Here is a 48,920-nt window from a genome sequence, read left to right as displayed (position 1 = left end):
AAAAAAAAAAAAAAAATGTGAACCTCTGTTGCTGGTTCACATTTTTTGTCGTTGACTGTAAAAATCTAGTCTACCCATATGCAGTTGCTTATTTTTGACCCTCTCTGAAAATCTGTAACTAGGTTAGAAATTATCCAATTGATTGACGAGTAACCACCAAGCTATTCCAAAGCCTCACCTATAATCTCCTGACCCGCTCTACCATTGTTGCTACTAATGGAACTTCCGTTTTTTTAAGTTACTGTAATTTTTTTAGAGAATCTAACAATTATTACAATAGGAATTTTACAAAAATCACCCAACGATGAGTTCACAAATTACCATAAAATACCCTTATAAGAGAAAATCAAAGCTAAAATCAATAAAACATAGAAGGCGATAAAAAGCCATTTCATCTTCACACATAGAGCAATATACTCTCTGATAAAGGCCGATGGAATATAGTAGGCCGCCGTTCGACAGCCTAAGCCATCTCCTTTCATACGGAGTTGTCTAGCATAGGTACTGGTTCGAAAAACATGGTAGTCATTGGTCACAAAGAGAAAACGTGGACCTGCCACCAGTTTCTCTCCCATTTCTTTTGAGAAGAGAAGATTCTCATAAGTCGTCGTTGAGTCTTCCTCTAGGAGAATCGCTTCTCTCGGAACATCCGTCTCTTCCAGCAAATAATTACAAATGGCCTGAGCTTCGGAAATCTTCTCATCCCCACCTTGGCCCCCACTAGCGATCAATTTGACATCTGGATTGTTCGACTTGTAGTAAGCCTCGACCGCCTTGTCAATCCTACGCTTGAGCAAAGGAGTCACCCTTTCTCCATCCAACAAACCAGCCCCGTGAATGATAATAAAATCATAGTGTTTTTTCTTAGGAATAAAAAGATACAGAATAGAATAAAGCAGAAATCCTGCAAAGGCAAAACCAAAAATCAAATACGAATAAATCAAAAAGAAAAAGATAATATTCACTAGATGGTTGGTGTAGAACAAGCCCTTGGTATCGCTCACTCGAATCGCCATGATCACAAAAAAGAATAGAATCACGCACCCTAGTCCCAGAGACAAATAATTTGCCTTGGATCTTCCTTCTTTCTTCAACAACACAAATCCGTTATAAATAAGGAAAAAGCCACTTAGAAAAACTAAAAATGGAAGCAAGAGAAAAATCACTGCAAAGAAAATCATGTGCAATTCTTCTTGCCCAGCCTCGTAAAAAAAATTGGCAATAGACAGGTAAGAAAAAAGCAGAGACAAAAGCAAAAGAGCCGGATTCCAGAGACTGCGATTGTCTCTAAAAAACGAAACTAAAAAAAGTAGGACAAAAAATCCTGTAATAAAGTACATAGTCTTCTCCTTTGATGACTACATTGTACCATAATTATGGCAATAGAAAAAGAGGACTCTAGCCCTCTTACTTGATCATTTTATCCTGAGTATCAGCCACAACCTGAGCCAGACTCGTCTGACGAAGCTGGTTTTCCATCGCTAGTTGGATATCCAGCAATTTTTGATCCAAGACTTCATGGATATTGGCCCCCACTGGACAGTTGGGGTTGGGATTGTCATGGAAACTAAAGAGTTTACCAGATTTTCCTAAACATTCAACAGCCTGATAAACATCAAAAAAGCTAATATCTTGGAGGTCTTTGATAATCTCAGTACCGCCCGTCCCACGCGCAACCGATATCAGTTCAGCTTTTTTGAGTTGGGACAAGATTTTGCGAATAATGACCGGATTGACTCCAACACTGGCTGCGAGAAAATCACTGGTCACTTTGCTCTCTTGACTCTTGATGGCAATGATGATTAACATATGAGTCGCAATCGTAAATCGACTTGAAATTTGCATCTTCTTCTCCTTTCACATCCTATTTGATACCCATTATACCCTTTTGTGTTGTAATGTCAATTATTACCACCACCCAGCCACGCATTCAACTCAGCATCATGCCCTTGTTCTTGGGCAATTTCATACAGAAGTTCCTGATTATGAGTATGGTGAATCCCATTGACTAAACTTTCATAGTAGATTTGGAAATAGGGGAGCTTTAAATCCTTAGCCAACTGCAATTCGGCTTCTACATCATAATCCACTCTACGAAAATCAACATCAGACAAACCTGTTTCATCAAACTCTAAAATCATGTACTGGGCACGCAGGTCCTTACGCAACTGCGCATCTAAAAAGAAGGGTTGCCCAATGGATCCTGGATTGAGAATCAACTGTCCATCACTTCCGTAACGAAGCAATTGCTGGTGAATATGCCCATATACCGCGATAGAGGCATGCGGTTCCGTCACCAATCTATCAAAATCTTCTTGTTTTCCCGTATGAATCAACTCTCTACCCCAGTTTTTATCAGGGAGATGGTGAGTAATTCCTACCGTCAAATCACCAAACTGACGATGAACTTGCATAGGTTGATTGTTGAGGTCTTCGATTTCTTTAGGGCTAATTTCTTCTAAGATATACTGGCATTGGCGCAGGAGATATCGATGACTCGCTTTTGTAGGATCTAGCTTGCGATGCAAAGCACGCCAGAGACTATCTTCCCAATTCCCCAGTACCCTAGCAGTGATGGGCAAGCTAGCCAAGAGAGCCAATATTCTTCTACGTCCTGTTCCTGGCATAAGAATATCTCCTAAAAGCCAGTACTCGTCTACCCTTGCAGCTCTTGCATCAGCCAGTACAGCTTCCAGAGCTGTCGTATTTCCATGTATATCTGAAAGAACTGCTATTTTCGTCATTCTTTCTCCTCATTTCCTCTTACTTCTTCTGTTAGTATTATAGCAGAAAACACTCCAAAAAATCACTATCACTGCTTACCTGATCAACTTGTAAGAGCTTCCAAATCGTGCTACAATATAGGTAGAGAGTTCCCCTTCATTTAGGATCATGTGGTCTTCGACATCTCTCTATTTTTGCAGATTGGAGGACTATTGCCATGCGTAACTATCTTAAGTATATCCCATATTACCTTGTCATATTCTTCTTTTACTGGCCTCTCTATGAGTTGCTTTTACTGCTGATTTCTGACCCTTATACGCTGAAGGGACTGTACATTAACAACATCATTCTTTTTTCACCTTTGGCAACCTTTATCGTGTCCCTTCTTTATAGCTACCGCTTCCAATTCTCACTGTGGTGGCTGCTTGGTGTCGGATTGCTCTATTGCTTTACCATCATCACTTTTCATGAATTCATTCTCGTTTATTTCCTAGCTTATGAACTCTTTGCCCTACTTGGTATGGCTTCAGGTTCGGGTATTAAATACATGCTACAGCGAGGAAAAAATAAAAAACTTTCACAAAATCCTTGAAAAATCTCGCAATCATGCTATAATAATGCATAGAGACAAGTCACTTAGTCCCTTTCTACTAGAGAGTGCGTGGTTGCTGGAAACGCATAGAGAGCCTAAACTGATACTACTCTACTGACTTTTATGAAAACATAAAACGGTGGCCACGTTAAAGCCAATCTGAGGTGTCTCTCTTTTTGAGGAACATAAATGAAGGTGGAACCACGTTGCGACGTCCTTTTAGGATGTCGTTTTTATTTTGTCAGAAGGAGGAAGAATGATGCTTTATATGATTGGCGGATCGCCTTGTAGTGGAAAATCAACAATTGCCTCACTTCTTGCTAGACAGTATCAACTACTTCATATCAAACTGGATGATTTGGTAGAAGAGATGATGAGTCAAGCAAGTACAGACTCACAGCCAATTTGCCTTCTTAGGCAGGATAGAAATCCAGAACAAATCTGGATGAGAAATCCAGAAGAGATGGCAGATGAAGAATGGCGCTTTTATGAAGAGATTTTTCCTTATGTAAAATCTTACTTGATAAAAAATCAAGATAGACCTCTCTTGGTTGAAGGAGCAGGACTTTTGCCTCACTTGGTAAAGGAGCTTGAATGCCTAGCGTCTTCCTATCTATGCTTGACTCCGACAGCTGATTTTCAGAAAAAGCACTATAAACAGAGAGAATGGGTTCCTTATGTCTTAGAGGGAACTACCAATCCTGAGCAAGCTTTTGAAAACTGGATGCAACGAGACATTCTTTTTGCTCAAATGGTTCGTAAGGAATCGGTGTTATTAGGCTATCCTAGCCTCATAACAGATGGCAGTCAATCAGAGAATCAAACTGCGGAAGAGGTCGCTCGGCTCTTAAAATTGTCCAATATAAATAGAATAAATATTTAAGGAGAAAACCATGATTAAGATTACTTTCCCAGATGGCGCTGTTCGTGAATTCGAATCAGGCGTTACTACTTTTGAAATTGCGCAAAGCATCAGCAATTCCCTAGCTAAAAAAGCCTTGGCTGGTAAATTCAACGGCAAACTCATCGACACAACTCGTGCTATCACTGAAGATGGTGCCATTGAAATCGTGACACCCGATCACGAAGATGCCCTTCCGATTTTGCGCCACTCGGCTGCTCACTTATTTGCCCAAGCAGCTCGTCGCCTTTTCCCAGACATTCACTTGGGAGTTGGTCCAGCTATCGAAGATGGCTTCTACTACGATACCGACAATACTGCTGGTCAAATCTCTAACGAAGACCTGCCTCGTATTGAAGAAGAAATGCAAAAAATCGTCAAAGAAAACTTCCCGTCTATTCGTGAGGAAGTAACCAAAGATGAAGCGCGTGAAATCTTCAAAAACGACCCTTATAAATTGGAATTGATTGAAGAACACTCTGAAGATGAGGGTGGTTTGACCATCTATCGTCAGGGCGAATATGTGGATCTCTGCCGTGGCCCGCACGTCCCATCAACAGGTCGTATCCAAATCTTCCACCTTCTCCATGTGGCTGGTGCTTACTGGCGTGGAAATAGCGACAATGCTATGATGCAACGGATCTACGGTACAGCTTGGTTTGACAAGAAAGACTTGAAGAACTACCTTCAAATGCGTGAAGAAGCCAAAGAACGTGACCACCGAAAACTTGGTAAAGAGCTTGACCTCTTCATGATTTCTCAAGAAGTGGGACAAGGTTTGCCATTCTGGTTGCCAAACGGTGCGACTATCCGTCGTGAATTGGAACGCTACATTGTTGATAAGGAAATAGCTGCAGGTTACCAACACGTTTACACTCCACCACTTGCCTCTGTGGAACTTTACAAGACTTCTGGTCACTGGGATCACTACCGTGAAGATATGTTCCCAACCATGGACATGGGTGACGGGGAAGAATTTGTCCTTCGTCCAATGAACTGCCCACACCACATCCAAGTCTACAAACACCATGTTCACTCTTACCGTGAGTTGCCAATCCGTATTGCTGAGATCGGAATGATGCACCGCTATGAAAAATCGGGTGCTCTGACTGGTCTTCAGCGTGTACGTGAAATGTCTCTCAACGACGGTCACCTCTTCGTTACACCAGAACAAATCCAAGAAGAATTCCAGCGTGCTCTGCAGTTGATTATCGATGTTTATGAAGACTTCAACTTGACTGAATACCGCTTCCGCCTCTCTCTTCGCGACCCTCAAGATACTCACAAGTACTTTGATAACGATGAGATGTGGGAAAATGCCCAAACCATGCTTCGTGCAGCCCTTGATGAAATGGGCGTGGACTACTTTGAAGCCGAAGGGGAAGCGGCCTTCTACGGACCAAAATTGGATATCCAGGTTAAGACAGCTCTCGGAAAAGAAGAAACCCTTTCGACTATCCAGCTGGACTTCTTGCTTCCAGAACGCTTTGACCTTAAATACATTGGGGCTGACGGGGAAGAACACCGTCCAGTTATGATTCACCGTGGCGTTATTTCAACTATGGAACGCTTCACAGCTATCTTGATTGAGAACTACAAGGGTGCCTTCCCAACATGGCTTGCACCACATCAAGTGACCCTCATCCCAGTATCTAACGAAAAACACGTGGACTATGCATGGGAAGTGGCTAAGAAACTCCGTGACCGTGGTGTCCGTGCTGATGTCGATGAACGCAACGAAAAAATGCAGTTCAAGATCCGTGCTTCTCAAACCAGCAAGATTCCTTACCAATTGATCGTTGGAGATAAGGAAATGGAAGACGGAACAGTCAACGTTCGCCGCTATGGTCAAAAAGAAACACAAACTGTCTCAGTAGATGAGTTTGTAGCAGCAATCCTTGCTGATATCGCCAACAAATCTCGTGTTGAGAAATAAAACGATCACTGTCTGAGAAACATTTTTCAGAGCCAGAAAAAGCAACAACTATTTCAGCTGTTGCTTTTTATATTTTATTTAATCTGAGCCAGTAGTGATTGGTCAAACCATCACACAAGATTTGCTCTCATGAATTAGACAAGTCAATATCCTCAATCCTTGTCTGCTTCATTGTCTGCTTCATTTTCTTTTGCGCGATCGTTTTGTAAATTTTTTTCAGATAGTTTTTGATCGATATACTTGTTAATGGTTTCATAAAATTCCTTGGTCGTATCACTGTCTAATTTTGTCGAATTATGAACTTGATTGACTTTCAATTGAACAGATTGAATACCGTAAGAGGCTTGTTTTTGGTGGAGCGTTTCTAATTCTTCTTCTGAAATCGGATCTCCAACAACCGTCAAGACTAATTCATTGTTCCTTGACTTGTAGACTTGATTAATAACCGTGTGATTGGCGAACTCTTTTCCTACAAACTGTTTGATTCCTTCTTTTCGCGCTTGATCTATCGTCAGAGTGACTGCTGAATAGCTGGCTGGAAGAACCAATAATACAATCAAGGATGTCAAGCCAATTTTCATTTTAATGTTTAGCTCTTTAAATGAACTTAAGGGAGATTTTCTCATCAAAATTCTTGTTCCAACAATGTTGGCTAGCATGATAAAGACACAGTTGATCAAGAAAAGATAGAGAGCCCCAAATAAAAATCGTAGATTTCCATTAGCTAAACCATAGCCTGCAGTACAGATAGGTGGCATCAGAGCTGTTGCAATGGCTACTCCTGGAACGATATTGTTTGCTTCTTTTTTCCTTGACCCAATTACACCTGCTATCCCACCAGCAATAGCAATGAGAACATCCCAAATGGTTGGAGAGGTTCGTGCAATCAATTCGCTACTTGCATAAGATAAGGGAGAAATCCAGAAATATAGAGTCGAGACAAGCAAGCTGACCAATACTTGAGTAAATAAAACCTCTAGAGATTGCTTGATTAAACGGGTATCAAAAATAGCTAAACCAAAACCCAGTCCAACAATCGGTGTCATAAGAGGGGAAATCAGCATGGCTCCAATAATGACAGCTGTTGAATTCATATTTAGACCTATAGAGGCAATAAAAATCGCACACATCAAAATCACTGTATCTCTTAATCGAACATGAAGATCATCATATAATTTCTCACGGTATTCACGTGTTGAATAGTTTCTGGTCATTGGTTAATCCTTTTATTTCATATAATCTTGTTTCTGCATGGATGATGATAGAGAGACTTCTGTCCAATCTTACATATTTTTAATTCTCACCTGTTATTCTTTTGAAAATTATCCTTTAAGCATCCGTCAGTCCATCCTTAACATTATATCAAAAATTTTACAGTCTTTCTCTGAAAAAATCTATCAATTTAAAAGATAGAGAAAGGAAGAAAATTTTGTTTCCTTATCCGAAAAAGAAAAAACGGTATCTCCTCTGAAAGAAGATGCCGTTTTAATGTTTAAACATGATGAGTGTGTTTGACATTCCATTGCTCCATTTTTATTTTCAACCAGAAGCCATAGATCCCAAACGTGATGATGGTTAGAAGAAATCACTTGATCCAGTAGCCGAATAGTTGTGCTCCAGTCCCGTCAAAGTATAGACGTTGACCATCTACTACCGTGTGTTTGATTTACCAATCTTGCATCATGCAAATCGCCCAAGGTGTTGCGATCCCCAAGGTAAGCCCGAAAATTATGGCTACTAAGATAGAGTATCCACTATAATCTAGGATACCTCCGTCAAAATAACTTTCTTTCATTTTTGCCTCTTTTATTTTTTGACTATATTCTAGTCGTTTCCTAGTGTAACATTTTTTACATCTGGACAATCTTACGGTAACTTCTAGACGTTATCATGAAAATAGAGATATAGACTAGAACAAAAATTCCACAGATGGATAAGGTTGTCATCAACTATGCTTACTCAATCATCAGATTCCTATTGGAAAACTTGATGCGAACGGTTGTTCCTATCCCAACCTCAGACTCGATACGAATCTGGTGGCCCAGTTCTTTAGAAATTTTCTTAGATAGATAGAGGCCAAGTCCAGATGATTGCTGGGTCAGACGGCCATTGTAGCCTGAAAAGCCACGTTCAAAGACTCGGAGGACATCGCTGTTTTTAATCCCGATTCCCGTATCCTTGATACAGAGCTCCTGGCCTTCCATATAAATCTCTAGTCCACCTTTCTTGGTATATTTGAGGCTGTTTGAGAGGATTTGTTCAATGACGACCAACAGCCACTTCTTATCGGTCACGATGATTTTGTCAAGGTCATGTAGATTGACCGTCAGTCCCTTTTGGATAAAGAAAAGAGCATACTTACGAACCATCTCCTTGATCAAGTCCTCCACTTGAACCTGTTCAAATACCAAATCATCGTGAAAACTCTCCAAACGCAGGTACTGCAACACCAGATTGGTATAGGAGTCAATCTTGAAGATTTCCTGTTCCAGTTGCTGCTTGACCTCCCGATCAGAAACTACTGCCACTAAAAGTCGACTAGCCGCAATGGGGGTCTTGATCTGGTGAACCCACAAGGTATAGTAATCAAGCAAATCCGTCAGCTTGCTTTGTGCTTCCGACTTCTTTTGATACAATTCAGATTCTCGCTCTTCAAGTTTCTCTACCAGCGCACATTCCAGAGGAGACTTAGGAGCTCTCTCAGCATAGAGAATTTCCTGACGGTAAATCTGGGCTTCTGCAAACATATCCCAAGCCAAAAATAAAAAGGTCAAAAAACTACTGAGTAGCAAAAAATAAAGAAAATAAGATCCTAGACTAGCAAACAGAAACTGAAAGAGTAGGACAAGAAATCCCAACGAAAAAATATAGACAAAGATGCGACTACGAGAGCGCAGATAGGCTAAAAAAAATGGTTTCCAATCAAGCATGTTTCAATCCGTATCCTATCCCTTTCTTGGTTTCGATAAAGCCCACCAAGCCTTGTTCCTCCAGCTTTTTGCGCAAACGAGCAACATTGACAGACAGGGTATTGTCGTCGATGAAAAAGTCGCTGTTCCAGAGTTCCCGCATCAGATCATCACGCGCCACAATATTGCCCGCATGTTCAAATAAAACTCGTAGAATCTGAAATTCATTCTTGGTTAAGCTCAGGACTTCACCCCGATAGTGCAGATCCATAGACTTGGTATTGAGGATCACACCTGCATACTCCAGCAAACTCTCATCCCGCCCAAACTCATAGGAACGGCGCAATAAACCCTGAACCTTGGCAAGGAGAACCTGCTGATCAAAAGGCTTGGTTACAAAGTCATCCGCTCCCATATTGATCGCCATGACAATATCCATAGCCTGATCTCTAGAAGACAAAAACATAATGGGCACCTTGGAAATCTTGCGAATCTCCTGACACCAGTGATAGCCATTAAAAAGAGGCAGGCCAATATCCATGAGGACCAAATGAGGTTCCGACTGGGCAAATAAACTCAGCACTTCCATAAAGTCTTCCACCAAGACTACTTCAAAGCCCCATTCAGAGAGGATTTTACCAACCTGTTGGCGAATAACTTGGTCATCTTCTACTAATAAAATCTTGTGCATGCGTTCCTCCTTTACTCTTGTTCAAAATATCAAATGCCTTAATAAAAAAATCTATGGATTAGTATCTCAACTATTCGGCTATCTATTTTTCAAATCCAGATTAGGAAGCGAAAGCTAAATAGAGAATAATCCCATTGATATCATACCTTATTTTTAACTATAGTTCCAGCCTTATCCTATTTTTCCCCTTTTTTGCGCTCATTTGGTCCGTGTTTTTTTACTTAAAAAAAGATTTAAAATTAACAATCTCATCAAAGTAAATGCCTTATAAGCTTATGTAACTCTTCTGTTCATAAATGTAATTTCTTTAAACTAATTTATCCTTCTTATTGACAAGCTAGCCATGATTTGTTAGAATATGAATGAACAAATCAATCTATTCATTCATAAAGCAAAGGAGATTAAATCATATTGGACAAAAAACAAGCTTTAAAAACAGCGGCTTATGACGTTTTTTCGAAAAAGGGTTACAAGGCGACAGGAATTTCAGAAATTGCTAGGCAAGCTGGTGTAGCAGTCGGCTCTTTTTATAACTATTACGAGAGTAAAGAAGCCATTTTTCTAGACATCTATATAGATGAAAACAACCATGTTCGCCAAGCTATGATTGAAGAACTGGATTGGGAAATTGATATGATTGATCTTATTAGTCAACTCTTTGCTCAGTCCAGAGCACTCGTTTCTTCCAATAAAATCCTTGCAGAATGGTACAATCCTGCCATAGCCGATGAGTTGCATAGCTACTATTCCTCAGAAGAAGGCAAAGTCGCAAATCCATTTCATCAGTTTCTAGTTAAAACCTTTACAAATCGTATGCAGGCTGAAGGGTATTCTCCAGAAAAGATTCAAGAGATTTTACAAGTTTACAACCTATTTTACTACATGGATATGCATATTACGGAAAAAGATTTTCCAGATATTAGCAAAACTGTCGAAATACTTGCAACCAACTTCATAAAAGGAGTTCTAAAATAAAGAATGGATTTCTTTATTTTTTGGAAATTTATGAATGAATTTAATTCTAGTTCATTCAATAATTAAGAATAGGAGTCATAAAAAAATGAAAAGAGGTAAAAAAATGTTTATTATCATTCTTTCAACACTTGGATTACTAGCCCTTATAACTTGGGGTGCCATCGCCTATCTTGGACGAAGTCAGACATTATCGATAAAATCCATCGAAAACCCCAGCGGAGATCTATATTTAATTCATATCACAAAACCGAGTCATCAAATCTGGAAAGCTGGGGCTTATGCTAAGTTTACACTCCCTGATACCTCGTCTACTGCTAAAAAATATGAAGCTAAGGGAGAGCAGACCAGTCGATGGCTAACCATTGCCTCCACACCTGATGAAGATGAGATCCTCATTTTAACGCATAATAGTGGTAGCCACTTTAAGGAAACCTTAACACATTTATCTGCTGGCAGTGAGATTGAGATGAGTTGGCTGGATTCCTCTTTAACCGTTAAAGATACGAATCAGCCACTAGTTTGCTTTGCATCTGATGTTGGCATTTCTGCTTTACGTCCCCTTATCAAAGAATGGGCTGGTAAATGTCCGATTATTCTCAACCATTATGACAAAGGAGTTACTATTTTCGATAATGAGATGAAGGAACTGGCTCAAAAAACATCGAATTTTACTTATAAAACTAGCGATGAATTTTCTCAAAGTCAAGAATTTTTAAAACGTGCTATTGATGAATACGGCAATCAAGCCAGCTATCTCATCACAGGTCAGCCTGATAATGTAAATGAGATGAAGAATTTTTTAAAGAAAAATGACATTGATAACAAAAATATCCAAGTAAGTTCATTTAGAGGTTTGAAATAAAAGCAATCTGTCTTCTGTATATCTGAATTAAACCCCGACTACTAGTTCATTATGGAGGGAGACTAAACAAGCCTACTAGCTAATTCTATGTAAATGTGGTAGGATAAACATAGAGAAAGGAGCTTTTATGGCTAATATTTTTGACTACTTGAATGATGTAGCATACGATTCCTTTTATGACCTCCCAATGAACGAGCTAGACGTTCTTTGCTTGACTGAATTAACCTATCTTCCTTTTGATGATGTAGTCGCTCAAGAACCAAAGCGTCTCATAGATCTAGCACCTCAAATCCCTAGAGAAACGACTATGCTGACCAATAAGAACCGCCTCCAGTTGTTGGATCAACTATCTCAACACAAACGGTTTAAAAATTGCAAGCTCTCAAACTTTATCAATGATATCGATCCTGAATTGCAAAAACAGTTTGCAGCTATGACTTATCGTATCAGTCTCGATACCTATTTGCTTGTTTTTCGCGGAACGGATGATAGTATCATCGGTTGGAAAGAAGATTTCCATATGACCTATATGAAAGAAATTCCAGCTCAAAAACACGCCCTCCAGTATTTACAGGACTTTTTTGCTCAACATCCTAACCAAAAGCTTATTCTGGCAGGACACTCAAAAGGAGGCAACCTAGCCGTCTACGCTACCAGCCACCTTGAGCCACTTTTACAAAAAAACATTGTCGCTGTCTATACTTTTGATGCGCCTGGCCTTCACAAGGAACTGACCGAAACAGCTGGCTATCAAAACATGATGGAAAGGACGAAAGTATTTGTCCCACAAGGGTCTATCATCGGGATGATGCTGGAAATTCCTGATAAAAAAATCGTCGTTCGAAGCACTGCCCTAGGTGGTATTGCCCAGCACGACACCTTTAGTTGGCAGGTTGAAGACAAACACTTTGTCCAACTGGATGAGACCAATAGTGACAGCCAGCAAGTCGATACCACTTTCAAGGAATGGGTTGAGACGGTCCCTGATACGGAACTGCAGCTCTACTTCGACCTCTTTTTTGGAATCATTCTTGATGCAGGTATCTCCTCCATCAACGATCTTTCTTCCTTCAAGGTTATTGAACACATTCACCATCTCTTTGTCCAAGCTCAATCCCTCACTCCCGAAGAAAGAGAAACCATGGGACGCTTAACCCAACTCTTGATTGACACCCGCTACCAAGCTTGGAAGAATCGTTAAGATAAGAAAGTCAATGAATCACCCGATTCCTTGGCTTTTTTAGAAAAAAGGGTCAGAAAAGTTAGTCTAAATCACGAACCTTGACGAGAGATTCTTTTTTTGTCAAAATGTAACAAATCTTATTACATTTAACATAGGATAATCTATGAAATCATTAAAAGGTATTTTATTTATTGGACTTAGTATGCTTCTGACTATTCTAGCTTGGCTCAGTTCAGGTGCTAGTCAGTTTCTAATCCCTGGTTTAGCTCTCACTACCCTCTCACTTACTTTTATATTAGCTAGCCGTTTACCCCTGCTTGAGACTTGGTTTAACGGACTTGAAAAGATGTATCTAGCTCATAAATTCACCGCTTTCCTATCTATTCTCCTACTAACCCTACACAACTTTAGCATGGGAGGTCTCTGGGGTTCGCATTTAGCCGCCCAGTTTGGAAATATCGCTATCTATATCTTTATCAGCATTGTTCTGGTTGCCTATCTGGGACAATACATCCAGTATGAAGCTTGGAGATGGATTCATCGATTGGTTTATCTAGCCTATATCTTTGGACTCTTTCATGTTTTGATGATCATGGGAAATCGTCTCCTCTCCTTTAGTTTCCTAGGTCTTATTTTTGGAATCTATGCTATTTTAGGCTTGCTTGCTGGTTTTTATATTATTTTCCTTTATCAAAAGGTCGGTTTCACCTATCTTGGAAAAATCGTAGGAATCAAACACCTCAACCACGATACAACTGAAATTGAAATAGAACTCAGTCATCCTTTCACCTACGAATATGGACAATTTGCTTTTCTAAAAATTTTCCAGAAAGGTTTTGAGACTGCTCCACACCCTTTCTCCATCTCTGGAGGGAGAGGACGAACTCTTTATTTTACAATTAAAAATTCTGGTGACCACACCAAGAATATCTATGACAAACTTCAAGTTGGTAGCAAGGTTGCTGTCGATCGAGCTTATGGGCATATGACTATGGCACACGGTTCAAAGCAACAAATCTGGATCGCAGGTGGTATTGGAATGACACCTTTCATCTCTTATATCCGAGAGCATCCTATCCTAGACAAGAACGTTCGTTTCTACTATAGTTTCCGTGGAAAGGAAAATGCTGTCTACCTAGATCTACTTCGTGATTATGCCCGTCAAAATGCTAACTTTGACCTACAGCTGGTCGATAGTAATGAAAATGGATACCTGACTTTGGAGCAAGAAGAAATCCCTGACCAGACTACGGTCTATATGTGTGGACCTCTTCCTATGATGAAAGTCCTTGCTAAGCAAATCAAGAAAAAGAATCCCAAAGCAAAACTCATTTACGAAGGTTTCAAGTTTAAATAAGACCGTTGTTCCTCTAACACAAAAGAGGGACTTTCTTTTTACTTTATTTCACTCTTCTATGCTATACTTAGTTTAGTACATTCTTTGAGATTGGAGCCAGTATGAAAATCCATAAAACCGTGAATCCTGTTGCTTATGAAAATACTTATTATCTAGAAGGATACCAACACCTGATTGTGGTCGATCCTGGTAGCCATTGGGAAGCTATTCGCAAAACTATCGAGAAAATCAACAAACCCGTCTGTGCGATTCTCCTGACCCACACCCACTACGACCATATTATGAGTCTTGACTTGGTCAGAGATACTTTTGGAGCGCCACCAGTTTATGTAGCAGAAAGTGAGGCTAGCTGGCTCTATACTCCCGTAGACAATCTCTCTGGCCTACCTCGTCATGATGATATGGCTAATGTCGTCTGCAAACCAGCTGAACACACCTTTGTTTTTCATCAAGAATACCAGCTTGAAGAATTCCGTTTTACTGCCCTACCAACCCCAGGCCACTCTATCGGTGGTGTTTCCCTAGTCTTTCCTGATGCCCATCTAGTCTTGACGGGAGATGCTCTTTTCCGCGAAACCATCGGACGGACCGACCTCCCTACTGGTAGCATGGAACAACTCCTCCATAGCATTCAGACTCAACTCTTCACTCTTCCTAACTACGACGTCTACCCCGGCCATGGTCCAGCTACGACTATCGCTCACGAAAAGACTTTTAATCCCTTTTTCTAGCAAGCAAAAAAACCAAGGATGCTATCCTTGGTTTTAGTCTTACCAAATAATCACACGATCCTCTGGTGCGCGCCACATACCGTCGCCTTCTTTTACATCATAAGTTGTAAAGAAGTCATCGAAGTTGGGTACTTGGATGTTGACACGGAGTTTAGCTGGCGCGTGGACATCGACACTAGCCATGAGTTTCATCAACTCCGGACGACCTTTCATGCGCCAGATACGAGCAAAGTTGTGGAAGAATTCTTCAGCAGAGAAGTCTGGTTCTCTCTTGGCAGCTTCAAGGGCTGCAGCAATCCCTCCTAGGTCCGCAACGTTTTCTGATACGGTTAGTTTTCCGTTAATCCTTGCGCCGTAAGATTCTTGGCCATCAAATTGGTCGATAACTTTTTGCGTTTTTTCTTTAAAGGCGGCATAGTCACTCTCTGTCCACCAATCCTTGAGACTACCATTTTCATCAAAGGAAGCGCCATTTGTGTCAAAGGCATGAGAAATCTCGTGGGCAATAACAGCACCAATACCACCGTAGTTAGCAGAAGATGACTGATGCAAGTCATAGAAAGGCGCCTGTAATATAGCTGCTGGGAAGACAATCAAGTTCTTCTGAGGATTGTAGTAGGCATTGACCATATGTGCTGGCATCCCCCACTCCTTGTAGTCCACTGGTTGGTTCCACTTGCTCCAGCTATGCTTGATTTCCACACGTGCAAAGGCTAAGGCATTCTCAAATAGGCTGACGGTTTCATCCACTACTTTATCCTTGTAGCGGGCTGGTAATTCCTCTGGATAACCGATATAAGGCTTGATGACATTGAGTTTGACAATGGCCTTTTCACGAGTTTCAGGTGTGAGCCAGTCATTCTTAGCCAAGCGTTCCTTATACACATCAATCATAGTCGCCACTTTTTTCTCTACGTCTGCCTTAGCTTCTGGGGAGAATTTTTCATGCGCGTACCAGAGACCCAGAGCCTGCTTGAAAGGTCCTTGGGCCAAGTGATAAGCTGCCTTGACCTTGTCCTGAGCTTCTGGAACACCTGAAAGGGCACGTCCATAGGCACCTGACAAGACACGAATCTCGTCTGTGAGATAGCTGGTTGAGAGATTCACCACGCCCAAAACCAAAGTCGCCTTAAGTAAAGGCCACGCTTCTTCACTATAGAATTGCTCTGCTGCTTGCCAGAAACGTTCCTCGTCTACGATAACCTTATCTGGAGTTTGTCCAAGAACTGCTTGGAAGAAATCATCCAAAGGTAGGGCAGGAGCAAATTTCTTGAAATCTTCATAAGCGTATGGATGGTAGAGTTTGGCATATTCTGAACTTTCTTCGTTAGAAAGCACCACAGCTGCAATGCGACGGTCCAATTCCAATCGTTTCTCTAATAAGTCTGCGATTTCTTCTTCTGAAAAATCATAGGCTTTGAGAAGATTTGTGGTACTTTCCTTCCACAAACCTAGCAACTCCTCACGTTGAGGATGGTCTTCAGCATAGTAAGTCGTATCTGGTAGGATAGTGCCTGGTGCACTTGCCCAGAGAACATTGGTTCTGGCATCCATAAAGTCTGGTGAAACACCAAATGGCAAGAAGTTTGGTTTACCAGCTAGTTCAAACGCTGCTAGTTTGCTGGTAAAATCTGCAAAACTCTCCAAATCTTGGTATTCCTTGAGTAGAGAAAGGACAGGCTTGATCCCATCTGCTTCTCTTTTGTCAAAATCACGTACCATGCGATGGTACTTAACAAAGTTGGCGAGGATAGCATCCTCTGGAACATCCTCACCTGCCAACCACTTGTTCGTAGTTGCTAGCATCAACTCTTCAATTTCCTCATCAAGGTCAATAAAACCACCTGTTCGAGATTTGTCAGCTGGAATGACAGCTGTTTTTTCCCATTCGCCATTGATTGCATCATAAAAATCGTCTTGATAACGTGTCATCTTGTTCTCGCTTTCATATTTTCACTTATTCCTAGCTTAGCAAAAAAATCTAGGGAATGCAATCAAAAATAAATTTCTTGTATCTTTCATTTTATTGTTATTTTATTAAATTTTTTAAAAATTAACTTGACTTAATTTTTTTTTTAATGTATATTAAATACGGGAGGGAGGAATTTGTTATGATACGTATTGAACACCTCAGTGTCTCCTACAAAGAAACGTTGGCACTAAAGGATATTTCACTAGTGCTCCACGGACCAACTATTACCGGAATTATTGGTCCAAATGGTGCTGGAAAATCAACTTTATTAAAAGGTATGTTGGGAATTATCCCACACGAAGGTCAGGCCTTTCTCGACGACAAAGAAGTCAAGAAATCTTTAAATCGAGTTGCCTATGTCGAGCAAAAAATCCATATCGACTACAATTTCCCTATCAAGGTCAAGGAATGTGTCTCTCTAGGACTCTATCCATCCATACCGCTCTTTCACACCTTAAAAGCCAGCCACTGGAAAAAGGTGGCTGATGCACTTGAAATCGTTGGGCTCCCAGACTATGCTGATCGCCAAATCAGCCAGCTCTCAGGAGGACAATTTCAACGTGTGTTGATTGCCCGTTGCTTAGTGCAGAAAGCTGACTACATCTTTCTAGATGAGCCATTTGTCGGGATTGACTCGGTTAGTGAAGAGATTATCATGAATACGCTGAGAGACCTTAAAAAAGCTGGTAAAACAGTTCTCATCGTCCATCATGACCTCAGCAAAGTCCCCCATTATTTCGACCAAGTTTTACTTCTCAATCGAGAATTAATTGACCTTGGTCCGACTGAAGAAACCTTTACCGAAGCCAATCTCAAAAAGGCCTACGGTAGCAAACTCTTTTTCAATGGAGGTGACTTATGATAGCAGAATTTATCAATGGATTGCAAAATTTCCATTTCCTACAAAACGCCTTGATCACAGCTATTGTTATTGGAGTCGTTGCTGGAGCTGTGGGATGTTTTATCATCCTGCGTGGAATGTCTCTCATGGGAGATGCCATCTCTCACGCAGTTTTGCCTGGCGTAGCCCTTTCCTTTATCCTGGGAATTGATTTCTTTATTGGAGCAATCATCTTTGGTTTGATGGCTTCCATCATCATTACCTACATCAAGGGTAACTCTATCATCAAGAGTGACACCGCCATTGGTATTACCTTTTCATCTTTCTTAGCCTTAGGTGTCATCTTGATTAGTGTTGCCAAGAGTTCGACAGACCTCTTCCATATCCTTTTTGGGAATATCCTCGCTGTCCAAGATACGGACATGTGGATTACCATTGGTGTGGGGGCATTGATTCTCTTGATTATTGGGATTTTCTTTAAACAACTATTGATTACATCCTTTGACGAGCTCCTGGCTAAAGCCATGGGAATGCCCGTTAATTTCTACCACTATCTGCTCATGGTGCTCCTGACCCTTGTATCCGTCACCGCCATGCAAAGTGTTGGAACTATTCTTATCGTGGCCATGTTGATCACCCCAGCTGCGACGGCTTACCTTTATGCTAATAGCCTAAAGAGCATGATTTTCCTTTCATCAACCCTAGGGGCAACCGCTTCTGTCTTGGGACTCTTTATCGGCTATAGCTTCAATCTCGCAGCAGGATCCAGCATCGTGCTCACATCCGCCAGCTTCTTTCTAATCAGTTTCTTTATCTCTCCTAAGCAACGATACTTGAAACTGAAAAACAAAAAAATCATTAAATAACGGGGAAACCCTTTCTGGAGGAATCTAATGAAAAAATTAGGTACATTGCTTGTACTCTTTCTTTCCGTCATTGCACTTGTAGCATGTGCTAGCGGAAAAAAAGATGCAACTTCTGGTCAAAAACTAAAAGTTGTTGCTACAAACTCAATCATCGCTGATATTACCAAAAATATCGCTGGTGACAAGATCGATCTTCACAGTATCGTTCCTGTTGGTCAAGACCCGCACGAATACGAACCACTTCCTGAAGACGTTAAGAAAACCTCTCAAGCTGATTTGATTTTCTATAACGGTATCAATCTTGAAACTGGTGGCAATGCTTGGTTTACCAAATTGGTCGAAAATGCCAAGAAAACTGAGAACAAGGACTACTTTGCAGTTAGTGACGGTGTAGATATCATCTACCTTGAGGGCCAAAACGAGAAAGGCAAGGAAGACCCACACGCTTGGCTCAACCTTGAAAATGGGATGATTTATGCTAAAAATATCGCTAAACAGCTGATCGCTAAGGATCCTAGCAACAAGGAATTCTATGAAAAAAATCTCAAAGACTACACTGAAAAACTAGACAAACTGGACAAGGAAGCCAAAGAGAAATTTAACAATATCCCTGCTGAGAAGAAACTCATCGTAACCAGCGAAGGATGCTTCAAATACTTCTCTAAAGCCTACGGTGTCCCAAGTGCCTACATCTGGGAAATCAACACGGAAGAAGAAGGTACTCCTGAACAAATCAAGACCTTGGTTGAAAAACTTCGCCAAACAAAAGTTCCATCACTCTTTGTTGAATCAAGTGTCGATGACCGTCCAATGAAGACTGTTTCACAAGACACAAACATCCCAATCTACGCACAAATCTTTACTGACTCAATTGCTGAAGAAGGTAAAGAAGGCGACAGCTACTACAGCATGATGAAATACAACCTTGACAAGATTGCTGAAGGTTTGTCAAAATAATTCATTAAAAAACGTCGTTCTCACATGAACAGGCGTTTTTTTGTTTTCACTTTCCGGTCAAATCATTGGAAAAATCTGATAATTCTCGGTAAAATAAAAGAAAAAAGAATGGAGTAGTTTCATGACCACTTTTCTCGGAAATCCTGTAACCTTTACAGGTAAACAACTGCAAGTCGGAGACAAGGCACTTGACTTTTCTCTCACTACAACCGATCTCTCTAAAAAAACGCTAGCTGACTTTGATGGAAAGAAAAAAGTCTTGAGTGTTGTCCCATCTATCGATACTGGTATCTGTTCAACGCAAACACGTCGCTTCAACCAGGAACTTGCCAACCTTGACAACACCGTCGTTCTTACTGTTTCTATGGACCTACCATTTGCCCAAGGACGCTGGTGCGGGGCTGAAGGCCTTGACAATGCCATCATGCTTTCAGACTACTTTGACCATTCTTTCGGACGTGATTATGCCCTCTTGATCAACGAATGGCATCTCCTTGCACGTGCTGTCTTTGTTCTCGACACTGATAATATCATCCGTTATGTAGAATACGTTGACAACATCAACACGGAACCAGACTTTGAAGCTGCTATTGCTGCAGTGAAAGAACTGGACTAAAATCAAAGCCATTACGGCAGAAGGCTAGAGAAATCTAGCTTTTTTTGGTATACTAGATGGAGAGAATGAACAAGAGGGAACGAATGACTCCAAATAAAGAAGATTATTTAAAATGTATTTATGAAATCGGTACGGACATGCAAAAAATCACCAACAAAGAAATTGCTGCCCGTATGCAGGTCTCTCCACCTGCTGTAACAGAGATGATCAAACGCATGAAAAGTGAAAATCTCATCCTCAAGGACAAGGAGAATGGCTATCTATTGACAGATATTGGTCTCAAACTGGTCTCTGAGCTTTATCGCAAACACCGTTTGATTGAAGTCTTTCTAGTTCACCATCTAGACTATACTAGCGATCAGATCCACGAAGAAGCTGAGGTCTTAGAGCACACTGTCTCTGACCTATTTGTAAAGAGACTGGATAAACTGCTTGGCTTCCCTCAAACCTGTCCCCACGGTGGAACCATACCTGCCGAGGGAGAACTTTTGGTTGAAATCAATAACCTGCCACTAGCAGCCGTCCAGGAAGCTGGAACCTATCTTCTGACTCGCGTTCATGATAGCTTTGAACTACTCAAATATCTAGAAAAGCACGCAATTCATATCGGCGACCAACTCCAAGTCAAGCAATTTGATAATTTTTCCAATAGCTTTACAATGGTCAACAAAGGTGAAGATCTCCAAGTTAGCATCGATATCGCAAAACAACTCTATGTCGAAAAAATCAACTAACCCTTATTCCTGAAAGAAATTCCTTTCAGGGATTTTTTATCGTTTTAGTTGTAACACCCATTCGTTTGGTGTAGAATGAAGTTAGATAAAAGAGGGAGGTCATCTTATGAAAAAGCTCTTTAGAATACACTTCGCAGCCATTGCAGTCTCCGATTTGCTGCTATTTGCATTTTTTACCACTAGATCCAAGACATCTTGGGACTGGCTCCTACTCTCTGGCTTCATTTTCCTCCTTGCTCAAGGACTACTGTTGTCTCGCTTGGTCTTACGACTCAAACATCACTTCGCTGAGATTTATCCTCAGATTAACAAAAAGATTCGCTTCTACTATTTTGGGGTTCTCACCATTGATTTTCTATTATTTGTCCTTTTAGCCTCCACTAGTTATCAGCGATTTTCCTCTCTTATGCCAATCGTCACTTCTTGCCATTCTACTTTTTATTATATGACGGCTAGCCACCTAAGAGAAAACTACTCAGACTTTTACGATAAACACATTTCTTTCTGGAAGTGTCTATAAACAAAAACCAAGTCAGCTGGGCTTGGTTTTCTTATCTATTTTTAGTATCAAGGATAATGGTGACAGGCCCGTCATTGACCAGCTCCACCTGCATATCCGCTCCAAAGATACCTGTCTGAACTGGCACTTCTTGAGCTAATTTTTGATTGAAAGCGTCATAGAAGTCTGATGCTATATCCGGCTTGGCTGCACCTATAAAAGCTGGACGATTGCCCTTCTTAGTATCTGCAAAGAGAGTAAACTGAGAAATCGAAAGGATTTCCCCCTCAATATCCTTGACAGATAGATTCATCTTGCCTTCTGCATCTGAAAAAATTCGCATATTGACAAGCTTTCGGACAGCATAGTCCAAATCTTCCTCTTGGTCCTCTGGCCCAACACCGACCAGCAATAAAAGCCCCTGATTGATTTTGCCATGAACCTGACCTTCGATACTGACTTGAGCTTTCTTGACTCGTTGAATGATGATTTTCATAATAGCCTTTCTAGTAACTGAAGGGAGAATTAGCCGTTGGTCCGTTTGACAGAGTAGACCTCTGGTACACTCTTAATCTTGTCCACGACTGTAGTCAGTGTAGAGAGGTTGGAAATACCAAAGGAGACATGGATATTAGCAAATTTCATATCCTTAGTTGGCTGAGCATTAACGGTTGATATATTCTTGGTCGTGTTTGAGAGAACTTGCAGAACATCGTTCAAAAGCCCTGTACGGTTGAGACCATAGATATCGATGTGGGCAGTGTATTCCTTGCTTGAGAATTGATCTTCCCACTCCACATCAAGGAGACGTTGCTCATAGTTTTCTTGGGCACGGAGATTCATACAGTCCACACGGTGAATGGCCACACCACGGCCCTTGGTAATGTAGCCGACAATATCATCACCCGGAACGGGATTGCAACACTTAGCAATCCGAACCAAGAGACCTGAGGCTCCCTCAATAATGACACCGCCCTCATGCTTAACCTTGAGCTTCTCCTTATTCTCAACCTTAACCTCGCCACCTTTGACAAGCTCTTCTGCTTCAGCCCTAGCCTTGGCACGCTCTTCCTCACGGCGTTCCTTTTCAGTCAGACGGTTAAAGACCGTAATAGCGCCAATTTCTCCAAAACCAATGGCTGCATAGAGGGCTTCCTCTGTTTTGTAGCTGGTCTTTTGAAGGACCTCGTCCATATGACGCTTGTCCATAAACTTATTGGCCACATAGCCGTTTTCTTGGAATTGGGCCATCAACATTTCACGGCCCTTGTTGACGGATAATTCCTTGTCTTGATTTTTAAAGAACTGACGGATCTTATTGCGCGCCTTGCTGGTCTTGACCATGTTGAGCCAGTCACGACTCGGGCCAAATGAGTTGGGGTTGGTGACAATTTCGACCTGATCCCCAGTTTTGAGCTTGGTTGTCAAAGGAACCATACGACCATTGACCTTAGCACCAGTTGCTTTTTCACCGACTTTGGTATGGATTTCATAGGCAAAGTCAATCGGGCCTGAATCTTTTGGAAGGGAACGAACTGCACCATCTGGAGTAAAGACGTAAATCTCCTCCGCCAGATACTCTTCCTTAACAGACTCGACAAATTCCTTGGCATCATCAGCCTGGTCTTGCAACTCAATCATTTCCTTGATCCAGTTCATCCCGATAGCTGATTCTTTGCTGTTGACCTGACCCTTGATTCCTTTCTTATAAGCCCAGTGAGCCGCAACCCCGTACTCAGCAACTTCGTGCATTTCCTTGGTACGAATCTGGAATTCAATCGGCCCTTTTGGCCCATAGACAGTCGTATGGATAGACTGGTAACCATTGGCCTTACGATTGGCGATATAGTCTTTGAAGCGGCCTGGCATGGGTTTCCAAAGTTCATGCACATAACCCAACATGGCATAGACATCACTCTGGGTATCTAAGATACAGCGAATAGCAATCAGGTCATAAATCTCCTCAAAGCGTTTCTTTTTATCCTGCATCTTGCGATAGATAGAGTAGATATGCTTGGGACGGCCATAGATTTTCCCTTTTAGATTGCGTTCGGAAGTGTACTCCTCCAACTTTGTCACGACTTCATCGACCAAAGCCTCACGCTCTCTGCGTTTTTCCTTCATCATGTGAGTGATCTTGTAAAACTCGGTCGGATTGAGGTAACGGAAGGATAGGTCTTCCAACTCCCACTTGACGCTAGAAATCCCCAGACGATGAGCAAGTGGCGCATAGATTTCCATGGTTTCTCTGGAAATGCGTTCCTGCTTGTCTTTTCGCAGGTGGTTAAGTGTTCTCATGTTATGCAAGCGGTCAGATAGTTTAACCAAGATAACGCGAATATCTTCAGACATGGCCATGAGCATCTTACGGTGATTTTCCGCTAATTGCTCCTCGATCGATTTGTACTCTACCTTACCAAGCTTGGTCACCCCATCAACAATGATGCGAACGTCATGACCAAACTCTTGCTCTAAATCATCCAAGGTCGCATCCGTATCCTCAACTACGTCATGCAAAAAACCACAGGCAACTGTCACGGCATCTAGCTTGAGTTTGGCTAAAATCCCTGCCACCTGAATGGGATGAATAATATAGGGCTCGCCAGATTTACGATACTGACCACTATGGCATTCAACTGCGTAAACCAAGGCTTTATGTACAAAAGCAACATCTTCTTTCGATAAATATTTTTGCGTTAAAGCGACAACCTCATCGCCCGTCAAATTCACTTCTTTCGGCATCTATTCTCTCCAATTCTTCCTACCATTTTATCACTTTTTTAAGGATATGAAAACTAGAAAAGCTCTACAATCCTATAATTTGCTCCATCTCTTACGATGATCTCAAGAAAATCAATAAATTAAAAGCGATTTTATTATTTCTATAATTAATCAGTGAATTTTATAAACAAACTCTCTATTTCCTATCATTTTTTATTAATTTTATAAAAACATTCGTAATTGACTTGATTGATTACCTACCATCCTGTATAATAGAGTGAAACTATTTTTGAGGAGATTTTTATGTCATCATTTCGTAAACAAGCAGCCCTTTTAGGTCTGACTGCAGCTGTATTTGCGGCTTCTACTGCACAAGCAGATGAAAAAGTTACAAATCCAGATGCTAGCACAACATCTACACCAGTAGCAAATCAATCAGAGAAATCCGTTGCACCTACTGGAAATGAAAAGGGAACAGCATCTGAAAAAACAGACGCTCCTACTAAGCAAGATGAAAATGCTACACCAGTAACAAGCACTAATACAAAGCCTTCTACAGAAACAACCTCTTCTAAAGAGGGAAGCCTTGCGGACGACAAGGCCCTTCAACCAACAGAAGGACAGGAAGTTGATGTCCGCATCCTTGCAACAACCGACCTCCACACAAATCTAGTCAACTATGATTATTACCAAGACAAACCCGCTGAGAATGTTGGGCTAGCAAAGACAGCTGTTCTCATCGAGGAAGCTAAAAAAGAAAATAGCAATACACTTCTCGTAGATAATGGAGATACAATCCAAGGAACGCCACTTGGAACTTACAAGGCCATCGTTAACCCTGTCAAAGAAGGGGAACAGCACCCTATGTATGCAGCACTTCAAAAGCTTGGTTTTGAAGCTGGAACACTTGGAAATCATGAGTTTAACTACGGCTTAGACTATCTCAAACGTGTTATTGATACAGCTGGAATGCCGATTGTCAATGCCAATGTTGTTGATCCTAAAACTGGTGCTTACGTCTATGACCCCTATAAAATCATCAACAAAACCTTTGTTGATAAAAATGGTCGCAAAACGACCGTCAAAATTGGAGTTACTGGAATTGTTCCTCCTCAAATTCTCAGCTGGGATAAGGCCAACCTCGAAGGAAAGATTCAGGTCAACGACTCTGTAGAAGCTATCCAAAAGATCATCCCTGAAATGCGTAAAGCAGGTGCAGATATCACTCTCGTACTTTCACACTCAGGTATCGGAGATGATAAGTACGAAAAAGGGGAAGAAAACGAAGGCTATCAAATTGCAAGCCTACCTGGTGTTGATGCAGTCGTAACAGGGCATTCGCACGCTGAATTTCCAAGTGGAAATGGTACAGGTTTTTATGAAAAATATGCTGGTGTTGATGGCGTAAATGGTAAAATCAACGGTACCCCTGTAACCATGGCTGGAAAATACGGTGATCACCTCGGCATTATCGACCTCAACCTTGTCTACAAAAATGGAAAATGGACTGTTGCCAACAGCAAAGGCTCTATCCGCAAGATTCATACTAAGTCCAAAGACGCTGATGAACGAATCAAAGAAATTGCCAAAACAGCCCATGAAGGAACCATCCAATATGTTCGCCAACAAGTCGGAACAACAACTGCACCAATCACAAGTTATTTTGCCCTTGTTAAGGATGATCCATCTGTCCAAATCGTCAATAACGCGCAAATCTGGTATGCTAAGAAAGAACTGGCAGGGACTCCTGAAGGAAACCTTCCTATTCTCTCGGCTGCTGCACCATTTAAGGCGGGAACTCGTGGAGATGCTACTGCCTATACAGATATTCCTGCTGGCCCAATCGCCATCAAAAACGTAGCGGATCTCTACCTCTACGACAATGTTACAGCAATCCTAAAAGTCACAGGAGCTCAACTCAAAGAATGGTTGGAAATGTCTGCTGGTCAGTTCAACACCATCGATCCAACTAAAAAAGAAGCGCAACAGCTAATCAATCCAAGCTACCGCACTTATAACTTTGATGTGATTGATGGTATAACCTATGAGTACGATGTCACCCAACCAAATAAATACGACCGCGAAGGCAAATTGATCCACCCAGATGCTAGTCGTGTCCGCAATCTTAAATACCAAGGAAAAGATGTGGCTCCAGATCAAGAATTCATCGTGGTAACCAACAACTATCGCGCAAATGGTAAATTCCCTGGTGTTCGTGATGCTAGCCTCAATCGTCTACTCGGACTTGAAAATCGCCAGGTCATCATCAACTATATCCTTGATGTAAAAAATATCAACCCAAGTGCAGATAAAAACTGGCACTTCACAAATAGCATAAAAGGTCTGGATGTTCGTTTCTTGACGGCTGATAAGGCCAAAGACTTGGTCGGTACAGACGGTGACATTCAATATCTAGCAAGCTCCAACCAAGAAGGATTCGGCGAATACCGCCTTCTCTATGTAGAGCCTAAGGCTGAATCTGCAGAAACAAATCACCACGAAGTCCAAGATGTTCAGAAACAAAATCAGGGCGATGCGATCACTCTTTCAAACGGTGGCCAAACTATCATTTTACCAAGCACCAATAATCCAGTAGCTACTACCTTACCAAATACAGGTGAGAAAACTTCTATCCTAACCTTCCTAGGTATCATTCTAGCCGTGTTTGGCCTTTCTCTCAAGAAAAAGGAAGAATAACAACAAAAGAAGCAAGACGAGACTCGTCCTGCTTCTTTTTAATCACCAAAAACACTGCCAGATTTCTCTAGCAGTGTTTTTACATTTCATTTATCTTAGTAAACTGTTTTTTCAGTTTCTACATCAAAGAAGTGTGCTTTGTTCAAGTCAAATCCAAGTTCAACTGTTGCACCTGTTTGCAAGTAGTCACGAGCATCCACTTTGGCAACAAATTCGTCTTTACCAACTTGGCAGTAAAGGTGAGATTCTGAACCAAGTAATTCTGATACAGAGATTGTTGCTTTAACCACTGATTCTGGGAAAGTTTCAAGGAAAGCAGGTTCTGCATTCACGTCTTCTGGACGGATACCGAAGATTAATTCTTTACCTTCGTAGCCTTTTTCACGAAGAACTTTCAATGCTCCTTCTGGAACTTTCAAGCGGAATCCGTCAGAAACAATTTCACCACCAACCAATTTCACATTGATGAAGTTCATAGCTGGGCTTCCGATGAATCCTGCAACGAACTTGTTAACTGGATTTTTGTAAACTTCTTGAGGAGTACCGATTTGTTCTACACGTCCGATAGTACCTGTACCAGCAGGGTTCTTAGTTGCTGACATGATAACGATACGGTCTGCAAGTGTCATCGCTTCTGTTTGGTCGTGCGTTACGTAGATAGTTGTAGCACCGATACGACGGTGAATCTTCGCAATTTCAGCACGCATTGATACACGAAGTTTGGCATCCAAGTTTGACAAAGGTTCGTCCATCAAGAACACTTTTGCATCACGGACAATTGCACGACCCATGGCAACACGTTGACGTTGACCACCAGAAAGGTCAGCAGGTTTACGATCCAAGAACTCTTTCAAACCAAGGATTGCAGCTGCTTCTTGAACACGTTTGTCGATGTCTTCTTTGCTGTACTTACGCAATTTCAAACCGAAAGCCATGTTGTCATAAACAGTCATGTGTGGGTAAAGAGCGTAGTTTTGGAATACCATGGCGATGTCACGGTCTTTTGGAGCTACGTCGTTGACAACCACGCCATCGATAGATGCAGTACCTTCTGTAATGTCTTCAAGACCAGCGATCATACGAAGAGTTGTTGATTTACCACATCCTGAAGGACCTACGAAAACGATAAATTCTTTGTCTTTGATGTCCAAGTTGAAGTCTTCAACTGAGTAGTGTTCGCTGTTTGGATATTTTTTGTAAATGTTTTTAAGATTTAATTCTACCATGGAAGGTGAACTCCTTTTATTTTTGATAGTTTTATTATAAATGAAAACGCTTTACATTTCTATGGCAAGGTGACCAAAAAAATAAAAAAGTTCTGTGCAACTTGCACAAAACTTTAGAGAATATCTGGTAAAATCAACTGATAACATAAGGTCAAATCTGTCAATTCTTTTAACTGCAGTCCTGTCAATTCTTCCCATTTGTCAATCTTGTATTGAAGAGAATTGCGATGCAGGTAGAGTTGCTGGGCTGTTTTCGTTAAGACAGCACTGTTTTCCCAGAGAGAAAGAATGATTTCCTGTATCTGGTCTTGTTCTAAAATCATCTGGTGAAGGTATTCTTTGATTACCTTCAGGTCCACAAGTCTTTCTCCCATACTCCAGAGATAGAGTTGTGAAAAGGTATGAACACCTTGATGCCCTTGACGCCACCAAGTCTTAAACAAGTCCCGCTCTGCTTGGATTAAATCTGACAGGGGCTGATACCCAGTCTGTGACCAGACCTGCCCCAACATGATAGACAGACGAAGACCAAAGTCATACTCAACCGCTTCAATCGTATCAGATAAAATCGAGCGAACAGAGCTGTACTTATCTTGTTGAAGCACAAATACATAATCCTGAGCACCGACCTGTAGCACTGTTTGGCAGTTGGGAAAAAGAGTCCGCATCATGTCTAGCCAAGAGGATAGATTTTCCTGTTGGAAATAGGAAAGATGGCAATAAACCAACTGAATCTTTTTAAAAGTTTGAGGCGCCTGCCCCTTCCCCTCAATCAGATAGGGATACCAAGGATTGAGCGAACGAGCCTGCTCTTGCTGGGTCAAAAGGGCAACCAGCTGCTTTTCACGCTCGCTGAGCCCAGCTTCCTCCAGTAAAATCCACTGTTGAGAAGATAGAGGAAGAGTAAGATATCCTGGTTTCTCAATCGGCTGATCTGAAATCTGAGCCTCAGGAAACCAGTCTTGTAATTCCTTTGCAATCATATCCTAGCCCTCCACTTTTTGGATGCACCAAGAAATTAGGGTCTCTAGACGCTCCACATTTTCAGTCAGATGGAGATAGCCCATCACTGCTTCAAAACCTGTAGACATGCGATAGGTCACCACATCAGCATTTTTAGCCTTTGTGTGGCTATTGGTATTGCGACCACGTTTGTAGATTTCTTCTTCTTTTTCCGTCAGGACTTGCTCCTCCAACATGAGGGCAATCAAGCGAGCCTGAGCCTTGGCTGAGACATACTTGGTCGCCTCTTGGTGGAGTTTATTGGGCTTGGTCATGCCTTTGAGGATAAGATGGCGACGGATATACATGGAGTAAACTGCATCTCCCTCAAAAGCTAGCGCAATCCCGTTAATGAGATTGACATCAATCACGAGTCCACCTCACTCCATCCTTGGTGTCAAGGAGCTTAATTCCTTGAGCAGCCAATTGGTCACGGATTTGGTCCGCTGTCGCAAAGTCACGATTGGCACGCGCTTCTTGGCGTTTTTGGATCAAGGCTTCGATCTCAACATCCAAAACTTCCTCGACAAAGACAATTCCAAAGACTTCCAACATATCCGCAAGAGCTTTCTTAACACTTGCATCATAGTTGCCAGAGTTGATCCACTTTGCCATTTCAAAGACTACTGTGATACCGTTGGCAGAGTTAAAATCTTCATCCATAGCTGCAACAAACTTATCTTTAAAAGCTTCCAAGTCTTGGGCATCCACGTTTCCTGTAAATGATTGCTCGTAAGTGTTCTTCAGATATTTGAGATTAGTCTCTGCATCGCGAACAGCCTTTTCTGTAAAGTTGATAGGCTTACGGTAATGCTGAGTCGCAAAGAAGAAACGCAACACTTGACCATCAATTGTCTTAAGGGCATCATGGACTGTGATGAAATTCCCCAAGGATTTAGACATCTTGACATTGTCGATATTGACAAAGCCATTGTGCATCCAGTAGTTGGCGAAAGTCTTGCCTGTTTTGGCTTCAGACTGGGCAATTTCATTGGTGTGATGCGGAAACTCCAGATCGGCTCCCCCACCGTGGATATCAATGGTATCGCCCAAAATCTCTGTCGACATGACCGAACACTCGATATGCCAACCCGGACGACCAGGTCCCCAAGGACTATCCCAAGAAATCTCATCTGATTTAGCTGTTTTCCATAGAGCAAAGTCCACAGGATTTTCCTTACGAGCTGTTTCTTCATCGGTACGACCTGAAGCACCTAGCTCCAAATCTTCCAAGGTTTTATTGGCCAACTTAGCATAGTTGTGAGATTTTTCCACGCGGAAGTATACATCTCCTTGACTCTCGTAAGCATAACCTTTTTCAATCAAGCCAGCGACAAAACGAATGATGTCATCCATAAACTCTACTACACGTGGATGGCGAGTCGCAGGTTTCACGCCTAAAGCTGTCACATCCTCACGAAAGGCAGCGATGTACTTGTCCGCAACCTCTTGAGGCGTGATGCCTTCTTCCTTGGCGCGATGGATAATCTTATCATCTACATCTGTAAAATTGGAAATATAGGCAACCTCATAACCACGGTATTCAAAGTAGCGACGAATGGTATCAAAGGCTACCGTTGAACGAGCATTCCCAACGTGGATATAGTTGTAGACGGTTGGCCCACAGACATACATACGAACCTTGCCCTCTTCAATGGGCACAAATTCCCGTAGGCTGCGGGTCATGGTGTCGTAAATTTTAATCATGCGGTCTACTCCCTTCTCTATTTCTGACTTTTTCGGCTGAAAACCAGCTCTGCAAAAGGGCCAAATTGTCTGAGGCTATCCAGTTGGTAAAAGCGCTGCCCTTCCTCTTGGGTAAAGAGGGGAACCCCCTTTCCTAGGATAAGGGGCGCTATCTGAATAATGAGGTGGTCGAAAAGATCCTCATCCAAGAGCGGTCCTACCAAGGAATTACCACCAATCACAAAGACATTTTTGCCTTTGTCAATCTGGTGAACAAAGTCCACCACATCCCCAGCTACTGGCTGGTAATTGCTGACAGGCAGGTGCCTATCATGCGTAAAGACATAGTTTTCCGTAGCTTGATAAAAACTTTCTACATCTTGCAAATCTTGGATTTCCTCAAAGGTTCGCTTGCCCATGATGGTGATATCCATTTGCCTGTAAAAGTCATCATAGCCTGTATCCTCTACAGAACCAAGCTGATGCAGCCAGTCTATCCTGTGCTGGCTGTCTGCCAAGTAGCCATCCATGGTGATACAGCCGTAAAAATATACTGCCATTCTTGTAGTTTCCTTTCTAGTTCTGCTCAGTTCCTTTCTAGTTCCTTTGCTATCATCAAAGCGATATTGAAAAAAGTCATAGCATCAGCTGTCCGCTCTTCATGTCTTGCATCCCACTCATGATTGTGATGGTCAACATAATCAGCCGTGTAGAAAAACTGATAAACCTTGGCTTGTCGAAATTGACTCCAAGCCATGATAGCTGAAGCTTCCATATCCACCACTTTGGCTCCAGCAGCCAAGCGACGCTTGACCTTATCAGGCGTTTCCCGATAAAAAGCATCAGTCGTCCAAGACTTGGTGCGGATATGCTCGATATCGTGCTTGTCAAAGATAGCTTCCAGCTCGATTAGCAGAGACTCGTCATAGGCGACTTCATCACCCGGTGGGGCATAGTGATAGCTAGTCCCTTCATCTCGCAAAGCTGCCGCAGGCAAGATGATCTTATCCGCCTCAATTGAGCGATCCAAAACGCCACAGGAACCTAGAATGATGAAATTCTTGAAGCCTCTGGCCACCAACTCTTCCAGCTGACCAATCACTGATGGAGCTCCAATAAGCGCTGTCATGACCGCAACTTGATTTCCATCATAATTATATACATACCAAGGGAATTGACCGTTAAGATTTTTTAAATAGCCTCCTTGATAGACTTTTTCTGACTCAATCAAACGTTGCAGAATTTCTCCGTTAAAGGACAGGATGATAGTTTCACAAACCTCACCCTTGTCCATAATCTGCCTATCTGTTGGTTCAATAACCCCAGCCACATCTTCAAATTCTTCTAATAGCATAAGTTCTCTTTCTTCAAGGCTTCAGCAAATCCACCTCCATCTTTTCTATGCGACACAGCTTGGTCTCATCGTTCCAGCTTCACTTATAGTGAGCCTATTGGGTTACAATTTGCTAAAACACTCCTTGACAAGACCTCCTAATATGTCTTGTTACTGTTCAAAACAAGTCTTTCTTAGAGCTCTGACGAATGGTGACTGGCTTCGCGGGCATGCTCCAGCTTGTCCAGATAATATTCTCGCTGTTCTTCCACCTCGTGGATAGTCGGCTCATCCTTCTGCCCATGAACTCGGACAATTTTAGCAGGAATTCCGACGACAGTCACATCACTAGGTACGTCTGCCACGACAACTGCTGCAGCACCGACCTTGGCATTTTCACCGATTTCCACTGGTCCGATAACTTGGGCATGGGCCGATATGAGAGCTCCTTTACGAACCGTCGGATGTCGTTTGCCAACATCCTTACCAGTCCCACCGAGAGTCACTCCATGATAGAGCAGAACGCCTTTTTCAACAATCGCCGTCTCTCCAATCACCAAGCCTGAACCGTGGTCGATAAAGACACCTGAATCAATCTGGGCACCTGGATGAATCTCGATTTGAGTCCAAAAGCGCCAAAACTGACTGTGCATACGAGCCAGGAGTTTAAAGCCATGCTTCCAGAGAAAATGCGAGAGACGGTGGGCAGCCAAGGCCTTGACACCTGGATAAGTCAGCAAAACTTCCAAACTGTTGCGTGCCGCTGGATCATTTTCTTTTACAATATCAATGGTTTCGCGCCACCATCCCATACATTTCTCCTTTTCTTATTCTGAATCTTTTGGCGTATCTGTGAATTCTTTCTTAGGTTTGTGGTCCTTGTGATGACGTGGACGGTGAGGTCGCTCAGACTTTTCGCCTTTTTCATCATGCTCAGGTTTTGGCGGACGAGGAAGAAGTGCCTTCATAGAGGCATCGATACGGCCTTTTTCATCAATCTTGATAACCTTAACATCGACTTCATCACCGATAGCTACCAAGTCCTCGACACGGTTGGTGCGAGTCCAAGCCATTTCCGAAATGTGCACAAGTGCATCTGTCTTATCAAAGAGGTTGACAAAGGCGCCAAATTTCTCGATACGAACAACTTTAGCATGGTAAACTTCATCCACTTTGGCTTCACGAACCAAACTAGCAATGATTTCTTTGGTACGGTTAATAGCATCTTGGTCGCTCGAGTAGATAGACACATTTCCTTCTTCGTCGATGTCAATCTTAACACCTGTTTCAGCGATAATCTTGTCGATGGTTTCTCCACCCTTACCGATGACAATCTTGATCTTGTCTACATCAATCTTGATGGTATCAATTTTCGGAGCAGTTGGAGCCAATTCTGGACGAACTTCTGGAATCGTTGCTTCGATCACATCAAGGATTTCAAAACGTGCTTTCTTGGCTTGGGCAAGGGCTTCGGTCAAAATTTCTGCAGTAATCCCTTGAATTTTGATATCCATTTGAAGGGCTGTAATCCCGTCACGAGTACCTGCAACCTTAAAGTCCATATCTCCAAAGTGATCTTCCAAACCTTGGATATCGGTCAAGACTGTGTAGTTATTTCCATCTGAGATGAGACCCATGGCAATTCCTGCTACTGGCGCCTTGATTGGCACACCACCAGCCATAAGGGCAAGCGTTCCTGCACAGATAGAAGCTTGAGAAGAAGAACCATTTGATTCCAAGACCTCAGCTACCAAGCGGATAGCGTATGGGAATTCTTCCAAACTTGGCAAGACTTGAGCAAGAGCACGCTCACCGAGAGCACCGTGTCCAATTTCACGACGACCTGGCGCACCGTAACGGCCAGTTTCCCCTACAGAGTATTGTGGGAAGTTATAGTGGTGCATAAAGCGTTTCTTGTACTCTGGATTCAAACCATCGATGATTTGAGTTTCACCCATTGGCGCTAAGGTCAAGACAGAAAGAGCCTGAGTTTGGCCACGAGTGAAGAGACCAGAACCATGTACACGAGGAAGATAGTCAACCTGCGCATCCAAAGGACGGATTTCATCGACTTTACGACCATCAGGACGAACCTTGTCTTCTGTAATCAAACGGCGTACTTCAGCGTGTTCCATTTGTTCCAAAATTTCAGCCACATCACGCATGATACGGTCAAATCCTTCGTGGTCTGCATATTTTTCTTGGTAAACAGTAGTGACTTGGTCTTTGACTGTTTGAGTTGCAGCTTCACGAGCCAATTTTTCTTCTACTTGAACCGCTTTTTGGAGGTCACTGTTGTAGGTTGCGATGATTTCAGCCTGTAATTCAGCATCCACGTGAAGCAATTCCACTTCTGCTTTTTCCTTACCAACTGCCGCAACGATTTCTTCTTGGAAAGCAATCAATTCTTTGACTGCTTCATGCCCTTTAAGAAGGGCTTCCAACATGATTTCTTCAGACAATTCTTTGGCACCAGACTCAACCATGTTGATAGCGTACTTGGTACCAGCTACTGTCAATTCGAGAAGCGAGCGCTCTGCTTGTTCTTGACTAGGGTTGATGATAATTTCACCATCCACATACCCCACTTGTACCCCAGCGATTGGTCCGTCAAATGGAATATCTGAGATAGACAATGCCAAAGATGAACCGAACATGGCTGCCATTGGTGCAGATGCATTTTCATCATAAGAAAGCACAGTGTTGATCACTTGCACTTCGTTACGGAAACCTTCCGCAAACATCGGACGGATTGGACGGTCAATCAAACGCGCTGTCAAAGTCGCATCTGTTGAAGGACGTCCTTCACGTTTCATAAAGCCACCAGGAAACTTCCCAGCCGCATACATTTTTTCTTCGTAGTTGACTTGAAGTGGGAAGAAATCCCCAGTTGCCATTTTCTTAGACATAACGGCCGCAGTCAAGACAGTTGACTCACCGTAACGCACAACAACAGCGCCATTTGCTTGCTTAGCAACCTGACCAGTCTCTACGATTAACTCACGACCCGCAAAAGTCGTTTGAAACACTTGTTTTGTCATTTTAATCCCCTTTGGATTGATGAAATTATACGCCTTGCCTACAAAGATCAAGATACTAAGGTCGCAAAAAGCAAAGTAAAAATAGGAAACTGGCGAAGTCTTCGATGAAGACAAGACAGTTTATCTTTTTTACACAGCTTTTCGGCCGAGTTCAATTACTCATGATAGCATAGATTGACGCAGTGTGCGATACACACCAGGAAATCTATCTTTTTCACTAGGGATTTAGCCCGTGTTCAACTATCTAGATACTTTGAAATATCTAAGAATAATATTCTCTAGAATCTGTCTATTTTTGTTAGATTTAAATTGCTAAAAATCTTTTTATACCCTCATCTTTGTATCAAGTACGTACAGAGTCTATTTTATCATATTTTTCTTAAAAAGTGCGGGCTTTTCTTTTAAAAAGGAACCATTCCCCTCAACTGAGAAGAATGGTTTGCTTTTTATTATCCTAAAGACTGATGATTAAACAAAGCATGGGTTGCTTGGTGGATGTATTTAGCTGTTTCAGCATTGTTCATGGTGTAGAGATGCACACCTGCGACATCCTGAGTTACCAAGTCCACGATTTGATCCACTGCATAGGCAAGTCCTGCTGCTCTGAGCGACTCAGGGTCATGCTCATACTTGTCTAAAATGGCCTTAAATTTGCGTGGAAGATGGATATTCTCACACGTTTTCAAGAGACGAAGGGCTTGATTACGGTTCAGAATCGGCATGATACCCGCATGAATGGGAACATCAATCCCTGCCAAGATACACTTGTCCTGAAAATCATAGAAACGCTCATTGTCAAAGAAAAGTTGCGTTACAAGACTTGAGCAGCCTGCATCTACTTTCTTCTTGAGATTTTGGATATCTAAGATCTGGTTTGGCGAATCAGGGTGCCCCTCTGGATAGCAAGCTCCGACAATTTCAAAATGCGGTGCTTGTTCCTTGATGAACTCGATCAAGTCCGTTGCGTAGCGGAAATCCTTTTGTGGCTCCACATCAGGGATGATATCCCCACGCAAGGCCAGGATTTTTCGCACACCAACCTTATCCAAGTCCGCAAGTGTCTCTGCAACCTTTTCCTTGGTCAGATAGATAGCTGGCAAGTGGGCAATGGTTGGAATCGCCAAGTCATTCTGGATAAAGTCAGCCAAACGAACCGTTGTTTCCTTGATATTGAATTTATTATTGCTGGCAGTCACACTGATAAAGTGCGGTGTCAGCTCCCGCATATCCTGCAAAGCTGAAATAATTTTATCATTACCCACAGCTGGGTTTGGAGGGAACACTTCAAATGAGAGTGACGGTGTTTGGCGTGACATATGTAATAACCTTTTCTAGTTGATTTCTTTTTGAACAACCATTGTATGGAGAGAAATCTAATCTTACAATTTCTCACGTGCAGCTTTTGCAGCTTCTACAAGGCGGATCAAGCTTTCTTTTGTTTCTGGGATACCACGTGTTTTCAAACCACAGTCAGGGTTGATCCAAACTTTCTTGCTTGGTACTTTAGCAAGGATAGCTTCGATGGTGTGGTCGATTTCGCCTTCATTTGGCACACGAGGAGAGTGGATATCGTAAACCCCAGGTCCCACTTCTGTTTGGAAGTTTTTCGCTTTGAGTTCGTCCAAGATTTCAAGGTTTGAACGGCTCGCTTCAAAGGAAATAACGTCCGCATCCATGTTGTCAATAGCTGGGATGATATCTGTAAATTCTGAGTAACACATGTGAGTGTGGATTTGTGTGTCTGGCGCTACTGTAGAGTGTACCAAGCGGAAGGCTGGAATTGCCCAGTCAAGGTAGTCTTCGTACCAGTCGCTGCGACGGAGTGGCAATTTCTCACGAAGAGCAGCCTCGTCGATTTGGATGATTTTCACGCCTGCAGCTTCAAGGTCAAGAACTTCATCCTTGATAGCAAGAGCGATTTGAAGAGTGGAATCCTTGATCGAGATGTCTTCACGTGGGAATGACCAGTTAAGGATGGTAACTGGCCCAGTCAACATACCTTTGACAGGCTTGTCAGTACGGCTTTGTGCATAGCTAGACCACTTCACAGTGATTGGGTTGAGACGAGTGACATCACCCCAGATGATTGGTGGTTTAACCCCACGCATACCGTATGATTGTACCCAACCATTCTTAGAGAAGAGGTAACCTGACAAGTTTTGACCGAAGTACTCAACCATGTCGTTACGCTCGAACTCACCGTGTACAAGCACGTCAAATCCAACTTCTTCTTGCCATTTGATCCATTCGTCGATAGTTTCAGCAAGGAAAGCGTCGTATTCTTCTTGTGACAATTCACCCTTACGGTAAGCCAAACGTTTAGCACGAACTTCCTTAGTTTGAGGGAATGAACCGATGGTTGTTGTTGGAAGAGCTGGAAGTTTAAAGGCTTCTTCTTGGATCGCTTCACGTTCTGCAAATGCTGGCAAACGAGTGTAGTCTGCATCTGTCAATCCAGCGATACGAGAACGAAGTTCAGCATTTTCACCCACACGTTCAGTCGCAAAGAGTTCTTTGTTTGCTTCAAGAGCTTGTTCACCTTGACCGTTGCGGATAGCATCCAAGTCACGGATTTCATCCAATTTTTCAACTGCAAATGCAAAGTGGTTCAAGATAGCTGGTTCAAATTCTTCATTAGCAGTTGTAAATGGCACATGAAGAAGTGAGCATGAGCTTGTCAAAACGATATTTTCAGCTGGGATTTGCTCAAGAACAGCCAAGCTCTTTTCGTAATTATTGCGCCAGATGTTTTTACCATTGACAATCCCTGCATAGAGAGTCTTGTCAGCTGGGAAACCACCTTTAACGAGTTCAAGAGTTTTCTTACCTTCAACGAAGTCAAGTCCGATAGCGTCAACTGGCAAGTTTACTAGATCAGTATAAACGTCGCGGACGTCTCCGAAGTAAGTTTGAAGCAATACTTCAAGACCTTTCTTATCAGCCAAGAGTTTGTTATAAAGGTTCAAGAAGAGCGCTTTTTCTTCAGCAGTCAAGTCTTTTACAAGAGCAGCTTCGTCTAATTGGATACGTGTCGCACCAAGTTCAGCTAATTTCGCAAAAACTTCTTGGTAGGCTGCTACTAAGCTATCTACGAAGTCTTCTGCTTTCACGCCTTCTTCAAAGTCTGACAATTGAAGGAAAGTAAATGGACCTACAAGGACAGGACGAGTGTTAAGGCCAAGTTCTTTGGCTTCTTGGAACTCATCAAAAATCTTGTGACCAGCCAATTTGACTTGAGTGTCTTTTTCAAATTTAGGAACGATGTAGTGATAGTTAGTGTTAAACCATTTCTTCATTGGAAGGGCACGAACATCCCCTTTTTCACCTTGGTAACCACGCGCCAAAGCAAAGTAGCGCTCAAGGTCAGACAAGTCCAAGTTTTGAACGGATGCAGGCACCACGTTGAAGAGGAAGGCTGCATCGAGGAAGTTGTCATAGTGAGAAAAGTCATTTGATGGGATTTCAGTGATGCCTTTTTCTTTGACAATGTTCCAGTGTTTGGCACGCAAGTCTTTCGCTGCAGCAAGGAGTTCTTCTTCTGAGATTTCTTTTCTAAAGTATTTTTCAGTTGTAAATTTTAATTCGCGGAATTCACCCAAACGAGGGAAACCGATGATTGTAGTTGACATGATGTGTCCTCCAAAATTTGTTGTTGAAACTATCTTAACAGAAAAGAAAGGGTCTGTATAATTGTAAATAATTAGGCTTTGATATAGTTTGAAACTATATCTATCCTTCAGACCAAAGAAAAAGACTTGAGATCAGTGTCTCAAATCCTTTGTATAGCTTGTTTTATGTTGTATTTTAGTTGAAATTCTCAAACGAGTTATTGATGATTCTTATAAGTGACTATGACTTGATATTAGAAAAGACTATAGGTCAGTTTAATCAACTTTTTTCCTGTTCAAGTGGTACGACTGCTAGTGTCTTTCCTAAACTGGCTAAGACTTTTAAGACCGTATCCAACTGAGGACTGGTCTTTCCTGTCTCCATCCTAGCTATAACAGGCTGGCTCACTCCACTGAGTTCTTCTAGTTTTTTCTGACTGATACCTTGCTCATGTCTAGCTTCTATCAACTCACTCATGATAGCCACTCGCATATCACTTTCAAGGATTTCCTCCTTGGTAAAGAGTTCAGATCGGATATCTTTCCAATTACTTCCAATGGCACTATTCTTCATCACTTACCCCTCTTTCTTTTATTTCCTTCAGTTCACGCTTGTTTTTTTAAATTATAACTTAAAAGTTATTAAAAGTAAATCTTAATACCCATAAAAAGAAGACCTTAGAAAAATTCTAAAGGTCTCATCTTTATTGTTCGAAAAAATTATGAGAAGAATTCTAAATTAGAGATAATCCTTACTATTACTCCAACTCTATCCCCTTCTCTCGGAGATTAGCCAGACACTCCTCATAGTAGGCAGCATCATGCTCACTATAGATGGGCTTGCCTAGCTTCTCCTCTGCTAAGTCTTGAAAAGGAGGGCAGGTCTTGCCACGGTAGTTCTTGTCCAGCCATTCTGGACTGACATTGTAGCCACGGCCAGCCATCTCCTCCATGATCAAGCGATGATAGGCATAGAGACGATAAGACGAGTGGGTAAAGACATAGTCCACCGTCGCATGCTTTCTGCCCCAGCCATTACCACGCAAGGCGCAGCATTCTCGATGCTGTCCCAAGAGTTGAGGACGGGGAAGTTGTGAAATCAAAGCCTCATGCCAAAGTCTCATGGGAGTCTCCTTTCAGTAAAGTCGAATGTTGCAAGTAGGTATTTGGATAGCGATCAAGCAAGTCTCGAGTCTTAGCAATCAAGTCTTCCTTAGAAGCCTGACCAAAGCGGTAGCGATCCAGCAAGAGCATATAGTCTTTACGCTCGGCATCTGTCGCTTTCTTTTTGAAATAGCCCCAAATATGCTGAAAGGCATTGCAAACCTGACCCCTATGCTCAGGAATTTGGCAAGCACGGTCAATCAGTTCTTGAACATGGCTGACCTCCACCACTTCATTCTTGAGATATTGGCGAATCTCATTGTAAATATTGCTGGAATGGCTCAAAACGAGGTATTTGTTCCTAGCCCAGAGTTGTTGGCAAAGGGCACGTTGGTTGTTATTATTCATAATTGGCATTATACCATGATTACTCCAGAAACTCTGTCATTTTTATATCATAAGCATTTTGAAGGTTGAGCCAAGTTTTCATCGAAATATTAGTAAGCTTCTCTAACTTCTGAGCAAGATCATTACTAATTGACTCCTCGCCTTTCACTAATTTACCGAGCTTCATTTCAGAAATTCCTAAACGCTCCGAAAATTCTTTGTGCGTTAGGTTATAATCTTCAATCAACTCTCCAACATACTGACCTGGATGAAAAGCAATCAGGTCTTTGCATTCAACAATTTCATTACTCATAGTGATTGTTGACCTCCTCTATTTTTAGGATTTCGATTTCTTGCTGACTAGAAATAACTCCAAGAGTATCAGTCCTATAAATCACTCTCCAATTTTTTATCCTTGTAGGATTGAATCCTGTCAAATAATATGGCCAAATTAGAATATCCTTGCATCATTTCATGTTTTTTTACAAATTCCCAGCTTCCTTCATAATCGTCTGCTGGGCATCTACTTTTAAAAAATGCTAAAATCTCATCCAATCCCTCGTCACCTTTTTCATCATAATGGTCAACGAAATCATCAGCGGCATCCTGCTTTTCATGGTCTGGTAATAATTTTTCAAATAAAACATGCTCTAAATTGACAGAATTATAAAATACATAACAAGAAACTTGTGTTCTATTAATTTTAAGTGACTCACCTTCTTTTATCAACTTAGTAAGTTTTCTAGACTTTCTTTGTCTTGTCTCTATTATCTCATCTTTCTTTTCTCGAGTCGGAAATAATAGTCTTTGAGTTTGTAAATCATATTGAAAAGAATCTTTTGGGTCAATAGAACTATCAACAACCAGAGACGTTGGATTTATGTATATTCCATCAGTGTCTGTGACAAAAGCAGCAAAAAGTAAATCTTTTGCTTTTAATTTTTCTTTATTCAAGGTTTCAGTAATTTTATCTCTTGCAATTTGGGGACCCGATGAGGAAGAGTATTTCCTGTCAGAAAAAACATCTCCGTGCATTACCTTTAATGTAATATGCATCTGATCTAATTGTTCTACTAATGAATCTGTCACAAAACCTACTACAGTTTCATCAGATTCACCCTCTACGAATATTAGGATAACCTTTCTACTTTTATTTACCAAGTTTCATACCTGCCTTTCTCAAAGCACGTTTGATTTTAGTATTAGATACTCCTTGGTACAGTTCTTCTGCCTGACCTCCAACCTGAATAGCTCGCAAATAGGTATCTCTCAAATTATTACTTGGTTTTATACCTGTAAGTCTAATATAACGATTTGTAGGAGAAGTTGTTGAAAACACAACTTTATAAGAAGGAAGCTTCTCTAAAACACGCAAATTATGAGAGGTAAAAATGAGTTGTCCCTTAGCGCTTTCAGAAAAAATTTCAATTAGTTCTCCAAGCAGATATTCAAATACTCCAGCATCCAATTCGTCTATAATAGCTATAATATTTTCCTTATTATAGACCTCTACCAAGAATCCAAGCATACTAATAATCTTACGTATACCTTCTGATTCATGTTTTAAAGAAAATCTCTTACCTGCACGATTAGAAATGAAGTTGACTTTTTTATATTTTTGTCCATCTGAATGGGTCTCTGTTTCACCAGTTTCCATTTCAAGTGTCAAGTCAGGTATAATAATAGGTACAATTTCATTCAAATAAGTAATTGTCCCATCATATACTGGATAAAGTTCTTCAGGTATTGAAAATCCTCCATTTTGAAGAGACATTGGAATAATTCCTTGAAAGCTAAGATGAGATTCACGGTTATGATAGTTGATTGTCACTGGAGTGACTTCACCGCCTGTCATACTAGATAGTTCCTGATTAAATATCCTTAAATTTTGACAGAATTCATCCATTACTCCATATATTTCAATAAGAGTAGAAAGTTCTTGCTTTCCTGATGCAGTAATGAAAGAACGTAATTCATTTGAAAAAAGAAAGGAACGATTGTCATCGGTAATAGTTTTTGTTAACACACTAATCGCATCTTTCCCCATAATGCTTCTTTGAGATTTTAAAGTCCCTGTGTGTTGAGGTTTCACAGAATCAAAATTACTTCCCTCATACTCATATCTCATTAGATAACGATATCTAGCACCACTTTCTAAGGGTCTATAGCCAATCTCTTCTTTTATTACTATTATATCTTGACTACCTGTTGGCTCACTTGCAGCAAGCTTTACTTTATACCAAATATTATAACGCTCTGGGACTTCTAATTCTAGCGTAATGTTATTTTCACCCACTTGGTCTATAGCATTAAAGATACCCTTTTTATGCGGTGGAATAGAGCCACCTCTCATTAAAGCAGCCAATACTTCAAATACATCTACAACTGCAGTTTTCCCAGATCCATTCTGACCGTAAATACCCGTAACATTGATAAAGTCTGATTTATTCTGAAAATCTATCACTCCATATTGAACGTTTTTTATGTTTTCTATAACAATACTCTTTAACTTCACCATAGATTTCAGCTCCTTATTTTTCCATTTTAATCTATTATAACAAAAAAAGTCATTTTGTATGACTTTTTTTGTTATAATTTTTAAAAAAGTTTGTTTTATTTTTAAAAAAAGGAAATTCCCCTACTCCACCTTCACCTGTCCATTCATCAACATTGGCAAGAGCCAATCACGAAGTTGGGTGAGTTGTTTATTCTCTTCGATTAAATTAAGTTGCTGTTTATCAATTACTTCTAATTTTTGATTAATCTCAAATAATAATTCCAACGGAATTGCTGGGACTACAATTTTGTTCATATTTTCTTGATTAATTTTCATTTGAATTGAACCTGTTTTAATTTTCATAACCGAAACATCCTTCAATAGCATCATAAGAAGTTTACAACTATGATTCTTAATTGGTTCTAGAACATGAGCATGATTGTTTACCCAATTTTTTCCTGAAATACGTTGTAAAATAGGGGTTCCTTTCTCAGTCATTACAGAACCATCTTCAGCCATTAAAACATAATCTCCGTCAAAAATATAATCATTGACATAATCCATTATGCCAGTAGCACCATAGTACGGTATTTCCCCTTTTACAAGCTCTCTGTCATTACTAGATAACGGAACTCTTTTTGAGTCATGGCATATTGTAATATCCCCCAACTTCTCCACTCCCCATCCCTCAGGAATTTCGCGTTTGAGTTCTGGGTGATAAACCATCTGTCCGCCTGATGATTTGTAGGGGTTACCATTCTGATCTGGGAAATCAAACTGCACAAACCAGTAGTCATATAGGGTCTTAGCCATGGCTTCCAACTCTTGGTTGATTTGGTTGTTAACACTTATCTTATTATCAAGTGATGTTAAAATTTTAACTATTGATCTCTGAAATCTCACACTTTCCGGTATGTAAATTTTGTAATTCTTTATGTCATTAGAATTTAAATTCTTTCTCACACCTGATGATAATTTTCTTAAAGCATCATATTGTGTTTTTAAATAGTAATAAACATATTCAACATCTGCCAATTTTGAATCTAGTTCTATATTACAACAAGCCTGATTTGTTGTCATCGGTGCTTTTATTATTGAAAGATTTCCTCTAGTCTTTCCTTCTCCATACATAGCAATAGATATGGTGTTCTCAGGATAAATTCTTAAGCTAGTTTGTTCTAATGCTTCTTTTGAAATTTTTGTATTCGTATCAAAAATGTACTTTTCACCTAGTTGATCTGTTTTTAGCCAAGGAATAATTGGATTTTCCCAAAACTCTTTATTAGACTTTAGAGGTGTTAGACCACTCGAAACCCTAATAGACAGTTCTCCTATTGTCTTTTCTTTCCACTCACTCATACTTCAACCCCTTCATTTGCTCTTCAATCTCCTGCTCCAATGCATGCGATTGCTGGAAGAGGTCTGAGAGTTTGTCTTGAAAGGCGGTCATCTTGACTTCAAACTCTTCTGCTGTGATATCCACATAGTCTATCTTGATGTCAAAGTATTGACCAGCACTGAGAGAGTAATTTTTCTCCTTGATGTCCTCATAAGAGACGGTGACAGAAAAGTCCTCGATGGCTTCTTTCTTGATAAAGGTCTCGACGATCTTCTGCTCTTCCTCAGGAGACAACACAGTCTTTTGGTTCTTGCCTTCCTTGACCTTGGTTCCGAGATTTGAGGCATCGATGAGGACAACATCGCCCTTATTTTTCTTATCGATAAAGAGGATGGAGACGTTGGTACCTGTCGTCGCAAAGATATTGGACGGCATAGAAACGACACCAGCTAGCATTTGATTGTCCACCAAGTATTGACGGATAGCCTTATCAATCCCTGATTGGGCTGTGATAAATCCTGTTGGCAAGACAACAGCTGCTTGACCATCCGGCTTCAAGGAGTAGATGATATGCTGAACAAAGAGCTCGTAAATCGCCATCTTGTCCTTAGACTTGGCTGGAACTTTTGGCACTCCAGCAAAGAAACGCTCACTGGCTTCTGGCAAGCTTTCCACTCGGTCACGCCACTCTGAAAAGTCCAGCTTGAAAGGCGGGTTAGACACGATATAGTCCATCTTTTCAGGATGACGATTGGCGATGATGGTATTTCCCTGTACGATATTATGGATGGAGTGTTGCAGTCCATTCAAAATCAGATTGAGACGGAGGAGATTAGATGATTTTTGCGAGATATCCTGACTATAGACAGTGGTCTTATCCACACCGATACGACTAGCCAGATTCATGAGCAAGGTTCCCGAACCAGCTGACGGGTCATAGATCCGCACGTTTGATGGTTGGTCATTTCCCACCAAGATATCAGCGATAATCTTTGCCACAGAGTGAGGTGTGTAGTACTCGGCGTACTTACCGCCGCCATCTTTGTTGTAGTCCTTGATCATGTACTCAAAAAGTGTAGAGAAAAAGTCGAAACCTTGTGAAAAGATGGTCTCATCGAACTTCACGCGCGTAAGGAGATTGATGATAGCTTTTGCCACCTCGTTACGCTTACTACTATCTGAGATGGTATCAGTAATCAGGCGCTCATCAAAGAGACGAATTGCCGTATCTCCGTCCGTATGAACAGAGAAAATATCGTTATTGTCAATGGCGATTTGGTTGAGGGTGTTCTCAAAAGTTTCGTAGAAAGTCGCCTCGTTTTGCTGACGGTGAAGCGTTTCGATCAACTGGCCTGGCTTGAGCCAAGCTGTGCTGGTACCGATATCCTCTAAGAGCCAGTCATAGTCTTCCTCACTCATGGTCAGTAAATTTTCATAGGTATTGGATTCATCTAGTACCTGTGCTTGATATAAAAACTTATCATTTAAAAATTTGTAGAGGAAAGACTGGGTGAGAAGTTTGTACTCACCCGCTTCTCCTCCTAGTCCTGCATGGGTAAAGACGGCTTTTAAATCATCTACCAAGTCTTGGACTTGGACCTTGTATGTTTCATTCATTAGTGTTGGTATTCCTCTTCATATCCTTCAAATAGCGATTCAACCAATCTATCAAAATCTTGTTTGGCCATATTGCTAGCTGATTGGTTTTTCTTCATTTCTTTTCGGGCTTGCTCGCGAATCATTCGCTTTAGGTATTCCTCATTATCTAGAACCCCTTGATTTTGACCGATTCTATGGTCTAATTTAACCTTAGAACCTTTGATGACATGGTAAATAGCAGGAAATTCACTGACCACAGTCGAGTTGGTCACATGCTTGTATGAACGAGCTGCCATTTCATCTCCGTTAAAGTTCATGGTCAATCGTCTCATACGAGTATAATAATCCTCCACTGACTTAAAAAGTTCTTCATAGTCTTTTTGTGTTTCCTTGATATTTTCCATCGTATAGCCTTCTTGGCCATAGATAAAATGTTTTTGCATGATACGTTGGAATTCTTCGTAGAGAGAAACCCACTCAGGATCCTTTTCATCACGCTGTTTTTTAATCTTACCAGCTACCCGACGTCTCCAATCCTCCAGGTCATTAGCTGCTAGGCGAAGTTCTTCCTCTGCAATCTTGACAAAACTAAAACTGGTCTCAGACATCGCTAAATTTAAGAGCGTTTGACTAGAAAAGTCAGCTGGTTTATCAATCAAGGACAGTGTCAGCATCCGTCTAGAGAGGATATTGAGCAAGATTGCGACCTGAGCAATGTCAATCTGCTCGATCAAGTGATGGTAACCAAGGAGACGAGCAATATTGTAATACTGCTTGATAGACTCCAAAGCTTTTCGTAGATCGATTAACTGCTTTCTATCCTTGATATCATTGATAGCTTGGGAAAAGTATTCCAGATTATCTGTCGGATAGTCAAGCAAGATTAGCTCAGTCTTCCTTAATTCATGAGAAATCTCGTCTGCAGGGACAAAGAGCGAGCCAAAAATATCCTCTCCATTTTCCCCTGTCAAGGCCGTATCATACTCTTGATTGAGTTCTTCCAGATAGGCACGATTGGTCCTATCAAACTCTTTCGAAATATCCGCAAAGTCGATGACATAGCCAAATAGATAGTCCTTGTATGGACGATTGACACGGGTTAGAGTCTGTAAAAGGTTATGAGCCTTGATTTTACGCCCTAGGTAGAGACGTTTGAGACGCGGAGCATCAAAACCTGTCAAGAGCATGGAGTAGACGATGATAAGGTCAATTTTGCCTTCTTTGTAAGCATCTACCTTGTCTTTCTTTTCTTCCTTATCTCCCTCATCATGGAGAATCAATGCAGATGTCAAGTTGATTGTTCCAGCTTTACGACGTTTTTCTAATTGCTTTTCAAGCTCACGCGCCTGCTTTGATGAGTCACAGACGATCATGCCACCAATCGTCTGATCATCAAAAATTACATCACGTGCACGATTAAAGTCCTCGATGATAAAGTCTAACATAGGTTCTACATAACGAGTGTGAGCAAAGATATCCTCCTTGGACAAGCCTCCACGTTGGATCTCTTCATTGATGGATCTGAGATTGTCTTTATAAGAAGTCTCGATATCTTCTCGCATCAAACGTAGGGTAAAGCCATCATCGATAGACTGGTTGTAGTAGTATTTGTGGATATAGTCCCCAAAAATATCACGTGTGGTCGCATGATTTTCCTTGGTCTTGCCATCTTTCTTATAGGTGATCAATGGAGTTCCAGTCAAGGCAATCTTGATTGCATTGGTGTCTGCCTGATAGAGATTTGGTAGGTAGGAACCGCGTTCATTATAAGAGCGATGGGCTTCATCGATAAAGTAGATATTTTGACGATTGAGGTCATAACCAGAGCGGTCAGTCAAGTCTGAATTATCCTTGAACTTCTGGATATTGACCACAGCGACATCATAGCCATCTTGTTTTTGATTGAGCTCTTGAGGGCTGTTGATACGCTTAACCTTGAGCCCTCGTTTGGTAAATTCTTTAAAGGCTTGGTCTGCCAGATCCAAACGATCCACGACAAAGTAAAACTGAGGGACAATTCCCTGTTTTGAGAAATAATTGGTCAGATAGCGGATATTGAAGAAAGCCAAGGCTGTCTTCCCTGAACCTTGTGTATGCCAGATAACTCCCTTCTTAACACCTTTTGCAATTGTTTCTTCAATGGCACGTGTCGCAAAATACTGAGGGTAGCGCATGACATGCTTCTGCAGTTGCATCTGACCTTCCTTGCTCTCTTCCTCTACATAGACTAGTCCAAAACGTAGCATAAAGAGCAGGCGTTCTTTCTGATACAAGGAGGACAGAAAGGCATTGCAAGGTGTGTCAGGGTTTAGGTTTGTTTTGAATTCTGGCTGGGACTTGAGGGCAAAGTGGTTCATGTCATCTAAAACGAAGTCGATTTGGTCCTCTGTTAAGGTTGCTAAGGAATGAAGAAAATCTTCTTCTCTTTCTTCCTTGAAAGCATTAAACTTGGTTTTTGAATAGGCATTTGAACCGTAGTAAGAGCCCTGTTTCTGTTGACCTTGTCCACTGATATAGGGCAAGTTATCAGACAGAGCTATCAACTGGGTGATATTGTTAAAACGGCGGAACTTGCGATTTTCAAAACGTTGTCTAGTTCTGTCTTGCTCCGACTGAATTCCTGTTTTCCCATCTCGAATCGCATTTGGCTGTTTCACTTCGATATAAGAAAGAGGCAGACCATTGATAAATACGACAATGTCAGGACGGAATTCATCCTGGCCGTTTTTACAAGTGACTTCAAGCGCTAGATGAAAAGTATTGGCTTCAGGGTTTTCCCAGTCAATATAAACAGTATCTTCCTGACCTTGCAGGCGTCTAAAGAAAGAACGTCCCAAGTCATTTTGATCTAGTTCCAACTTGATATTGGCCAGTTCTCTCTCAAAGTCTTCCTCTGTCAGGTAGTTGTTAAATTTTAAAAATTGCTCCTTAAAAACAGATACGAGGATATTGGTATCTGGATCACGTTCTGCAATCTCCTTCCCATTACGGGGAAGATAGGTATAGCCCAGTCTCATAAGGTGTAGAGCTGCTGGAATTTGTACCCTCGTTAATTCAGAAAAATCTTTTTTCTTTGCCATCAAAAAACCTTTCTTATTCTGTTAAAGCTTTCATATCATGATGTCCTCAAATTATACACTAGTCTTAGTATAACATATTTAAAGTTAAAAACCTATCAGCTATCCTCTAACACAATACAGTCATTTCCCCCTTCTTTTATCAAAATATGATATAGTAGTATCATACTATCTATAAGGAGTTTCTATGTCACAGCATAAGCAAATGAAAGCTGTTTCTCCCCTTCTACAGCAAGTCATCAATATTTCGTCTATCG

43 protein-coding genes and 3 pseudogenes (1 of these 46 running past the window's edge) are annotated in these 48,920 nt (G+C 41.4%); 16 read left to right on the top strand and 30 right to left on the bottom strand.

Going from position 1 to position 48,920, the window contains the following annotated elements; translation table 11 throughout:
• Positions 1-317: 317 nt before the first annotated feature.
• The 3 genes from HMPREF9184_RS02780 to HMPREF9184_RS02770 form a co-directional block, all read right to left on the bottom strand.
• The gene (locus HMPREF9184_RS02780) at positions 318-1,340 is read right to left on the bottom strand and encodes a YdcF family protein (protein WP_000273630.1); all 1,023 of its coding nucleotides are present in this window, start codon (positions 1,338-1,340) and stop codon (positions 318-320) included.
• A gap of 67 nt (positions 1,341-1,407) precedes the next feature.
• Complete coding sequence (locus tag HMPREF9184_RS02775; RefSeq protein WP_001167383.1) at positions 1,408-1,845, bottom strand: Rrf2 family transcriptional regulator; 438 nt, start codon at positions 1,843-1,845, stop codon at positions 1,408-1,410.
• A gap of 56 nt (positions 1,846-1,901) precedes the next feature.
• On the bottom strand, positions 1,902-2,744 hold the full coding sequence (locus tag HMPREF9184_RS02770) for a metallophosphoesterase family protein (protein WP_000161110.1): 843 nt from the start codon (positions 2,742-2,744) through the stop codon (positions 1,902-1,904).
• Between the two features lie 197 nt (positions 2,745-2,941).
• On the opposite strand from HMPREF9184_RS02770, the gene HMPREF9184_RS09740 reads away from it, so the two are divergent.
• The 3 genes from HMPREF9184_RS09740 to thrS all read left to right on the top strand — a co-directional run bounded on the left by HMPREF9184_RS09740 (position 2,942) and on the right by thrS (position 6,153).
• A complete protein-coding gene (locus HMPREF9184_RS09740; RefSeq protein ID WP_001246981.1) occupies positions 2,942-3,316 on the top strand; it encodes a hypothetical protein in 375 nt (124 codons plus the stop codon).
• A gap of 256 nt (positions 3,317-3,572) precedes the next feature.
• A complete protein-coding gene (locus HMPREF9184_RS02760) occupies positions 3,573-4,199 on the top strand; it encodes an ATPase AAA (protein ID WP_009755151.1) in 627 nt (208 codons plus the stop codon).
• Positions 4,200-4,209: 10 nt separating this feature from the next.
• Entirely contained in the window at positions 4,210-6,153 is a 1,944-nt protein-coding gene (thrS, locus tag HMPREF9184_RS02755) for a threonine--tRNA ligase (protein ID WP_000591024.1), read from the top strand.
• 152 nt (positions 6,154-6,305) lie between these two features.
• On the opposite strand, the gene HMPREF9184_RS02750 is transcribed toward thrS, so the two are convergent.
• The 5 genes and pseudogenes from HMPREF9184_RS02750 to HMPREF9184_RS02740 form a co-directional block, all read right to left on the bottom strand.
• Positions 6,306-7,367 (bottom strand): DUF389 domain-containing protein, encoded by a 1,062-nt coding sequence (locus HMPREF9184_RS02750; protein ID WP_000197796.1) that lies wholly within the window; start codon positions 7,365-7,367, stop codon positions 6,306-6,308.
• Positions 7,368-7,645: 278 nt separating this feature from the next.
• Positions 7,646-7,948 (bottom strand): annotated as a pseudogene (locus HMPREF9184_RS09735) (DUF898 family protein).
• Between the two features lie 55 nt (positions 7,949-8,003).
• Positions 8,004-8,102 (bottom strand): annotated as a pseudogene (locus HMPREF9184_RS10045) (peptide ABC transporter); the annotation flags it as partial.
• Positions 8,103-8,108: 6 nt separating this feature from the next.
• Positions 8,109-9,083, bottom strand: coding sequence for a sensor histidine kinase (locus HMPREF9184_RS02745; protein WP_000887939.1), 975 nt, complete (start codon positions 9,081-9,083; stop codon positions 8,109-8,111).
• The gene (locus HMPREF9184_RS02740) at positions 9,076-9,753 is read right to left on the bottom strand and encodes a response regulator transcription factor (RefSeq protein ID WP_000548969.1); all 678 of its coding nucleotides are present in this window, start codon (positions 9,751-9,753) and stop codon (positions 9,076-9,078) included. Before HMPREF9184_RS02740 ends, HMPREF9184_RS02745 begins: the two co-directional genes overlap by 8 nt.
• 405 nt (positions 9,754-10,158) lie before the next feature.
• Between HMPREF9184_RS02740 and HMPREF9184_RS02735 the strand changes: the two genes are divergently transcribed.
• From HMPREF9184_RS02735 to HMPREF9184_RS02715, 5 genes are all read left to right on the top strand, one after another.
• Entirely contained in the window at positions 10,159-10,728 is a 570-nt protein-coding gene (locus HMPREF9184_RS02735) for a TetR/AcrR family transcriptional regulator (protein WP_033585911.1), read from the top strand.
• A gap of 85 nt (positions 10,729-10,813) precedes the next feature.
• Entirely contained in the window at positions 10,814-11,590 is a 777-nt protein-coding gene (locus HMPREF9184_RS02730) for a ferredoxin reductase (RefSeq protein ID WP_033585938.1), read from the top strand.
• A 127-nt stretch (positions 11,591-11,717) separates the two neighbouring features.
• Entirely contained in the window at positions 11,718-12,791 is a 1,074-nt protein-coding gene (locus HMPREF9184_RS02725; RefSeq protein WP_001273838.1) for a DUF2974 domain-containing protein, read from the top strand.
• A 145-nt stretch (positions 12,792-12,936) separates the two neighbouring features.
• Complete coding sequence (locus HMPREF9184_RS02720; protein WP_000838553.1) at positions 12,937-14,130, top strand: ferredoxin reductase family protein; 1,194 nt, start codon at positions 12,937-12,939, stop codon at positions 14,128-14,130.
• Positions 14,131-14,231: 101 nt separating this feature from the next.
• Entirely contained in the window at positions 14,232-14,861 is a 630-nt protein-coding gene (locus HMPREF9184_RS02715; protein ID WP_000690876.1) for an MBL fold metallo-hydrolase, read from the top strand.
• 39 nt (positions 14,862-14,900) lie between these two features.
• Here HMPREF9184_RS02715 and HMPREF9184_RS02710 read toward each other — a convergent pair whose 3' ends face one another.
• A complete protein-coding gene (locus HMPREF9184_RS02710) occupies positions 14,901-16,793 on the bottom strand; it encodes a M13 family metallopeptidase (RefSeq protein WP_000199245.1) in 1,893 nt (630 codons plus the stop codon).
• A gap of 179 nt (positions 16,794-16,972) precedes the next feature.
• On the opposite strand from HMPREF9184_RS02710, the gene HMPREF9184_RS02705 reads away from it, so the two are divergent.
• The 6 genes from HMPREF9184_RS02705 (at position 16,973) to HMPREF9184_RS09900 (ending at position 21,367) form a co-directional block, all read left to right on the top strand.
• A complete protein-coding gene (locus HMPREF9184_RS02705) occupies positions 16,973-17,695 on the top strand; it encodes a metal ABC transporter ATP-binding protein (protein WP_000618097.1) in 723 nt (240 codons plus the stop codon).
• The gene (locus HMPREF9184_RS02700; protein WP_000559799.1) at positions 17,692-18,540 is read left to right on the top strand and encodes a metal ABC transporter permease; all 849 of its coding nucleotides are present in this window, start codon (positions 17,692-17,694) and stop codon (positions 18,538-18,540) included. Before HMPREF9184_RS02705 ends, HMPREF9184_RS02700 begins: the two co-directional genes overlap by 4 nt.
• Positions 18,541-18,567: 27 nt before the next feature.
• Entirely contained in the window at positions 18,568-19,497 is a 930-nt protein-coding gene (locus tag HMPREF9184_RS02695) for a metal ABC transporter substrate-binding protein (protein WP_000733081.1), read from the top strand.
• Between the two features lie 121 nt (positions 19,498-19,618).
• A complete protein-coding gene (gene tpx / locus HMPREF9184_RS02690; RefSeq protein ID WP_000206537.1) occupies positions 19,619-20,113 on the top strand; it encodes a thiol peroxidase in 495 nt (164 codons plus the stop codon).
• Positions 20,114-20,196: 83 nt separating this feature from the next.
• Positions 20,197-20,847, top strand: coding sequence for a metal-dependent transcriptional regulator (locus HMPREF9184_RS02685; protein WP_000188533.1), 651 nt, complete (start codon positions 20,197-20,199; stop codon positions 20,845-20,847).
• Between the two features lie 106 nt (positions 20,848-20,953).
• Positions 20,954-21,367 (top strand): hypothetical protein, encoded by a 414-nt coding sequence (locus HMPREF9184_RS09900; RefSeq protein ID WP_033585910.1) that lies wholly within the window; start codon positions 20,954-20,956, stop codon positions 21,365-21,367.
• A gap of 31 nt (positions 21,368-21,398) precedes the next feature.
• On the opposite strand, the gene dtd is transcribed toward HMPREF9184_RS09900, so the two are convergent.
• Positions 21,399-21,842 (bottom strand): D-aminoacyl-tRNA deacylase, encoded by a 444-nt coding sequence (gene dtd, locus HMPREF9184_RS02675; RefSeq protein WP_000691411.1) that lies wholly within the window; start codon positions 21,840-21,842, stop codon positions 21,399-21,401.
• Positions 21,843-21,871: 29 nt separating this feature from the next.
• On the bottom strand, positions 21,872-24,088 hold the full coding sequence (locus tag HMPREF9184_RS02670) for a RelA/SpoT family protein (RefSeq protein WP_001123770.1): 2,217 nt from the start codon (positions 24,086-24,088) through the stop codon (positions 21,872-21,874).
• Positions 24,089-24,370: 282 nt separating this feature from the next.
• Here HMPREF9184_RS02670 and HMPREF9184_RS02665 point away from each other — a divergent pair, with 282 nt between their 5' ends.
• On the top strand, positions 24,371-26,764 hold the full coding sequence (locus tag HMPREF9184_RS02665) for a bifunctional 2',3'-cyclic-nucleotide 2'-phosphodiesterase/3'-nucleotidase (protein WP_000094068.1): 2,394 nt from the start codon (positions 24,371-24,373) through the stop codon (positions 26,762-26,764).
• A gap of 95 nt (positions 26,765-26,859) precedes the next feature.
• Here HMPREF9184_RS02665 and HMPREF9184_RS02660 read toward each other — a convergent pair whose 3' ends face one another.
• The 19 genes and pseudogenes from HMPREF9184_RS02660 to HMPREF9184_RS02570 all read right to left on the bottom strand — a co-directional run bounded on the left by HMPREF9184_RS02660 (position 26,860) and on the right by HMPREF9184_RS02570 (position 48,666).
• A complete protein-coding gene (locus HMPREF9184_RS02660; protein WP_000229941.1) occupies positions 26,860-27,990 on the bottom strand; it encodes an ABC transporter ATP-binding protein in 1,131 nt (376 codons plus the stop codon).
• Positions 27,991-28,103: 113 nt separating this feature from the next.
• Complete coding sequence (locus HMPREF9184_RS02655) at positions 28,104-28,973, bottom strand: helix-turn-helix domain-containing protein (RefSeq protein WP_000560737.1); 870 nt, start codon at positions 28,971-28,973, stop codon at positions 28,104-28,106.
• A gap of 3 nt (positions 28,974-28,976) precedes the next feature.
• Complete coding sequence (locus HMPREF9184_RS02650; RefSeq protein WP_000567912.1) at positions 28,977-29,363, bottom strand: Mini-ribonuclease 3; 387 nt, start codon at positions 29,361-29,363, stop codon at positions 28,977-28,979.
• Positions 29,356-30,699: a cysteine--tRNA ligase gene (cysS, locus tag HMPREF9184_RS02645; protein ID WP_000591139.1), complete on the bottom strand. Its 1,344-nt coding sequence runs from the start codon at positions 30,697-30,699 to the stop codon at positions 29,356-29,358. Before cysS ends, HMPREF9184_RS02650 begins: the two co-directional genes overlap by 8 nt.
• 17 nt (positions 30,700-30,716) lie before the next feature.
• Complete coding sequence (locus HMPREF9184_RS02640; protein ID WP_000301976.1) at positions 30,717-31,238, bottom strand: dihydrofolate reductase family protein; 522 nt, start codon at positions 31,236-31,238, stop codon at positions 30,717-30,719.
• A gap of 26 nt (positions 31,239-31,264) precedes the next feature.
• Positions 31,265-32,032: a nucleoside phosphorylase gene (locus HMPREF9184_RS02635; protein ID WP_000923410.1), complete on the bottom strand. Its 768-nt coding sequence runs from the start codon at positions 32,030-32,032 to the stop codon at positions 31,265-31,267.
• A gap of 173 nt (positions 32,033-32,205) precedes the next feature.
• Positions 32,206-32,823, bottom strand: coding sequence for a serine O-acetyltransferase (cysE, locus tag HMPREF9184_RS02630; protein ID WP_000539962.1), 618 nt, complete (start codon positions 32,821-32,823; stop codon positions 32,206-32,208).
• 15 nt (positions 32,824-32,838) lie between these two features.
• Positions 32,839-35,052 (bottom strand): polyribonucleotide nucleotidyltransferase, encoded by a 2,214-nt coding sequence (gene pnp / locus HMPREF9184_RS02625; protein ID WP_000166404.1) that lies wholly within the window; start codon positions 35,050-35,052, stop codon positions 32,839-32,841.
• Between the two features lie 449 nt (positions 35,053-35,501).
• Positions 35,502-36,368: a methylenetetrahydrofolate reductase [NAD(P)H] gene (metF, locus tag HMPREF9184_RS02620; protein ID WP_000089961.1), complete on the bottom strand. Its 867-nt coding sequence runs from the start codon at positions 36,366-36,368 to the stop codon at positions 35,502-35,504.
• A gap of 63 nt (positions 36,369-36,431) precedes the next feature.
• Entirely contained in the window at positions 36,432-38,681 is a 2,250-nt protein-coding gene (metE, locus tag HMPREF9184_RS02615; protein WP_000108184.1) for a 5-methyltetrahydropteroyltriglutamate--homocysteine S-methyltransferase, read from the bottom strand.
• A gap of 259 nt (positions 38,682-38,940) precedes the next feature.
• Positions 38,941-39,234 (bottom strand): helix-turn-helix domain-containing protein, encoded by a 294-nt coding sequence (locus HMPREF9184_RS02610; RefSeq protein WP_000797736.1) that lies wholly within the window; start codon positions 39,232-39,234, stop codon positions 38,941-38,943.
• Between the two features lie 184 nt (positions 39,235-39,418).
• Entirely contained in the window at positions 39,419-39,784 is a 366-nt protein-coding gene (locus HMPREF9184_RS02605) for a TIGR02328 family protein (RefSeq protein WP_001241803.1), read from the bottom strand.
• Positions 39,768-40,172 (bottom strand): YbgA family protein, encoded by a 405-nt coding sequence (locus tag HMPREF9184_RS02600; RefSeq protein ID WP_033585935.1) that lies wholly within the window; start codon positions 40,170-40,172, stop codon positions 39,768-39,770. Before HMPREF9184_RS02600 ends, HMPREF9184_RS02605 begins: the two co-directional genes overlap by 17 nt.
• A 22-nt stretch (positions 40,173-40,194) precedes the next feature.
• A pseudogene (locus tag HMPREF9184_RS02595) lies at positions 40,195-40,464 on the bottom strand (HigA family addiction module antitoxin); the annotation flags it as partial.
• A 74-nt stretch (positions 40,465-40,538) separates the two neighbouring features.
• On the bottom strand, positions 40,539-41,240 hold the full coding sequence (locus tag HMPREF9184_RS02590; RefSeq protein ID WP_156790125.1) for a hypothetical protein: 702 nt from the start codon (positions 41,238-41,240) through the stop codon (positions 40,539-40,541).
• A 61-nt stretch (positions 41,241-41,301) separates the two neighbouring features.
• On the bottom strand, positions 41,302-42,669 hold the full coding sequence (locus HMPREF9184_RS02585) for an AAA family ATPase (protein ID WP_000239840.1): 1,368 nt from the start codon (positions 42,667-42,669) through the stop codon (positions 41,302-41,304).
• Positions 42,670-42,789: 120 nt separating this feature from the next.
• Positions 42,790-44,007: a restriction endonuclease subunit S gene (locus HMPREF9184_RS02580; RefSeq protein ID WP_000005892.1), complete on the bottom strand. Its 1,218-nt coding sequence runs from the start codon at positions 44,005-44,007 to the stop codon at positions 42,790-42,792.
• A complete protein-coding gene (locus tag HMPREF9184_RS02575) occupies positions 44,000-45,604 on the bottom strand; it encodes an HsdM family class I SAM-dependent methyltransferase (RefSeq protein WP_001006414.1) in 1,605 nt (534 codons plus the stop codon). Before HMPREF9184_RS02575 ends, HMPREF9184_RS02580 begins: the two co-directional genes overlap by 8 nt.
• Entirely contained in the window at positions 45,604-48,666 is a 3,063-nt protein-coding gene (locus tag HMPREF9184_RS02570; protein ID WP_001074789.1) for a type I restriction endonuclease, read from the bottom strand. Before HMPREF9184_RS02570 ends, HMPREF9184_RS02575 begins: the two co-directional genes overlap by 1 nt.
• A gap of 184 nt (positions 48,667-48,850) precedes the next feature.
• On the opposite strand from HMPREF9184_RS02570, the gene HMPREF9184_RS02565 reads away from it, so the two are divergent.
• Positions 48,851-48,920: the start of a TVP38/TMEM64 family protein gene (locus HMPREF9184_RS02565; RefSeq protein WP_000077673.1), read on the top strand. 548 nt of this gene lie beyond the right edge of the window; only the first 70 of its 618 coding nucleotides appear in the window; the start codon lies at positions 48,851-48,853; its stop codon lies beyond the right edge, outside the window.

This window comes from Streptococcus sp. oral taxon 058 str. F0407 (genome assembly GCF_000235485.1).
Taxonomy (GTDB): domain Bacteria; phylum Bacillota; class Bacilli; order Lactobacillales; family Streptococcaceae; genus Streptococcus.
This window is presented reverse-complemented; position numbering and strand designations above follow the sequence as displayed.

Bases quoted from the DNA above. Each gene is read 5' to 3' on its own strand.
- HMPREF9184_RS02780 (WP_000273630.1), bottom strand. From the start codon at position 1,340: ATGTACTTTATTACAGGATTTTTTGTCCTACTTTTTTTAGTTTCGTTT.
- HMPREF9184_RS02700 (WP_000559799.1), top strand. From the start codon at position 17,692: ATGATAGCAGAATTTATCAATGGATTGCAAAATTTCCATTTCCTACAA.
- thrS (WP_000591024.1), top strand. From the start codon at position 4,210: ATGATTAAGATTACTTTCCCAGATGGCGCTGTTCGTGAATTCGAATCA.
- metF (WP_000089961.1), bottom strand. From the start codon at position 36,368: ATGTCACGCCAAACACCGTCACTCTCATTTGAAGTGTTCCCTCCAAAC.
- HMPREF9184_RS02600 (WP_033585935.1), bottom strand. From the start codon at position 40,172: ATGAATAATAACAACCAACGTGCCCTTTGCCAACAACTCTGGGCTAGG.
- HMPREF9184_RS02745 (WP_000887939.1), bottom strand. From the start codon at position 9,083: ATGCTTGATTGGAAACCATTTTTTTTAGCCTATCTGCGCTCTCGTAGT.
- HMPREF9184_RS02720 (WP_000838553.1), top strand. From the start codon at position 12,937: ATGAAATCATTAAAAGGTATTTTATTTATTGGACTTAGTATGCTTCTG.
- HMPREF9184_RS09740 (WP_001246981.1), top strand. From the start codon at position 2,942: ATGCGTAACTATCTTAAGTATATCCCATATTACCTTGTCATATTCTTC.
- HMPREF9184_RS02655 (WP_000560737.1), bottom strand. From the start codon at position 28,973: ATGATTGCAAAGGAATTACAAGACTGGTTTCCTGAGGCTCAGATTTCA.
- HMPREF9184_RS02715 (WP_000690876.1), top strand. From the start codon at position 14,232: ATGAAAATCCATAAAACCGTGAATCCTGTTGCTTATGAAAATACTTAT.
- HMPREF9184_RS02760 (WP_009755151.1), top strand. From the start codon at position 3,573: ATGATGCTTTATATGATTGGCGGATCGCCTTGTAGTGGAAAATCAACA.
- HMPREF9184_RS02605 (WP_001241803.1), bottom strand. From the start codon at position 39,784: ATGAGACTTTGGCATGAGGCTTTGATTTCACAACTTCCCCGTCCTCAA.
- pnp (WP_000166404.1), bottom strand. From the start codon at position 35,052: ATGACAAAACAAGTGTTTCAAACGACTTTTGCGGGTCGTGAGTTAATC.
- tpx (WP_000206537.1), top strand. From the start codon at position 19,619: ATGACCACTTTTCTCGGAAATCCTGTAACCTTTACAGGTAAACAACTG.
- HMPREF9184_RS02575 (WP_001006414.1), bottom strand. From the start codon at position 45,604: ATGAATGAAACATACAAGGTCCAAGTCCAAGACTTGGTAGATGATTTA.
- HMPREF9184_RS02610 (WP_000797736.1), bottom strand. From the start codon at position 39,234: ATGAAGAATAGTGCCATTGGAAGTAATTGGAAAGATATCCGATCTGAA.
- dtd (WP_000691411.1), bottom strand. From the start codon at position 21,842: ATGAAAATCATCATTCAACGAGTCAAGAAAGCTCAAGTCAGTATCGAA.
- HMPREF9184_RS02705 (WP_000618097.1), top strand. From the start codon at position 16,973: ATGATACGTATTGAACACCTCAGTGTCTCCTACAAAGAAACGTTGGCA.
- HMPREF9184_RS02665 (WP_000094068.1), top strand. From the start codon at position 24,371: ATGTCATCATTTCGTAAACAAGCAGCCCTTTTAGGTCTGACTGCAGCT.
- HMPREF9184_RS02660 (WP_000229941.1), bottom strand. From the start codon at position 27,990: ATGGTAGAATTAAATCTTAAAAACATTTACAAAAAATATCCAAACAGC.
- HMPREF9184_RS02750 (WP_000197796.1), bottom strand. From the start codon at position 7,367: ATGACCAGAAACTATTCAACACGTGAATACCGTGAGAAATTATATGAT.
- HMPREF9184_RS02585 (WP_000239840.1), bottom strand. From the start codon at position 42,669: ATGGTGAAGTTAAAGAGTATTGTTATAGAAAACATAAAAAACGTTCAA.
- HMPREF9184_RS09900 (WP_033585910.1), top strand. From the start codon at position 20,954: ATGAAAAAGCTCTTTAGAATACACTTCGCAGCCATTGCAGTCTCCGAT.
- cysE (WP_000539962.1), bottom strand. From the start codon at position 32,823: ATGGGATGGTGGCGCGAAACCATTGATATTGTAAAAGAAAATGATCCA.
- HMPREF9184_RS02640 (WP_000301976.1), bottom strand. From the start codon at position 31,238: ATGGCAGTATATTTTTACGGCTGTATCACCATGGATGGCTACTTGGCA.
- HMPREF9184_RS02570 (WP_001074789.1), bottom strand. From the start codon at position 48,666: ATGGCAAAGAAAAAAGATTTTTCTGAATTAACGAGGGTACAAATTCCA.
- HMPREF9184_RS02670 (WP_001123770.1), bottom strand. From the start codon at position 24,088: ATGCCGAAAGAAGTGAATTTGACGGGCGATGAGGTTGTCGCTTTAACG.
- HMPREF9184_RS02740 (WP_000548969.1), bottom strand. From the start codon at position 9,753: ATGCACAAGATTTTATTAGTAGAAGATGACCAAGTTATTCGCCAACAG.
- HMPREF9184_RS02685 (WP_000188533.1), top strand. From the start codon at position 20,197: ATGACTCCAAATAAAGAAGATTATTTAAAATGTATTTATGAAATCGGT.
- HMPREF9184_RS02730 (WP_033585938.1), top strand. From the start codon at position 10,814: ATGAAAAGAGGTAAAAAAATGTTTATTATCATTCTTTCAACACTTGGA.
- HMPREF9184_RS02635 (WP_000923410.1), bottom strand. From the start codon at position 32,032: ATGCTATTAGAAGAATTTGAAGATGTGGCTGGGGTTATTGAACCAACA.
- HMPREF9184_RS02580 (WP_000005892.1), bottom strand. From the start codon at position 44,007: ATGAGTGAGTGGAAAGAAAAGACAATAGGAGAACTGTCTATTAGGGTT.
- HMPREF9184_RS02695 (WP_000733081.1), top strand. From the start codon at position 18,568: ATGAAAAAATTAGGTACATTGCTTGTACTCTTTCTTTCCGTCATTGCA.
- cysS (WP_000591139.1), bottom strand. From the start codon at position 30,699: ATGATTAAAATTTACGACACCATGACCCGCAGCCTACGGGAATTTGTG.
- HMPREF9184_RS02770 (WP_000161110.1), bottom strand. From the start codon at position 2,744: ATGACGAAAATAGCAGTTCTTTCAGATATACATGGAAATACGACAGCT.
- HMPREF9184_RS02775 (WP_001167383.1), bottom strand. From the start codon at position 1,845: ATGCAAATTTCAAGTCGATTTACGATTGCGACTCATATGTTAATCATC.
- HMPREF9184_RS02710 (WP_000199245.1), bottom strand. From the start codon at position 16,793: ATGACACGTTATCAAGACGATTTTTATGATGCAATCAATGGCGAATGG.
- metE (WP_000108184.1), bottom strand. From the start codon at position 38,681: ATGTCAACTACAATCATCGGTTTCCCTCGTTTGGGTGAATTCCGCGAA.
- HMPREF9184_RS02725 (WP_001273838.1), top strand. From the start codon at position 11,718: ATGGCTAATATTTTTGACTACTTGAATGATGTAGCATACGATTCCTTT.